The sequence below is a fragment of the Kribbella voronezhensis genome, assembly GCF_004365175.1.
Classification (GTDB): domain Bacteria; phylum Actinomycetota; class Actinomycetes; order Propionibacteriales; family Kribbellaceae; genus Kribbella; species Kribbella voronezhensis.
Map to the genome: position 1 here is coordinate 283222 of NZ_SOCE01000001.1, position 57671 is coordinate 340892.

The 57671-nt window shown below is 68.9% G+C and carries 53 protein-coding genes, 1 tRNA gene and 1 pseudogene (1 of these 55 running past the window's edge); 14 read left to right on the top strand and 41 right to left on the bottom strand.

Annotated features, from left to right (window positions below; genetic code table 11):
- Positions 1-502: the 5' portion of a GNAT family N-acetyltransferase gene (locus EV138_RS01270; protein WP_133976637.1), read on the bottom strand. It extends 143 nt beyond the left edge of the window; only the first 502 of its 645 coding nucleotides appear in the window; the start codon lies at positions 500-502; its stop codon lies beyond the left edge, outside the window.
- Between the two features lie 183 nt (positions 503-685).
- On the opposite strand from EV138_RS01270, the gene EV138_RS01275 reads away from it, so the two are divergent.
- Complete coding sequence (locus tag EV138_RS01275) at positions 686-1402, top strand: DUF554 domain-containing protein (protein WP_238157895.1); 717 nt, start codon at positions 686-688, stop codon at positions 1400-1402.
- 810 nt (positions 1403-2212) lie between these two features.
- Here EV138_RS01275 and EV138_RS01280 read toward each other — a convergent pair.
- Positions 2213-2881 carry an ABC transporter ATP-binding protein gene (locus EV138_RS01280; RefSeq protein ID WP_500778645.1) on the bottom strand — a complete coding sequence of 223 codons (669 nt, stop codon included), beginning with the start codon at positions 2879-2881 and terminating at the stop codon, positions 2213-2215.
- On the opposite strand from EV138_RS01280, the pseudogene EV138_RS38715 reads away from it, so the two are divergent.
- Positions 2843-2947: pseudogene (locus tag EV138_RS38715) on the top strand (hypothetical protein); the annotation flags it as partial. The gene EV138_RS01280 and the pseudogene EV138_RS38715 overlap by 39 nt on opposite strands.
- Here the strand turns inward: EV138_RS38715 and EV138_RS01285 are convergent.
- The 6 genes from EV138_RS01285 to EV138_RS01315 all read right to left on the bottom strand — a co-directional run bounded on the left by EV138_RS01285 (position 2926) and on the right by EV138_RS01315 (position 9800).
- A complete protein-coding gene (locus EV138_RS01285; protein ID WP_133976639.1) occupies positions 2926-3804 on the bottom strand; it encodes an ABC transporter ATP-binding protein in 879 nt (292 codons plus the stop codon). The pseudogene EV138_RS38715 and the gene EV138_RS01285 sit on opposite strands and share 22 nt — an antisense overlap.
- Positions 3801-5507, bottom strand: coding sequence for a branched-chain amino acid ABC transporter permease (locus tag EV138_RS01290; RefSeq protein WP_133976640.1), 1707 nt, complete (start codon positions 5505-5507; stop codon positions 3801-3803). The genes EV138_RS01285 and EV138_RS01290 overlap by 4 nt, the downstream gene beginning before the upstream one ends.
- Complete coding sequence (locus EV138_RS01295) at positions 5504-6820, bottom strand: branched-chain amino acid ABC transporter permease (RefSeq protein ID WP_238157897.1); 1317 nt, start codon at positions 6818-6820, stop codon at positions 5504-5506. The genes EV138_RS01290 and EV138_RS01295 overlap by 4 nt, the downstream gene beginning before the upstream one ends.
- 78 nt (positions 6821-6898) lie before the next feature.
- Positions 6899-8137, bottom strand: a complete 1239-nt coding sequence (locus tag EV138_RS01305; RefSeq protein WP_238157898.1) for a branched-chain amino acid ABC transporter substrate-binding protein — start codon at positions 8135-8137, stop codon at positions 6899-6901.
- 276 nt (positions 8138-8413) lie between these two features.
- Positions 8414-9001, bottom strand: a complete 588-nt coding sequence (locus EV138_RS01310; RefSeq protein WP_133981651.1) for an ANTAR domain-containing response regulator — start codon at positions 8999-9001, stop codon at positions 8414-8416.
- Positions 9002-9017: 16 nt separating this feature from the next.
- Complete coding sequence (locus tag EV138_RS01315; RefSeq protein WP_133976641.1) at positions 9018-9800, bottom strand: transcriptional regulator; 783 nt, start codon at positions 9798-9800, stop codon at positions 9018-9020.
- A gap of 190 nt (positions 9801-9990) precedes the next feature.
- Here EV138_RS01315 and EV138_RS01320 point away from each other — a divergent pair.
- Positions 9991-10064, top strand: a tRNA-Leu gene (locus EV138_RS01320).
- Between the two features lie 90 nt (positions 10065-10154).
- Positions 10155-10904 (top strand): helix-turn-helix domain-containing protein, encoded by a 750-nt coding sequence (locus EV138_RS01325; protein ID WP_133976642.1) that lies wholly within the window; start codon positions 10155-10157, stop codon positions 10902-10904.
- 48 nt (positions 10905-10952) lie between these two features.
- Here the strand turns inward: EV138_RS01325 and pyk are convergent, their stop codons facing one another.
- The 4 genes from pyk to gltB all read right to left on the bottom strand — a co-directional run bounded on the left by pyk (position 10953) and on the right by gltB (position 20105).
- The gene (pyk, locus tag EV138_RS01330; protein WP_133976643.1) at positions 10953-12395 is read right to left on the bottom strand and encodes a pyruvate kinase; all 1443 of its coding nucleotides are present in this window, start codon (positions 12393-12395) and stop codon (positions 10953-10955) included.
- A gap of 61 nt (positions 12396-12456) precedes the next feature.
- Complete coding sequence (locus EV138_RS01335; protein ID WP_166678461.1) at positions 12457-14019, bottom strand: metallophosphoesterase family protein; 1563 nt, start codon at positions 14017-14019, stop codon at positions 12457-12459.
- Between the two features lie 87 nt (positions 14020-14106).
- Entirely contained in the window at positions 14107-15573 is a 1467-nt protein-coding gene (locus tag EV138_RS01340) for a glutamate synthase subunit beta (RefSeq protein ID WP_133976644.1), read from the bottom strand.
- The gene (gene gltB / locus EV138_RS01345; RefSeq protein WP_133976645.1) at positions 15573-20105 is read right to left on the bottom strand and encodes a glutamate synthase large subunit; all 4533 of its coding nucleotides are present in this window, start codon (positions 20103-20105) and stop codon (positions 15573-15575) included. Before gltB ends, EV138_RS01340 begins: the two co-directional genes overlap by 1 nt.
- Before the next feature lie 262 nt (positions 20106-20367).
- Here gltB and EV138_RS01350 point away from each other — a divergent pair, with 262 nt between their 5' ends.
- Entirely contained in the window at positions 20368-21234 is an 867-nt protein-coding gene (locus EV138_RS01350) for an aminoglycoside phosphotransferase family protein (protein WP_133976646.1), read from the top strand.
- 22 nt (positions 21235-21256) lie between these two features.
- Here EV138_RS01350 and EV138_RS01355 read toward each other — a convergent pair whose 3' ends face one another.
- Positions 21257-21715: a MarR family winged helix-turn-helix transcriptional regulator gene (locus EV138_RS01355; RefSeq protein WP_133976647.1), complete on the bottom strand. Its 459-nt coding sequence runs from the start codon at positions 21713-21715 to the stop codon at positions 21257-21259.
- Positions 21716-21818: 103 nt separating this feature from the next.
- On the opposite strand from EV138_RS01355, the gene EV138_RS01360 reads away from it, so the two are divergent.
- A complete protein-coding gene (locus tag EV138_RS01360; RefSeq protein WP_133976648.1) occupies positions 21819-22748 on the top strand; it encodes an alpha/beta hydrolase in 930 nt (309 codons plus the stop codon).
- Here the strand turns inward: EV138_RS01360 and EV138_RS01365 are convergent.
- The 13 genes from EV138_RS01365 to hisI are packed head-to-tail and all read right to left on the bottom strand — an operon-like array spanning position 22721 to position 32936.
- Positions 22721-23530: a protein kinase family protein gene (locus EV138_RS01365; RefSeq protein ID WP_133976649.1), complete on the bottom strand. Its 810-nt coding sequence runs from the start codon at positions 23528-23530 to the stop codon at positions 22721-22723. The two genes, EV138_RS01360 and EV138_RS01365, sit on opposite strands and share 28 nt — an antisense overlap.
- Before the next feature lie 24 nt (positions 23531-23554).
- Positions 23555-24277 (bottom strand): VIT1/CCC1 transporter family protein, encoded by a 723-nt coding sequence (locus EV138_RS01370; RefSeq protein WP_238157899.1) that lies wholly within the window; start codon positions 24275-24277, stop codon positions 23555-23557.
- A complete protein-coding gene (gene lgt / locus EV138_RS01375) occupies positions 24270-25496 on the bottom strand; it encodes a prolipoprotein diacylglyceryl transferase (RefSeq protein ID WP_133976650.1) in 1227 nt (408 codons plus the stop codon). The genes EV138_RS01370 and lgt overlap by 8 nt, the downstream gene beginning before the upstream one ends.
- 51 nt (positions 25497-25547) lie before the next feature.
- The gene (locus EV138_RS01380) at positions 25548-26234 is read right to left on the bottom strand and encodes a DsbA family protein (protein ID WP_238157900.1); all 687 of its coding nucleotides are present in this window, start codon (positions 26232-26234) and stop codon (positions 25548-25550) included.
- The gene (locus EV138_RS01385; RefSeq protein WP_133976652.1) at positions 26231-26689 is read right to left on the bottom strand and encodes a MauE/DoxX family redox-associated membrane protein; all 459 of its coding nucleotides are present in this window, start codon (positions 26687-26689) and stop codon (positions 26231-26233) included. Before EV138_RS01385 ends, EV138_RS01380 begins: the two co-directional genes overlap by 4 nt.
- Positions 26686-27348 carry an SCO family protein gene (locus tag EV138_RS01390; RefSeq protein ID WP_133976653.1) on the bottom strand — a complete coding sequence of 221 codons (663 nt, stop codon included), beginning with the start codon at positions 27346-27348 and terminating at the stop codon, positions 26686-26688. The genes EV138_RS01385 and EV138_RS01390 overlap by 4 nt, the downstream gene beginning before the upstream one ends.
- A gap of 7 nt (positions 27349-27355) precedes the next feature.
- Complete coding sequence (gene trpA, locus EV138_RS01395; protein ID WP_133976654.1) at positions 27356-28180, bottom strand: tryptophan synthase subunit alpha; 825 nt, start codon at positions 28178-28180, stop codon at positions 27356-27358.
- On the bottom strand, positions 28177-29385 hold the full coding sequence (trpB, locus tag EV138_RS01400) for a tryptophan synthase subunit beta (RefSeq protein ID WP_133976655.1): 1209 nt from the start codon (positions 29383-29385) through the stop codon (positions 28177-28179). Before trpB ends, trpA begins: the two co-directional genes overlap by 4 nt.
- Before the next feature lie 59 nt (positions 29386-29444).
- Positions 29445-30251, bottom strand: a complete 807-nt coding sequence (gene trpC / locus EV138_RS01405; protein WP_112240824.1) for an indole-3-glycerol phosphate synthase TrpC — start codon at positions 30249-30251, stop codon at positions 29445-29447.
- Positions 30252-30266: 15 nt separating this feature from the next.
- Positions 30267-30530 (bottom strand): HGxxPAAW family protein, encoded by a 264-nt coding sequence (locus tag EV138_RS01410; RefSeq protein ID WP_232828300.1) that lies wholly within the window; start codon positions 30528-30530, stop codon positions 30267-30269.
- A 53-nt stretch (positions 30531-30583) separates the two neighbouring features.
- Positions 30584-31114 (bottom strand): Trp biosynthesis-associated membrane protein, encoded by a 531-nt coding sequence (locus EV138_RS01415; RefSeq protein ID WP_133976656.1) that lies wholly within the window; start codon positions 31112-31114, stop codon positions 30584-30586.
- Positions 31114-32610, bottom strand: coding sequence for an anthranilate synthase component I (locus tag EV138_RS01420; protein WP_202866589.1), 1497 nt, complete (start codon positions 32608-32610; stop codon positions 31114-31116). Before EV138_RS01420 ends, EV138_RS01415 begins: the two co-directional genes overlap by 1 nt.
- Positions 32607-32936 (bottom strand): phosphoribosyl-AMP cyclohydrolase, encoded by a 330-nt coding sequence (hisI, locus tag EV138_RS01425; protein ID WP_133976657.1) that lies wholly within the window; start codon positions 32934-32936, stop codon positions 32607-32609. Before hisI ends, EV138_RS01420 begins: the two co-directional genes overlap by 4 nt.
- A 130-nt stretch (positions 32937-33066) precedes the next feature.
- Between hisI and EV138_RS01430 the strand changes: the two genes are divergently transcribed.
- Positions 33067-34179 (top strand): dipeptidase, encoded by a 1113-nt coding sequence (locus tag EV138_RS01430; protein ID WP_133976658.1) that lies wholly within the window; start codon positions 33067-33069, stop codon positions 34177-34179.
- Here the strand turns inward: EV138_RS01430 and EV138_RS01435 are convergent, their stop codons facing one another.
- Positions 34180-35046 carry a GNAT family N-acetyltransferase gene (locus EV138_RS01435; RefSeq protein ID WP_133976659.1) on the bottom strand — a complete coding sequence of 289 codons (867 nt, stop codon included), beginning with the start codon at positions 35044-35046 and terminating at the stop codon, positions 34180-34182.
- Between the two features lie 118 nt (positions 35047-35164).
- Here EV138_RS01435 and EV138_RS01440 point away from each other — a divergent pair, with 118 nt between their 5' ends.
- Positions 35165-35452, top strand: a complete 288-nt coding sequence (locus EV138_RS01440) for a Fe-S cluster assembly protein HesB (protein ID WP_133976660.1) — start codon at positions 35165-35167, stop codon at positions 35450-35452.
- Between the two features lie 64 nt (positions 35453-35516).
- Here the strand turns inward: EV138_RS01440 and EV138_RS01445 are convergent, their stop codons facing one another.
- A complete protein-coding gene (locus EV138_RS01445) occupies positions 35517-37313 on the bottom strand; it encodes an ABC transporter ATP-binding protein (RefSeq protein WP_133976661.1) in 1797 nt (598 codons plus the stop codon).
- The gene (locus tag EV138_RS01450) at positions 37310-39163 is read right to left on the bottom strand and encodes an ABC transporter ATP-binding protein (RefSeq protein ID WP_133976662.1); all 1854 of its coding nucleotides are present in this window, start codon (positions 39161-39163) and stop codon (positions 37310-37312) included. The genes EV138_RS01445 and EV138_RS01450 overlap by 4 nt, the downstream gene beginning before the upstream one ends.
- Positions 39164-39288: 125 nt before the next feature.
- Between EV138_RS01450 and EV138_RS01455 the strand changes: the two genes are divergently transcribed.
- A complete protein-coding gene (locus EV138_RS01455) occupies positions 39289-39930 on the top strand; it encodes a TIGR03085 family metal-binding protein (protein WP_133976663.1) in 642 nt (213 codons plus the stop codon).
- Here EV138_RS01455 and EV138_RS01460 read toward each other — a convergent pair whose 3' ends face one another.
- The 4 genes from EV138_RS01460 to EV138_RS01475 are packed head-to-tail and all read right to left on the bottom strand — an operon-like array spanning position 39931 to position 44818.
- Positions 39931-40542, bottom strand: a complete 612-nt coding sequence (locus EV138_RS01460) for a DedA family protein (RefSeq protein WP_133976664.1) — start codon at positions 40540-40542, stop codon at positions 39931-39933.
- Positions 40539-41306, bottom strand: a complete 768-nt coding sequence (locus EV138_RS01465; protein ID WP_202866590.1) for an MBL fold metallo-hydrolase — start codon at positions 41304-41306, stop codon at positions 40539-40541. Before EV138_RS01465 ends, EV138_RS01460 begins: the two co-directional genes overlap by 4 nt.
- Before the next feature lie 2 nt (positions 41307-41308).
- Complete coding sequence (locus tag EV138_RS01470; protein WP_133976666.1) at positions 41309-43438, bottom strand: alkaline phosphatase family protein; 2130 nt, start codon at positions 43436-43438, stop codon at positions 41309-41311.
- A 60-nt stretch (positions 43439-43498) separates the two neighbouring features.
- The gene (locus EV138_RS01475) at positions 43499-44818 is read right to left on the bottom strand and encodes a family 43 glycosylhydrolase (protein WP_133976667.1); all 1320 of its coding nucleotides are present in this window, start codon (positions 44816-44818) and stop codon (positions 43499-43501) included.
- A 159-nt stretch (positions 44819-44977) separates the two neighbouring features.
- Between EV138_RS01475 and dacB the strand changes: the two genes are divergently transcribed.
- The 3 genes from dacB to EV138_RS01490 are packed head-to-tail and all read left to right on the top strand — an operon-like array spanning position 44978 to position 48743.
- Positions 44978-46549 carry a D-alanyl-D-alanine carboxypeptidase/D-alanyl-D-alanine endopeptidase gene (gene dacB / locus EV138_RS01480; RefSeq protein ID WP_133976668.1) on the top strand — a complete coding sequence of 524 codons (1572 nt, stop codon included), beginning with the start codon at positions 44978-44980 and terminating at the stop codon, positions 46547-46549.
- A 40-nt stretch (positions 46550-46589) separates the two neighbouring features.
- Positions 46590-47540: a GNAT family N-acetyltransferase gene (locus tag EV138_RS01485; protein WP_133976669.1), complete on the top strand. Its 951-nt coding sequence runs from the start codon at positions 46590-46592 to the stop codon at positions 47538-47540.
- A gap of 30 nt (positions 47541-47570) precedes the next feature.
- Positions 47571-48743 carry a winged helix DNA-binding domain-containing protein gene (locus EV138_RS01490; RefSeq protein ID WP_133976670.1) on the top strand — a complete coding sequence of 391 codons (1173 nt, stop codon included), beginning with the start codon at positions 47571-47573 and terminating at the stop codon, positions 48741-48743.
- 46 nt (positions 48744-48789) lie between these two features.
- Here the strand turns inward: EV138_RS01490 and EV138_RS01495 are convergent, their stop codons facing one another.
- The 4 genes from EV138_RS01495 to EV138_RS01510 all read right to left on the bottom strand — a co-directional run bounded on the left by EV138_RS01495 (position 48790) and on the right by EV138_RS01510 (position 52153).
- Positions 48790-49386, bottom strand: a complete 597-nt coding sequence (locus tag EV138_RS01495; protein WP_133976671.1) for a hypothetical protein — start codon at positions 49384-49386, stop codon at positions 48790-48792.
- Complete coding sequence (locus EV138_RS01500; protein ID WP_166678462.1) at positions 49379-49894, bottom strand: RNA polymerase sigma factor; 516 nt, start codon at positions 49892-49894, stop codon at positions 49379-49381. Before EV138_RS01500 ends, EV138_RS01495 begins: the two co-directional genes overlap by 8 nt.
- Positions 49895-49961: 67 nt before the next feature.
- On the bottom strand, positions 49962-51728 hold the full coding sequence (locus EV138_RS01505) for an ABC transporter ATP-binding protein (RefSeq protein WP_133976673.1): 1767 nt from the start codon (positions 51726-51728) through the stop codon (positions 49962-49964).
- Positions 51725-52153, bottom strand: coding sequence for a MarR family transcriptional regulator (locus EV138_RS01510; protein WP_133976674.1), 429 nt, complete (start codon positions 52151-52153; stop codon positions 51725-51727). The genes EV138_RS01505 and EV138_RS01510 overlap by 4 nt, the downstream gene beginning before the upstream one ends.
- A gap of 101 nt (positions 52154-52254) precedes the next feature.
- Between EV138_RS01510 and EV138_RS01515 the strand changes: the two genes are divergently transcribed.
- Together EV138_RS01515 and EV138_RS01520 are read left to right on the top strand one after the other, a co-directional pair.
- Positions 52255-52842, top strand: a complete 588-nt coding sequence (locus EV138_RS01515; protein ID WP_133976675.1) for an ArsR family transcriptional regulator — start codon at positions 52255-52257, stop codon at positions 52840-52842.
- A gap of 56 nt (positions 52843-52898) precedes the next feature.
- A complete protein-coding gene (locus tag EV138_RS01520; RefSeq protein ID WP_133976676.1) occupies positions 52899-54161 on the top strand; it encodes an MFS transporter in 1263 nt (420 codons plus the stop codon).
- A 3-nt stretch (positions 54162-54164) separates the two neighbouring features.
- Here the strand turns inward: EV138_RS01520 and EV138_RS01525 are convergent, their stop codons facing one another.
- From EV138_RS01525 to hisF, 4 genes are all read right to left on the bottom strand, one after another.
- A complete protein-coding gene (locus EV138_RS01525; RefSeq protein WP_133976677.1) occupies positions 54165-55760 on the bottom strand; it encodes an MDR family MFS transporter in 1596 nt (531 codons plus the stop codon).
- Positions 55760-56269 (bottom strand): MarR family winged helix-turn-helix transcriptional regulator, encoded by a 510-nt coding sequence (locus tag EV138_RS01530; RefSeq protein ID WP_133976678.1) that lies wholly within the window; start codon positions 56267-56269, stop codon positions 55760-55762. The genes EV138_RS01525 and EV138_RS01530 overlap by 1 nt, the downstream gene beginning before the upstream one ends.
- Before the next feature lie 81 nt (positions 56270-56350).
- On the bottom strand, positions 56351-56818 hold the full coding sequence (locus EV138_RS01535) for a MarR family winged helix-turn-helix transcriptional regulator (protein ID WP_133976679.1): 468 nt from the start codon (positions 56816-56818) through the stop codon (positions 56351-56353).
- On the bottom strand, positions 56815-57576 hold the full coding sequence (gene hisF, locus EV138_RS01540) for an imidazole glycerol phosphate synthase subunit HisF (RefSeq protein WP_133976680.1): 762 nt from the start codon (positions 57574-57576) through the stop codon (positions 56815-56817). The genes EV138_RS01535 and hisF overlap by 4 nt, the downstream gene beginning before the upstream one ends.
- Between the last annotated feature and the right edge of the window lie 95 nt (positions 57577-57671).

Sequence of the window (57671 nt, forward strand, 5' to 3'; positions counted from 1 at the left end):
GGGCGTGCTCGGCAGCCAGCCGCCGCCGTACGGTGTGGGTGCTGGCGAACCGCAGTACGCCGGCCTGCCCCAGCCCGAGCCGGGCGAGGAACCTGTTCGCCTCGCGGGCCACCGCCGGCGCCACGACGGCGAGATGCGGGCAGTTCTCGTGCTCGGCCCAGCCGGCCGCCTCGGCGATCAGTGCCTTGCCCAGGCCGTGCCGGCGGGCGTGGTCGCTGACATGCAGGTACTCCACTGTCACCGTGACCTCTTCGTGCAGTGGACTGATCGGCGTCTGCCGCAAGTACGCCATCCCGCCCAGCCGGCCGTCGATCTCCCCCACGACGAGCCGTCCGAACGCATCGTTGCTCTGCCGGGCGATCGACGCCCGCGCCGACTCGGCGGTCGGCGCTGCCAGCAACCGGGACTGATGTCCGGTACCGGCGGCCATCTCCCGCCACAGCGTCACCAAGGCGTCCGCGTCGTCCGGGCGAGCGTCGCGCACCTCGATGAGTGGTGCCACGTCGGCCTCCTGGTCTGGTCCACCCCCGAGGTGAACAGGACGGGCAGATACGCTCATCCCCGCGCAACAGTAGGGCTTCCGGGGTCACTTGCAAAGCTGTGACTCGCGCACCTTACAGCCCCCACACCGGCAGTCACAGCCGGCGATCGGAGACCAGGTTTGTTCATCGGAATCGGGACAGTCGTGAACGTCGCGACAGTCCTCACCGGTTCGGTGCTCGGAGTGCTCATCGGCCACCGGCTCAGCCAGCGCACCAGAGACCTGGTCACCGACGCGCTCGGCCTGGTCACCTTGCTGATCGCCATCACGTCCGCACTCACGGTCGGCGACAAGGCTCTGAGCGACGCGGTCGGCGACAGCGCGCCCGTACTGATCGTCCTCGGCGCGATGCTGATCGGCGGCATCACCGGCTCGCTGCTCCGGATCGAGCAGCGACTGGAGGGCGTCGGCGCCTGGATGCAACACCGCTTCAGCCGCGGCGACGGCGAAAGCACCTTCGTCGAAGGCTTCGTGTCGGCATCGATGGTCTTCTGCGTCGGCCCCCTGACCTTCCTGGGCGCCCTCTCCGACGGCCTGGGCCGCGGCGCCGACCAACTCTTCCTGAAGTCCGTCCTGGACGGCTTCGCCTCCATCGCCTTCGCCGCGTCTCTCGGCTGGGGCGTAGCCGCTTCCGCGATCGTCGTCCTGGTCGTCCAAGGCTCGATGACGGCGGTCGGCGCCGTCCTCGGCGACGTACTCCCCGACGCCCACGTCACAGCCCTGGGCGCCACCGGCGGCGTACTCCTCATCGGCGTAGCCCTCCGCCTCCTGAAACTGAAACAGATCGCCGTAGCCGACCTCCTCCCCGCCCTCATCGTCGCGCCCCTGCTCGTCCAACTGCTTGTCGTCGTACGCCGCTGACTTCCCCGGCCTACGCACCGAAGAGCCCCACCGCGCGGCAGTACGAGGCGACCTACGAGAACGCCTAACCACCAACCCTTGATGCCGACAGCAACCACTGCACAGTTGCCGAGCAGCGGCGCAGGAGCTGCGTGGGTGTACGGCGAGTTGCATGCTGACGCCGACCTGCAGCAACAGCTGGCCGCCCCCACCGGTCCTTTGCGCCGACAGAAACCACAGCGCAGTCGCCGAGCTACGACGCAGGAGCAGCGAACCCATGGCGGGTAGGAGCCGCGACGCAGGAGCTGCGTGGGCGCACGCGAGTTGCATGCCGACGCCGATCTGCAGCGACGGCCAACTGCACCAACCGGCCCTCCGCGCCGACAGCACCACAGCGCAGTCGCCGAGCTGCGACGCAGGAGCAGCGACCCAGGGCGGGAGCCGCGACGCAGGAGGTGCGTGGGCGCACTAAGCCGCAGCTCGACGCCAAGAGCAACCACCGCGCAGTCGCTGAGCTGCGACGCAGGAGCAGCGACCCAGGGGTGGGCGGGAGCGGCGACGCAGGAGCTGCGTGGGTGCATGAACCCGCACCCTCGACACCATCAGCAACCACCGCGCAGTTATCGAGCTGCGACGCAGGAGCAGCGAACCCGGGGCGGGCGGGAGCCGCGACGCAGGAGCTGCGTCGGTGCATGAACCCGCACCCTCGACACCATCAGCAACCACCGCGCACTCACCGAGCTGCGACGCAGGAGGTGGGTGGGGGAAATGCCGAGAGCCCCGGTCCGCAAGATCGGCGGATCGGGGCTCTTGGCAACTTGTACTGCGTGCTCAGTCTTCGCCGAGGTAGGCCTTGCGGACCTCGTCGTTGCTGAGGAGTTCCCGGCCGGTGCCGGAGAGGACGATCTTGCCGACCTCCAGCACGTAGCCGTAGTCGGCGCGCTTCAACGCCGCCTGGGCGTTCTGTTCGACCAGCAGGATCGTCGTACCCTGCTTCTGCAGTTCGGTGACGGTCGACATGATGCGCTTCATCATGATCGGCGACAGACCCATCGACGGCTCGTCCAGCATCAGCAGCTTGGGCTTGCTCATCATCGCTCGGCCCATCGCGAGCATCTGCTGCTCACCACCGGAGAACGTGCCGGCCGGCTGCTTGCGCCGCTCTCCCAGGATCGGGAAGAGGTCGTACGCCGCGTCGAGGTCGGCGCGCACCGCCGCGTGGTCGTTGCGGGTGAAGGCACCGAGTCGCAGGTTCTCCTCGACCGACAGCCGGGGGAAGATCCGCCGGCCCTCGGGTGAGTGTGCCAGCCCCATGGTGACGATGTCGTGGGCCGGCACCTGGTCGATCCGCTGACCCTGGAAGAGGATCTCGCCGTACGTCGGGCGCAGCAGCCCCGAGATCGTCCGCAGGGTCGTCGTCTTGCCGGCACCGTTGGTACCGATCAGCGAGACGACCTGCCCTTGTTCGACGGAGAAGCTGATCCGCTTGACCGCGACGATCTTGCCGTAGGCAACTTCCAGGTCCCTGATCTCGAGCAGCGCGGTCATGCCTTGCCCTCCTCTTCGGCCACGGTGGTGTCCTGGACGCGGGCCTCAGTGACGTCCACGTCCTCGTCGTCGTCCTCACCGGTACCGATGTAGGCCTCGATCACCCGCGGATCCGACTGCACCTGACCCGGCGTGCCCTCGATCAGCGCCTCGCCGCGGACCAGGCAGAGCACCCGGTCGCAGAGGTTGAAGATGAACCGCATGTCGTGCTCGATCACAACTACGGACAGACCCGAGTCGCGGATCTTGAAGATCAGGTCGCTGGCCTGCTTGGTCTCCTGCGGGTTCATCCCGGCCGTCGGCTCGTCCAGCAGGATGAGCTTGGGGTCGGTGGCCAGCGCCCGGGCGATCTCGAGCCGGCGCTGGTCGCCGTACGGCATGTTGCGGGCCAGGTGTTCGGCCGACCGGCCGAGTCCGACGAATTCGAGCAACTCCTGGGCGCGCGCCCTGGTGGCCGCCTCCTCGCGACGGAACTTGGGCCCGCGCAGGATCGAGGTGATCGCGCCTGAGCTGGTCCGGCAGTAGCGCCCGACCATCACGTTCTCCAGCGCGGTCATGTTCGCGAACAACCGGATGTTCTGGAAGGTCCTTGCCATCCCGGCCCGGACGACGGCCCGCGGCTTGGGTGGCAGCGGCGTACCGGCGAACCGGACCTGTCCGCTGGTCGGCTTGTACAGACCGGTCAGGCAGTTGAAGAACGTCGTCTTGCCGGCCCCGTTCGGGCCGATCAGGCCGACGATCTCGCCCTCGCGGACGGTCAGGTTCACGTCGTTGACCGCCAGCAGACCACCGAACCGCATGGTCACCCCGGAGGCCTCCAGCACCGGCTGCCCGATCGCGCGCGCCGGGTTCGCCGCCGCTTCCGTGATCGTCATCTCGCCTCCTCGACCAGTTCGCTCTCGATGGCCACCGCGAGCTCCTCGTCCTCTTCGTGGAACTCCAGCTGCCTGCGTCTGCTCGCGACCAGTCCCTCGGGACGGAACCGCATCATCAGCACCAGCAGCAGACCGAACATCAGCAGCCGGTACTCCGAGAAGAACCGCAGCTTCTCCGGCAGCAGCTTCAGGATCGTTGCTCCGAGCAACACACCCGCGATGGTGCCCATACCGCCGAGCACGATCGCGGCGAGCAGGAACGCCGACTCCAGGAAGATGTACTGGTCGGGGCTGACGGCAACGTCCTGGTGCGCCTTGATGGTGCCGGCCAGGCCGGCCAGGAAGGCGCCGATCGCGAAGGCGAGGATCTTCAGTCCGAAGACGTTGACCCCCATCGCTTCGGCGGCCTTCTCGTCCTCCCGGATCGCCACCCAGCCGCGGCCGATCCGGCTGTCGTTCAGCCGGGAGAAGACCAGGATGACGAAGCCGATCAGGAGCAGCAGCAGGAAGTAGTAGTTGGAGAAGCGGCCCAGCTCGATCCCGGCGATCGTGTGCGGGTCGCCGAAATTGAACCCACCGATCTGCAGCTCCGGGATGCCGGGGATGCCGTTCGGGCCGTTGGTCAGCAGCGGGCCGTTGGTGCCGTCCAGGTTGAACATCGTCAGCCGGAAGATCTCACCGAAGCCCAGCGTCACGATCGCCAGGTAGTCACCGGAGACCCGCAGCGTCGGCGAACCGATGATGAGGCCGAGGGTGGCCGCCGTACAGGCACCGAGCAGGACGACGATCGGGAACGGCGGGTGCCAGTTGATCGTCGCGAACGCCGACTCCGACAGCATCGCGGCGACGTACGCGCCGGAGCCGAGGAAGGCGATGTACCCGAGGTCGAGCAGACCGGCCAGGCCGACCACGATGTTCAGGCCCATCGCGGTGGCCGCGAAGATCAGCACCTGGGTCGCGATCGACATGTTCGCGTCCGAGCCGTTCTGGGTGAACGGGAAGAAGAACGCGACCACGAACGCGGCCAGCGTGAGTACCTTCTTGTGCCGCTGCGCGACGTGCCCGAACCAGCTCAGCGTGCCGGTCCGGAACATCACGACGACGACCGTCGCGAAGAAGGCCAGGCAGATGATGAACGACCAGGCGTCGGTCAGTCCGAGCGCGTACGCCGCGCCGAACAGGATCGCCGCCATCGTCACCGCGATCGCCAGGATCTCGGCCCAGCCGGCCACTCTCGCCTTGCTCAGGTCGTTCAGTTGGGGCAACGGCAGCAGCCGCGAGCCGACCAGCAGCAGGATCGCGCCGGCCAGGCTGATGTAGGCACCCGGGTCGACGTTGATCAGGCCGTCGGACTCGGTACCGATCGCAACCAGGATCAGCACCATGTAGAGCGTCAGCCCGATCCCGAACGCCCGCAGACCGAGCGCCGAGTCGAGCCAGGGACCGATCTTGGTGGTCAGCGGGCCCTTGACCGCGAGCAGCAGGATCAGCGAGAGCACGGCCCCGATGATCGTCAGCCGCTGCAGGCCGCCGGGGTTGCCGACGATCGAGAGGTCCCCGAGGATCTTCCGGTCGTAGCTCCAGGACAGGAAGGAGCCGACGATCAGCAGTACGACGCCGGCGAGCCCGAGCGGCCAGGCCGCCCGGTTCTCCGCCGGCCGCGCCACGACGCTGTCGGCCGGCTGGGTCTTTACCTCACTCATGCGCGGTCCACCACCCTTGCTCCGAGCAGACCCTGCGGCCTGAAGACCAGCACCAGGATCAGGATGACGAAGGCCCAGACGTCCTTCCAGGAGCCACCGCCGAACTGTCCCGGGATGTACTGCGTGGCCATCGACTCGACGACCCCGAGCACCAGGCCGCCGACGACCGCACCCTGGATGTTGCCGATACCACCGAGAACAGCGGCGGTGAACGCCTTCAGACCGGCCAGGAAGCCCATCCGGAACTCGATGTTGTTGTTCTGGAAGCCCTGCGAGATCCCGGCCACCGCGGCCAGGACCGCACCGAGGGCGAACGCGACCACGATGATCCGGTCGACGTTGATGCCCATCAGCCGGGCGGTGTCCGGATCCTGCGAGACCGCGAGCATGCCGCGGCCGAGCCGGGTCCGGTTGATGAAGTACCAGAGCACCAGGGTGCAGATGGCCAGGGCGACGAGCGTGAAGATCGCCGACCGCTGGATCGTGACGCCGCCGACCTGCAGCGCGCTACCGGTCACCACGTCGATCTGCGGGAACGGGATGCGCTGCTTGGCGGTCGGCCACTCGACCTTGCCGATGATCTCCTTGAAGATCAGCCAGGCGATCTCCAGCAGTACGCCGGTGGCCGCGGCCACCACCACGACCGGCTGGAGCTGGGCCTGGGCCCGTTCCCGCCCGGTCAGCCCGCGCGCGAAGAGCCAGCCGGCCGCAGTACCGACGACCAGTCCGCCGACGATCGCGGCCAGCGTGATCACGATCGACAGGTCACGCTCGAGCAGCCGCAGCACGGCCCAGACGGCCAGCGCGAAGACAGTTGCCGCCAGCAACGGAGCGCGGTCGCGCCACTTGGTGATCGGGTGATCGAGCGGGACCTTGGTGATCCGCGCGCCGATCAGGTACGCCACCAGCAGCACGATCCCGGCCATCGCGGCCACCGTCCAGCCCGGGCGTTCGTAGAACAGCCGGATGAACTCCTGCAGGAACACCGAGATACCGATCGCGGTGATCAGTGGCGCCAGTCGCGGCGCGTGCCGCAGGGGACGGTACGCGACACGTTCCATCAGCACCGCCGTCCCGACCGAGGCGCACATCGCGCCGACGATCATGAACGGCAGGATCCACACGCTGGTGTGGCCGTTGAAGAACAGAAGATAAGTGGTCAGTGCGCCGAACGCACCGATCATGAACACCTCGCCGTGGGCGAAGTTGATGAGCTGCACGATGCCGTAGACGACGGTGTACCCGACCGCGATCAGGGCGTACAGCGATCCCAGGGTCAGCCCGTTCACGAGCTGCTGGAAGAACTGGTCCACGTCGACCTCCCAACTGCCTCAGTTCTGACATGGCTGGGGGGTGGGACGTGGTCCCACCCCCCCAGGTCATGAGGTCGACTACTTGGACTCGAATTCCTTGGTCTCGACCGTGGCCCACTTACCGCTGGCCACCTTGTAAACGGTCAGGACCTTGGAGGTGGTGTCGCCGTACTGGTCGAACGCGACCTTGCCGGTGACGCCGTCGAACGAGACCTTGCTCATGGCATCGACCGTCGCCTGCCGCGCGGACTCGACGTCCTTGGCGTCCTTCAGCGAGACCTTCAGCGCGTTGATGATCGCGTTGGCCGCGTCGTAGGAGTAGCCGCCGTACGCGCCGTACGCGTCCTTGAAGCCGGCCGCGTTGTAGTCGGCAACGAACTTCGCCGCCGAGGGGAGCTTGTCGGTCGGCGCGCCGACCGAGGTCGCCAGGTCACCCTCGCTGGTCTTGCCGCCCAGCTGGATGAACTTCGGGTCGAAGATGCCGTCGCCACCCATCAGCGGGATGTTCAGGCCGGCGGCCTTCATCTGCTGCGAGAGCGGACCGGCCTGCGGGAACTCGCCACCGTAGTACAGCGCCTGCGGCGCGTTCGGCTTGACCGCCGAGATGACGGCCTGGAAGTTCGAGTCGTCGGGGTTGATGGTCTCGGCCGCGACGACCTGACCGCCCAGCTTCTTGAACTCGTCGGTGAAGGTGCCGACCAGACCCTGGCCGTACGCCTTCTTGTCGTGGATCGTGGCGACCTTGGTGATCTTGGCGGTCTCGTACAGGTACCGGGCCGCGAACGGGCCCTGGACCGCGTCCGTGGTGCAGGTACGGAAGTAGGTCGGGTACGGCCGCTTCGGGTCCTTCTGCCAGTTCGCGCCCTGGGTCAGGCCGGGGCCGGTGTTGGCCGGCGAGACCTGGACGATGTTCTTCGGCGCGAGCACCGGCTGGACCTGCTGGCTGACGCTGGTGTTCAGCGTGCCGACGACGCCGATCACGTCGGCGTCGGAGGCGAGCGACGTCGCGGCGTTCTTGCCCGGCTCCGGCTTGGCCTCGTCGTCCTTGGCTGCGACCTCGAACTTCCAGCCCGGTACCGCGTTGGAGTCGTTGGCCTGCTTGACGGCCAGCTCCACCGAGTGCTGGATGCCCAGACCCAGCGCGGACAGGTCACCCGACAAAGGTGCGATCACACCGATCTTGGCGGTCTTGGTCGAATCCGAGCCTCCGCCGTTGTCGTTGTTGCTGCGTGAACCGCAAGCAGTCAGAGCCAACGACGCAACGATCAGCGACGCGCCGACCCGTACTACGGAACGCTGCTGCACTGTTCCTCCCATGTCTGGATGGTCCGGTGGATGTCCGAACCCCCGCGTTTGCCGCGAGCACCCGCAGGCTAGACCTCCGGTGCCTGTTCAAGCGAACGTCACGCAGCGTGTGTTGTGAGGTCGTTACCCTGGTAAGTATCGTCTTGCCAGGTTGCGGCTGTGTACGGTGCTGACGGTGATCGGGCGCGACCCAGGCGCCACTGTGCGCCACCGAGGCCGTCCGCCTTCCGGGGACTCCTGAGCGGTGCTGTCACCCTCTGTCGGCAAACCTTTCCCAGCGTGTCGGGCCTACGCCGTACCGGCTTCGTCGACGACCAGCTCGGCAACCTGGCGCATCGAGACGCGCTTGTCCATCGCGGTCTTCTGGATCCAGCGGAACGAGTCCGGCTCGGACAGCCCGAACTTGGTCTGCAGTATCGACTTCGCCCGGTCCACCAGCTTGCGGGTCTCCAGCCGCTCGGCCAGGTCGGCCACTTCGCGCTCCAGCTCGGCGAGTTCGACGTACCGGGAGGCGGCGATCTCGATCGCGGGCAGCAGGTCGGCCTTGGAGAACGGCTTCACCAGGTACGCCATCGCGCCCGCGTCGCGCGCCCGCTCGACCAGCTCACGCTGCGAGAAAGCGGTCAGCATCAGCACCGGGGCGATCCGCTCCCCCGCGATCTTCTCGGCCGCGCTCAACCCGTCCAGCTTGGGCATCTTCACGTCCAGAATCACCAGATCGGGCCGATGCTCGATCGCCAGCCGAATAGCCTCCTCGCCGTCGCCCGCTTGCCCGACGACGTCGTACCCCTCCTCGGCCAGCATCTCGGCCAGATCCATCCGGATCAACGCCTCGTCCTCAGCGATCACCACACGCTTAGCAGTCACACCCCACACCCTAGCGATCCCCAACTCACCTCTTTCCCCCGACGAACCGATCGAGGGCCTGTACCGCCTCCTTACGGCTCACAGCAATCGCATTCCGCCGCGGCCGCCGCCATGGGATGCCGAGCAGATCCAACGCGTCGGTGAGGATACCGAGGATGTCCTCGGACTCGTTGGAAAACATGTACCGGACGTACTCGTACCGCCGGACCTCTCCACCGACGATCGGCCGAGTAGCCCAGTTGACGAATCGGCACCCGTCGGAGTGGAAGAGTCCCCGCACCAGCCGTTCGGGGTACTGGGCAACAACCTGCCGCTGCCACTCAGCCAACTCGATCCTCCGCAGATGCTTCCGCCCCGCCCCATGCTGCGGAAACAAACACGGCCAATGCTTCCACCGCACCTCGATCCGGGTCGCTGTCGACCCGCCTCGCAGACACGGACTACCGGTCGGTTTCACCAACCGCATCGCCGCGGCCACTTCCTGGCTCAGCTCGGGATACTTCTCGTCGTTCGCGATCTGCAGCGTGAACACCCCGCGCTTGGCCGCAGCGATGTGCCCGTCCCCGAGATACCACCCCAGCAACAACGCGTACGCCGCCTCGTCGAGCTCGGCTCCGTCGCACCGAGGACACGGCGTCGGCCGGAACGCCCGCCCCCGCGGCAACCCCAGCCGCTGGTACTGCCTGCGCCACCGCCTGATCGTCTTGATCGCAACACCGTGGATCTCGGCATTGACCCGGTCAGCGACCCCGTTGTCCGACATCCGCAACGCGGAGTCCACCGTCTCCTGCGACCTGAAGTGGGGCATGTTCACATCTTGTTCGTCGCCACCGACAGTCTCGCGCCGAATCCGCGCCTCAGCTGATTTGCCAGCAGGCCAAGGAAATAAGAAGATACCTACCGCAGATTGCGGCTACACCTGCGCAGAATTCGCTCGAGCCGAGCGGTGCGCCCCTGGCGTCGACCAGCCCCACTGATGGGCTAAGATCCGGGTGCGGGCCCTGGTATCCCAATTGGCAGAGGATGCGGATTCAAAACCCGTAAAGTGTGGGTTCGAGTCCCACCCAGGGCACAGGTGATCGTCAGGAGCCGGACCTCACAGAGGTCCGGCTCCTGTCTTTTGGCTACCGAAGTTGTCGGTGTCCGATGCGAGTCTGAAGCCATGTACGACGGGCGGACGCGGGCGATCGCGCTGGCTGCGATCGCGGCTGGCGAGAGTCTGAACTCGATCGGCAAGCGCCTTGGGATCAGTCGTTCTACGTTGCGGGACTGGCGAGATCGGGTGGGGCGGATGGATGACGTGGGCGACTGTCCGCGGTGTTCGGTGGGGACGCTTGCCGTGGGGCCGTACGCGTTGTTGCTCGGGTTGTATTTGGGTGATGGGTGTCTGTCGGCTCTGAAGAAGGGTGTGTACTCGCTGCGGATCGCGTGCGATGACAAGTATCCGCGGCTGATCGACGAGGCGGAGGCGGCGATGGCCGCAGTACATCCGGGTCGGCCGGTTCACCGCGTTCGAGCGGTCGGGTGTACGGCGGTCGTGTCCTACTGGAAGCACTGGCCGTGCTTGTTTCCGCAGCACGGATCTGGTCCGAAGCATCTGCGGAGGATCGAGCTGGCCGACTGGCAGCAGGAGATCGTGCGCGAGCGTCCCGGTGAGTTCCTGCGAGGGCTCTTCCACTCCGACGGGTGCCGGGTTGCGAACTGGGCCAGCCGGCGGGTCGGCGGCGTGGTCAAGCGGTACGAGTATCCGCGCTATCAGTTCTCGAACGAGTCGGCGGACATCATCCGCCTGTGCCAATGGACCCTCGAGCTGGTCGGAATCCCGTGGCGGATGTCGCGACCGAACGTGCTGTCGGTCGCGCGCAGGGAAGGCGTTGCAGCTCTCGACCGACTCGTCGGCCCGAAGACCTGAGCCCTCGGCCGGGGTGAGCGAACGCCCACCCCGGCCGCAGGCTTCGGGTCAGTCGCGGTAGGCGGGGGCTGCGCCGGAGATGGCGTCGCCCATGCGGTGGACTCGGAGGGCGTTGGTGGAGCCGGGGATGCTGGGTGGGGAGCCGGCAACGATGACGACCAGGTCGCCCTTCTGGAGCTTGCCGAGTTCGAGGAGGCGCTGGTCTACCTGGCGGACCATGTCGTCGGTGTGCTGGACGGTGGGGACGATGTGGGTCTCGATCCCCCACACGACCGACAGCCAGGAGCTGACCGACGGGACCGGGGTGAACGCCAGGACGGGGATCTCGGTGCGGTAGCGGGCCAGCCGGAGCGCGGTGTCGCCGCTCTGGGTGAAGGCGACCAGGAACTTCGCCTCCAGCGCGTCGGCGACGTCAGCGGCCGCCTTGGCGATCACGCCGCCCTTGGTCTTGGGCTCCCACTCGATCTCCTTGACCCGGCTGAGGCCGTGCTCCTCGGTGGACTCCACGATCCGGGCCATCGTCTTGACGGTCTCGATCGGGAACCGGCCGACGCTGGTCTCACCGGACAGCATCACCGCGTCGGCGCCGTCCAGTACGGCGTTCGCGACGTCGGACGCCTCGGCGCGGGTCGGCCGCGGGGCGGAGATCATCGACTCCAGCATCTGGGTGGCGACGATCACCGGCTTGGCGTTGATCCGGGCCTGGTCGATGATCAGCTTCTGGACCAGCGGGACCTCTTCCAGCGGGAGTTCCACGCCGAGGTCACCGCGGGCGACCATGAAGCCGTCGAAGGCGTCGATGATCTCGTCCAGGTTGGCGACGGCCTGCGGCTTCTCGATCTTGGCGATCACCGGGACCCGGTGACCTTCCTCGTCCATGATCTTGTGCACCAGCTGGATGTCGGCCGCGTCGCGGACGAAGGACAGCGCGATCATGTCGGCCGGCAGGTGCAGGGCCCAGCGCAGGTCCTCGATGTCCTTCTCCGACAGCGCCGGGACGCTGACCGCCACGCCGGGCAGGTTGATGCCCTTGTGGTTCGACACCGGCCCGCCGACGGTGACCCGGCAGACCACGTCGGTCTCGGTCACCTCCTCGGCCACCAGGGCGATCCGGCCGTCGTCGATCAGCAGCTGGTCGCCGGGGTGCACGTCGCCGGGCAGCCCGTCGTACGTCGTACCGCAGATGGTCACGTCGCCGGGGACTTCCCGGGTGGTGATGGTGAAGCGCTCGCCGTAGGTCAGGGTGACCTTCCCTTCGGCGAACTCGGCCAGCCGGATCTTCGGCCCCTGCAGGTCGACCAGGATGCCGACGTTCTGGCCGGTCTCGGCCGCTGCGGTGCGGATCCGTTGGTAGATGCGCTCATGCTCGGCATGGGCGCCGTGGCTCAGGTTCAGCCGGGCGACGTCCATACCTGCTTGGACGAGTTCAAGGACACGCTCGGGGGCGGCAGTAGCCGGGCCAAGCGTACAAACGATCTTTGCGCGACGCACGTCACAAAACCCTACTCCTACAAGACCACTGGCCCGCTGGTCCACCCCCGTTACTGGACGGTCAACGTCCGGTGTCGGCCGGCAGCGCGCGGTACGTTCCGACCGTGATCTCGCCGTTCAATTCGACCGTGACGGTCTGCAGCCCGGTGGGTTTTCCCTGCTCGTAGGTGATCAGCGTGACCTCGCCCGGCCGCCGCAGCGTGTAGCCCAGCGCGAACGCGTACGCCGCTCCCCCGGTGGTCGAGTTCGTGTACGTCGTGACCGCCCGCCCCTCGAGCACCTTCGTGTCCGGGCCGACCTGGCGATGCAGATGTCCCGACAGCAGCAGGCTCGCGCAGCCACGATTAGCGGTGTCCTGGAACGACGAGGGGTCGTGCACCACCATCGTCGAGATCGGCTTGTCCTCGGGCTGGTCGCAGGCCACGTCGGCGAGCCGCTTCGACTGCTCCTCGGTCGTCTCGTCGCCAGGGCTGTCCGCACTCCCCAGGCCGGTCCTGGTCGGGTCGCTGTCGCCGAGGAAGCGGATTCCCTCCACCTCGACCGGTTTGCTGTCGAGCACGGTGAACTTGTGCTTGCGCATCTCGTTCTCGATGTAGCCGCCGGCGTCGTGGTTGCCGGCGACCGCGACCACCTTGAAGCCCTTGAAGTGCTGGGCCAGCGAGTTGATCGAGAACCCTTCCCAGGTCTGGCCCGACGACGAGTCGTCACCGGCGTCGATCAGCACCTTGGCGCCGGCGACCTTGCCGACCTCGGCCGCGATCGGGTCCATCCCGATGTTGTCGTGCCGATCGGAGACGAGCAGCGCGACCGTCTCGCCCTCGGCAGCCTGGTGGATCCGGCCGCCGACCCTGGACACCTTGTCGAGCACCTGACCGTAGAACCGGGTCGACCGCTCGTACGTCTGGACCGCCGTCCGGATCACCCCGACGCCACCGGTGGTGGAGAAGCCGGCCGCGACCTCGACGTCCTTCAGCCGCTCGTCGAAGGAGACCTCCGGCAGCAGAGAGGCGAGGGGTTTCCAGGTGGTCGGCTCGATCTCGGGCGCGCGCATCCGGCCGGGACCGAAGATCGACGCGATCGTGACGAGCATCGCGACCAGTACGACGACCGCGCGGTGCCGCACGCGGCGTTCAGAGCTGTGCAGGGCGACGAACAGTTCGCGGCGCCGGCGTGGGCCGACCATCGCCCATGCGGTGGCGACGACAACGGCGACGAGCAGCCCCGAGCCGGCGCCTGCGACGGCATTGTCGACGGCCATGTCGTAGATGACCCGGCGGATCCGGGCGATCTCACCGTCCGGCTGGCTGGCGATCAGGGCGTCGCGGTTGAGCAGATCGGTAAGGTTGTCGGCGTCGGTCTCCTGGACGTCCAGGTTGACCCCGAGCTTGCCGGGCAGGTCGGTCTTCAATCTGAGTCGCGGTAGCACTGCCCCGAGGTCGAGCGTGGCGTGGCCGTCGAAGGTCGGTGAGACCTCGGCGGCGTGCGCACCGATGGTGACGCGCTCGGAGTCGTTGACGAACCCGAGCAGGCCGACGGCCACGGACACGACGACCCAGAGCACGACCAGCCCTGCCCACGGCGCCGCTCTGCGGAGCCGGGACCTCGTCAGCAGGGGTCCGGACACGGTCTACAACCTATTGCGGCGGATCAAGTCGATGCAGCTTGGCGCGCGGTGCATCTCGTACTCCGGGATGCACCGCGCGCCGCCGACTCAGACCACCAGCGGCCGGGCGGTCGGCGGGATCGGCGTCGGAAGAGTGGACGAACCGGTGAGGTGTTTGTCCACGCCGTTGGCACACGAGCGGCCTTCGGCGATCGCCCAGACGATCAGGGACTGGCCGCGACCCGCGTCGCCGCAGGCGAAGACGCCCTCGACCGAGGTCTGGTAGTCCTTGTCCCGCTTGACGTTGCCCCGCTCGTCCAGTTCGACGCCGAGCTGCTCGAGGAAGCCCTCGCGCTCCGGTCCGAGGAAGCCCATCGCCAGCAGCACGAGCTGCGCCGGGATCGTCTTCTCCGACCCTGGCACCGGGGTGAACCTGCCGTCGACCAGCTCGACCTCGACCAGGTCCAGACCAGAAACGTTGCCGTCGGCATCGGCGACGAAGTTGTTGGTCGAGACCGCGTAGACGCGCTCGCCGCCTTCCTCGTGCGCCGAGGCGACCCGGTAGATCATCGGGTACGTCGGCCAGGGCTGGCCGGCCGGCCGCTCCTCCGACGGGCGCGGCATGATCTCCAGCTGGGTGACACTGCGGGCACCCTGGCGATGCGCCGTACCGAGGCAGTCCGCGCCGGTGTCACCGCCGCCGATGATCACCACGTCCTTGCCAGTGGCAACGATCTGGTTCTCGACGGTCTCCCCCAGCGCGACCTTGTTCGCCTGCGGCAGGTACTCCATCGCCTGGTGGATGCCGCCGAACTCGCGGCCCGGCACCGGCAGGTCGCGGGCCGCGGTCGCACCGGTGGCGATCACGACCGCGTCGTACCGCTGCTTCAGCTGGGTGCCGGTGACGTCCACGCCGACGTTGACGCCGGCCCGGAAGACGGTGCCCTCTTCCTTCATCTGCTGGATCCGGCGCTCGACCTGCACCTTCTCCATCTTGAACTCGGGGATGCCGAACCGCAGCAGCCCGCCCGGCGCCGAAGCGCGTTCGTAGACGGCCACCGTGTGCCCGGCACGGGTCAACTGCTGGGCGACCGCGAGGCCGGCCGGGCCGGACCCGACGACCGCGATGGTCTTGCCGGTCAGCCACTCCGGCGGCTGCGGCTTGACGTCGCCGGACTCCCAGGCCTTGTCGATGATCGCGACCTCGACGTTCTTGATCGTCACCGGCTCCTGGTTGATCCCCAGCACACAGGCCGGTTCACAGGGCGCCGGGCACAACCGCCCGGTGAACTCCGGGAAGTTGTTGGTCGCGTGCAGCCGCTCAATCGCGCCGGTCCAGTCGTCGCGCCAGACCAGGTCGTTCCACTCCGGGATCAGGTTGCCCAGCGGGCAGCCGGAGTGGCAGAACGGGATACCGCAGTCCATGCAGCGGCCGGCCTGCTTGGTGATGATCGGCAGCAGCGCCTTGCCGGCACCACCGGGGTAGACCTCTTTCCAGTCCTGGACGCGCTCGGCGACCGGACGGCGTTCCGCGACCTCGCGCGGGGTGGTCAGGAATCCCTTCGGGTCAGCCATCAGATGGCCTCCATCATCGCTCGCGTGGTGGCGTCCTCGTCCAGCCCGTCCCGCTCGGCAGCCGCCTTGGCTGCGAGCACCCGGGCGTAGTCGCGGGGCATCACCGTGGTGAATCTGGCAGCGGCGGCGGTCCAGTCGCCGAGCAGCTTGGCTGCCCGCTCCGAACCGGTCTCCTCGTGGTGACGCCGGACCAGGTCCTGCAACAGTTCGGACTCCTCGGCGGTGACCGGGAGCAGGTCGACCAGCTCCGGGTTCACCAGCGCGGGGTCCAGGTCGAGCACGTGGGCAACGCCGCCCGACATGCCCGCTGCGAAGTTCCGGCCGACCGCGCCGATCACCACGACGCGACCACCCGTCATGTACTCGCAGGCGTGGTCGCCGACCGACTCGACGACCGCGGTGGCACCGGAGTTCCGGACACAGAACCGTTGCCCTGCGCCACCATTGATGAACAGCTCGCCCGAGGTCGCGCCGTACGCGATCACGTTGCCGGCGATGATCTGGTCGGCCGCGTCGAACCGGGCGTTCCGGTCCGGCCGGATCACCACCCGGCCGCCCGACAGGCCCTTGCCGACGTAGTCGTTGGCGTCGCCCTCGAGGCGCAGCGTGACACCGCGCGGTACGAAGGCCGCGAACGAGTTGCCGGCCGACCCGGTGAAGGTCAGGTCGATCGTGCCGTCCGGCAGTCCGGCGGCGCGGTACTTCTTGGTGATCTCGTGGCCGAGCATCGTGCCGACGGTCCGGTTCACGTTCCGGATCGGCAGTTGCGCGCGGACCGGCTCGCCGTTGTCGATCGCCGGCGCGCAGATCCGGATCAGCTCGTTGTCGAGTGCCTTGTCGAGCCCGTGGTCCTGCAGCACGGTCTGGTGCCGCGAAGCACCTTCCGGCAGCGACGGCATGTGCAGGATCGGCGACAGGTCGAGCCCGTCGGCCTTCCAGTGGTCGACCGCGCGCTGGATGTCCAGTACGTCGGCCTGCCCGATCGCCTCGTCCAGGGACCGGAATCCCAGCGACGCAAGGTATTCCCGGACCTCCTCGGCGATGAACTCGAAGAAGTTCACGACGAACTCGGGCTTGCCCGCGAACCGCTCCCGCAGTACTGGGTTCTGCGTCGCGACGCCGACCGGACAGGTGTCCAGGTGGCAAACGCGCATCATGATGCAGCCCGACACCACCAGCGGAGCCGTGGCGAAGCCGTACTCCTCGGCGCCGAGCAGCGCCGCGATCACGACGTCCCGGCCCGTCTTGAGCTGCCCGTCGGTCTGTACGACGATGCGGTCGCGCAACCCGTTGAGCAGCAGCGTCTGCTGCGTCTCGGCGAGTCCGAGCTCCCACGGACCACCCGCGTGCTTCAACGAAGTCAGCGGAGCAGCACCCGTACCACCGTCGTGCCCGGAGATCAGTACGACGTCCGCGTGCGCCTTGCTCACACCCGCCGCGATCGTGCCGACCCCGACCTCGGAGACCAGCTTCACGTGGATCCGCGCCGACGGGTTCGCGTTCTTCAGGTCGTGGATCAGCTGGGCCAGATCCTCGATCGAGTAGATGTCGTGGTGCGGCGGCGGCGAGATCAGCCCGACACCAGGCGTGGAGTGGCGCGTGCTGGCCACCCACGGGTACACCTTGTGGCCGGGAAGCTGCCCGCCCTCGCCGGGCTTCGCGCCCTGCGCCATCTTGATCTGGATGTCGTCGGAGTTCGTCAGGTACTCCGCCGTGACGCCGAAGCGGCCGGAGGCGACCTGCTTGATCGAACTCCGCCGCGCCGGGTCGTGCAGCCGGTCGGAGTCCTCGCCGCCCTCGCCGGTGTTCGACTTGCCGCCGAGTTGGTTCATCGCGATCGCCAGCGTGGTGTGCGCCTCGGCGCTGATCGAGCCGTAGCTCATCGCACCGGTGCTGAACCGCTTGACGATCGCCGACACCGGCTCGACCTCGTCGACCGGGATCGGCTGCCGGTCCGACTTGAAGCCGAACAGGCCGCGCAACGTCATCAGCCGCTCGGACTGCTCGTCCACTCGCGCGGTGTACTGCTTGAAGATGTCGTAGCGCCCGGTCCGGGTCGAGTGCTGCAGCCGGAAGACCGTCTCGGGGTCGAACAGGTGCGGCTCACCCTCGCGCCGCCACTGGTACTCGCCGCCGATCTCCAGGTTGCGGTGCGCGGTGACGATCCCGTCCGCCGGGTATGCGCGCAGGTGCCGCTCGTGGACCTCGCGGGCGATCACGTCCAGCCCGATGCCGCCGAGCTTGGACGCCGTACCGGTGAAGTAGGCGTCGACGAGGTCCGGGGCCAGTCCGTTCGCCTCGAAGATCTGCGCGCCCGTGTACGACGCGACGGTCGAGACGCCCATCTTCGACATCACCTTGAGGACGCCCTTGCCGAGCGACTTCACCAGGTTCCGGACCGCCTGCTCGGGCTCGATCCCGGGCAGGTAGGTGCCGCGCCGGCAGAGGTCCTCGACCGACTCCAGCGCGAGATACGGGTTGATCGCCGCGGCGCCGTACCCCATCAGCAGCGCCACGTGGTGCACCTCGCGGACGTCACCGGCCTCGACGACCAGGCCGACCTGGGTGCGGGTCTTCTCCCTCACCAGGTGGTGATGAACCGCGGAGGTCAGCAGCAGTGACGGGATCGGCGCGTGCTCGGCGTTCGAGTGCCGGTCGGACAGCACCAGGATCCGGGCGCCGCCCTCGATCGCGGCGTCCGCCTCGGCGCAGATTTCGTCCAGCCGGGTCTTCAGGGCCGCGCCGCCACCCTCGACCTCGTAGACACCGCGCAGCACGGTGGTCGCGAGGCCGGGCAGGTCGCCGTCGAGGTTGATGTGCCGCAGCTTGGCCAGCTCGTCGTTGGTGATCACCGGGAACGGCAGCACCACCTGACGGCAGGACGCCGGGGTCGGCTCGAGCAGGTTCGCCTCCGGGCCGAGCGACGACGACAGCGAGGTGACGAGCTCCTCGCGGATCGCGTCCAGCGGCGGGTTGGTGACCTGGGCGAACAGTTGCGCGAAGTAGTCGAACAACAGTCGCGGCCGGTCGCTCAGTACGGCGATCGGCGTGTCGGTCCCCATCGAGCCGATCGGCTCCGCGCCGGTCTTGGCCATCGGGGTGAGCAGGACCCGCAGCTCTTCCTCTGTGTACCCGAAGACCTGCTGGCGCCGGGTGACCGAGGCGTGGCTGTGGACGACGTGCTCGCGCTCGTGCAGGTCCTCGAAGCGGATCAGCCCGGCGTGCAGCCATTCGTCGTACGGGTGCTCGTCGGCGAGTGCGGACTTCACCTCGTTGTCAGTGATGATCCGGTGCGCGTCGACGTCGACCAGGAAGATCTTGCCCGGCTCGAGCCGGCCCTTCTGGACCACCGTCGCCGGGTCGATGTCGAGCACACCGGCCTCGGAAGCGAGGACGACAAGGCCGTCGTCGGTCACCCAGTACCGCGAGGGACGCAGGCCGTTGCGGTCGAGCACCGCGCCGACCTTGGTGCCGTCGGAGAAGACCACCGAGGCGGGTCCGTCCCAGGGCTCCATCAACGTGGAGTGGAACTCGTAGAACGCGCGCCGCTTCGGATCCATCGTGGTGGCGTTCTCCCACGCCTCCGGGATCATCATCAGCATCGCGTGCGGCAGCGAACGGCCGCCGAGATGCAGCAGCTCCAGCACCTCGTCGAAGGACGCGGAGTCCGAGGCGTCCGGCGTACAGATCGGGAAGACCTGCTCGAGGTCGCCGGGGATCAGGTCGCTGGACAGCAGCGCCTCGCGGGCGCGCATCCAGTTCCGGTTGCCCTGCACGGTGTTGATCTCGCCGTTGTGGGCGATGTACCGGTACGGGTGGGCGAGCGGCCAGGACGGGAAGGTGTTGGTGGAGAACCGCGAGTGCACGACGCCGATCGCCGAGGCGAGGTCCGGGTCGGTCAGCTCGGGGAAGAACTTGTCCAGCTGGTCGGTCGTCAGCATCCCCTTGTAGGTGATGGTGCGGCTCGACAGGCTCGGGAAGTACGTCGCCGTCTCGCGCTCGGCGCGCTTGCGCAGCCGGAACGCCATCCGCTCCAGCGCGAGGCCGAGCACCCGGCCGGCCGTCGCGCTGACGAACAGCTGACGGAAGACGGGCATCACCGAACGGGCGGTGGCGCCGAGCAGGTCCGGACTCGTCGGGACGTCGCGCCAGCCGAGAACGGTCAGGTTCTCCTCGGCGGCGAGCTCCTCGATCCGCGCGATCGCCTTGGCGGCGTCGTCGGCCTCCTGCGGGAGGAACGCGATGCCGGTCGCATAGCTGTGCGGGACCGGCAGGTCGAAGTCGCACACCTTGCGGTAGTACGCGTCCGGGACCTGCAGCAGGATGCCGGCGCCGTCGCCGGAATCGGGTTCGGCGCCGGAGGCACCGCGATGTTCCAGGTTGCGCAGGGCGGTCAAGGCCTTCGCCACGATGTCGTGGCTCGGTTCACCGGTCAGGGTCGCGACGAAGGCGACACCACACGCGTCGTGCTCGTGGCGTCCGTCGTACAGACCCTCGCTCGGCCGATTCGAAAAGGGGGCGCGACCATACATTCAGGGGCTCCCGTCGTCCTACGGTCAACAACTGGCCGCGGGACAACATTGGCCCAAGCCGGGAGTCCCGAGACTACCTCATGACGACCGACAGGTGGACAGACATTCCACCGCCATGACGCCTTCACCTTTCACAGTCACAGCACGTAAGCAAGCGCTCACTCGGCCGTGCACCCATGGTGACAGCAACCGCTTCCCCCGCACCAGGCACCGCCCCGGAAATTCATCAGCTTCTCAGCTGCCGTCGTGGTAGTCGTGAGCCATGACCTGGACCCCTCCCGCCAGCTGGCGACCGCTCACCTCCGGCACCGGCCAGTCGAACGCCGGTGTGTGGCTCACACCGGATCAGTGGGTGGTCAAACGCCTCGCGCCCGGTGTCGAGGACCGGCGCCATCACGCGTACTGGCGGCGCCAGCCGCTCCTCGCCGAATCCGACTTGGTGGCGGCAACACCCGGCCTCCGCTCCCCTGCCTGCCACAAGGTGGAGTGGGATGACGAGGGCGCGACGATCTGGACCGCCCACGTGCGGCCGGATGACCCCACGTCGGCCCCGGACCCGCTTGCCTTGGCGGCGGCCCTCGGACGCTTCGCCCGAGCCCATGTCGCGGAACCCTCGTGGGGTGCGCGCGATGTGCTTCGCGACCGGTTGACCACGGTCACCGGCCGCGGCGGCTGGTCCGCGCTGTCCGACGCCGAGCTGCCCAGCGACCTGCGCCACGCAGTACAGGAACTCTGGGTACGGCGTGACGCCGCGCTCGCGGAACTGGACGCCCTGCCGCGAGTCCCCACGCACGGGGATGCGCACCCGGGCAACCTGCTCGGCCGCGACGGCGACGACGTGATCGCCGTCGACTGGGAGCAGTTCGGCCTCGGCCCCACCGGCTTCGACCTCGGCTACCTGCTCCTCGCGGTCGACGTTCCCTTCGACGACCTCCTCGCCGCCTTCGCACCCGACAACCCGCACGCCGTACGCCGTGGCGCAGTCCTCGCCGCCGCCTACACAGCCGCCTCCCGAGCGGCCTGGTCCCTGACCCAGTCCGACCCCGGCGACCACCTGGATCGCTTGATCAGGCTCGGCGACCTGGTTGCCGAGGCCTGCCCAGCGGACCGTGGCCGGACTGTTCGCTAGCAGCGCCACTGCCTCGGTGTGATCAGGTGTACTCAGCGCGGGCTGTTCGTCCGTCGACCTCGGCGCGCTGGCGGAGCATGGAGAGCATCGTCGCGAGGTGGTCGACGTTCTCGGCCGGCAGGACCGAGCCGATCCAGGTGGCGAGCTCGTCTTCGAAGGTCGGAGTGGCCGCCGCGAGCAGATCCTGACCGGCGGCGGTGAGCGTGAGCAGGGACGACCGGCGGTCGTCGGGGTTCGCGGTACGGCGTACGCGGCCCGCCGCCTCGAGCCGGTCCACCGCCTTGCTGGTCGCGCCGACCGTGATGGCCATCTCGCGCGCCAGATCGTAGACGCGACAGCTCCCCTGGCTGTCGATGTAGCGCAGGAACTCGTACTGACCGAGCGGGACTTCGTGGTCCGCGCGCAGCCGGGTGTCGATCGCGTTGTAGAGCCGCGTCTCCAGCCGGACGAGGTCCGTGAACAGCGCCGCGAGATCGGTCACCAGAAAAATCCACCTTCTCGGGAATTAGCTTCCAAGGAATGTAGTTAAGAGGAAGTGGATTCCTCGGAATCCATCCTCGCAGACAACTCCCCCGGAGGTTGGTATGAGTCACGAACAACGCGCCATGATCATCGAGCTGATGCACAACGCGCCGCAGTCGGAGGACCGGACGACGGCCGGTCAGCGGACTTCGTTCGACAGTCAGTTCAAGGACCCCGAGCTGGGCGAGGGTGTCACCCTGCGTCCCACCACGCTGGGTGGGGTCGAGGCCATCGACATCGCGGTCGAAGGCAGCGACCGTCCAGGCCTGATCCTGTATCTGCACGGCGGCGGCTATGTGGTGGGTTCGGCGAACACGGGAACCTTCCTGGCGACCGCACTCGCCCGCCGCGTCGGCACCCCGGCTGTTTCGCTGGACTACCGGCTAGCTCCCGAGGCCCCCTTCCCGGCCGCCGTCGACGACGCGTACGCCGCCTACCGCGCGCTGCTCGACGGCGGCACGCGGGCGAGCGACATCGTCCTCGCAGGCGACTCGGCGGGCGGCGGACTCGTGCTCGCTGTGCTGCTCTCGGCACGCCGCGACGGCCTGCCGCAACCCGCCGGCGCGGTCCTCTTCTCGCCGTGGACCGACCTGTCGCTGTCCGGTGCGAGCATGGACGCTCGGGCCCAGCTGGACCCGATTTTCGACCGCGACCAGGTGCAGTGGTACGCCGATCAGTACCTGGCAGGTCGGGACCCTCTCCACGAACTGGTCAGCCCAGCCTTCGCGGACCTGACCGGGCTGCCGCCGCTGCTGATCCAGGTCGGCTCGTACGAGGTGCTGCTCGACGACTCGGTGCGGCTGGCCGCCCGAGCAGCCGAGAGCGAGGTCGACGTCAGCCTCGAGATCGTCGCCGGAGTACCGCACGTCTTCCAGCTCCTCGCAGGCAACCTCGACGAGGCCGACGAAGCTCTCGACCGCGCCGGCCAGTTCCTGATCACTCGCCTCGACGTCGAGCGACCCGCCTACGAGGCTTCTCGCCAGGCGTCGTAGAACGCGGTGTAGCTGGGGTACCGAGTCGTGACGGCTTCCTGGAGTACGGCGTACTGGGCGTCGGTCGCCCGGCAGGAAGAGCGGTTGAGAGTGCCGTCGGAGAGGAAGACGAGGCCGGTCCGGGCCATCACGAAGGCGGTGGTGCGATCGTCGATGGGAGCGCCGAGGGAGAACTGCTCGGGTGCCATGAAGCGGCTCGAGCCGAACATGCGGCCCATGTCGTTGCGATAGGGACCGAAGCGGTAGCTGTCGAGGTCCATCACGGTCAATCGGCGCCGGGCGAAGTCGTAGATCAGTGAGCCGTCGTAGAAGTCCCCTTCGACCCACCCGGCGGCGGTCAGCCCGGCGTGCAGGTCGAACACCTGGTCCAGGGCGGTGAGGAGCTCGTCCGTCGGGAGGGCGCGGAAGCGCTGGTAGGCGGTGGTCGGGTCCTCGCGGTGGTCCCGTACGGCGCGCAGGTGCTCGCCGTCGCGCCATTCGTAGCTCAGCACCGGGCCGCCCGGTGACTCGATCACGCCATGGAAGGTGGGCAGCGCAGGGTGGACGACGGATTCGGCGAGCCGTGCAGCGGTGCGGAGAAGCTGCTGACGGCCCTCGAAGTCGAAGTACGGCGCGGTGTCCGATGGGATCCCGGCTGTCTTGAAGAAGTAGCGCTGGTCGCCGGCAGCCACGCCGTACGAGATGTTGCCCGAGTCCTGCGTGTCGGCGCCGAAGCGGGCGAAGATCGTGCCGATGCTCTCGAGATAGGTCTCGGGTTGCTCGTCGGTCTGGGGCGGGAACATCCACCGACCCTAGTCGCGGGTGGGTCAGCCGGCGCCTGGGCCGACGAGGGTGCCGACGGCGTAGGTGAGGGCCGCGGCGGCGCCGCCGAGGAGGAGTTGGCGGAGGCCGGAGTACCACCAGGTGCGGCTGGTCACGCGGCTCACGACGGCACCGCAGATGAAGAGGGCGGTGAGCGACATGATCAGCGCGGGGATCACGTTGCCGGCACCAAGCAGGTACGGCAGGAGCGGGACCATGGCGCCGACGGCGAAGCAGATGAACGACGAGGCGGCCGCCACCACCGGTGAGGGCAGGTCGTTGAGGTCGATGCCGAGTTCCTCGCGGACGTGCTCTTCCAGCGCCTGGTCCGGGTTCGCGTGGAACTGTTTGGCGACCTGGTCGGCCAGGTCGGGGTCGAGACCCTTCTGCTGGTACGTCGCGGACAGCTCGCGCTCCTCGTCGCCGGGGTGGCGCTGGATCTCGCGCCGCTCGACCTCGATCTCGGCGCGGGCGAGTTCGCGCTGGGAGGCGACCGAGGTGTACTCCCCCGCCGCCATCGAGAACGCGCCCGCCGCGAGCCCGGCCAGGCCGGCGAGGATGATGAACTTCGAACCCGACTCGGTGCCGCCGTCCATCCCCGCGATCAGCGCGAAGTTCGACACCAGCCCATCCATCGCCCCGAACACGGCCGGCCGCAACCACCCACCGGTCACATCCCGATGGGTGTGATCCCCCGAATGCTCCGCAGAAACCTGAGCGTCAGTCACGATCCCCGTCAGCCTTCGACGAACCCTCCGAAGACGGCTGGACGGCCGTCTCGCCGCCAGACGGGGTGGCGCCGGACGCCGCCCCCGGTGTCGCAGCCGCCGGAGCCGCAGCCGCCGGAGCCGCGCCAGCGGCGCTCGCCGACCCCGCACCCGCGCCAGAGGCACTCGCCGGCTCCACACCCGTCCCCGCGCCAGAAGCGCTTGCCGGCCCGGCGGAGACGCTCGTGCTCGCGCCGGAGACGCTCGTGGTCGCGCCGGAGACGCTCGTCGGGGAGTCGTCGGTGGGTGCCGCACCGACCTTCGCGTCGACCTTCGGGGTGATCACCGGCTCCTCAGCCGGTACGTCGTCTTCGGCGGGCGCGTCCGGGGTCGGGGCTGGGGAGGTGACGTCTTCCTGGCCGGGGTTGGTGCGGGTGGTGATGACGAAGTAGGCGACGGCGAGGACGAACAGGATGAGTGCTGTCCACACGTTCAGCCGGAGGCCGGCGAAGTGGTTGACGGTGTCGATGCGCAGGTTCTCGATCCAGGCGCGGCCTGCGGTGTAACCGGCGACGTACAGGGCGAAGGCGCGGCCGTGGCCGAGTTTGTAGCGCTTGTCGACCACGATCACCAGCGCCACCACGGCCAGGTTCCAGATCGCCTCGTACAGGAAGGTCGGGTGGAAGGTGGCGAAGTCGACGTACCCTTCCGGCCGGTGCGCCACGTCGATCTTCAGACCCCACCAGTGCGTCGTCGGCTTGCCGAAGAGCTCCTGGTTGAAGTAGTTGCCGAACCGGCCGACCACCTGGGCGAGCGCGATCCCCGGCGCCATCACGTCCGCGACCGCCAGGAACGGCACCTTGTGCCGCCGGCAGGCGATCCAGGCGCCGAGCGCGCCGAAGGCGACCGCGCCCCAGATGCCCAGCCCGCCGTGCCAGATCTTCAGCGCGTCGATCGGGTGCTTGCCTTCGCCGAAGTACAGCTCGTTGTCGGTGATCACGTGGTAGATCCGTGCCCCGACCAGCCCGAACGGCACCGCCCACATGATGATGTCGGCGAGCACCTCGGGCGAGCCGCCCCGGGCGACCCAGCGCTTCCGGCCGAGCCAGTAACCGGCGAAGATGCCGATCAGGATGCAGATGGCGTACGCACGCAACGGCAACGGGCCGAGGTGCCAGACGCCCTGGCTGGGACTGGGGATGAACGCCGGTACGACCACGGCGGGGAGCTGACTAGTCATGGCAAGCACGAACGCTACTCGACCGCTCCCGGCGCGACCACCGAGAGCCGGTCACGATGAAGACTCGACTGCCGCCTTGATGCCGTCCGGTGTCAACTTGCCGGCATCGAGCTGCTTGCCGTTCACGAACACCGTCGGCGTACCGGTGACCTTGCGGTCGTTCGACGCGTTCGAGACCGAGTCGAGCCAGCCGGCGTAGCTGTTGCCGTTCACCGCGGCCTGGTACTTCGCGTCGTTGATCCCCAGTTGCGTGCCGAGCTGCATCAGCTGGTCGGTGGTCCAGGCCTTGGAGAAGTCGCCGTAGATCGCGTCGACGAAGCTGAGCGCCTTGCCGTTCGCGGCCGACGCGGCGAACGCGTTGGCCAGCCGTGGCGAGTCCTCCGGGCTCACGAACGCCAGCGGCCAGTAGGTGATGGTCGCCGTCCCGTCCTCGACCAGCTTGTCCAGCGTCGCACCGGTCGCGGTCTCGAACTCCTCGCAGTGCGGGCAGCGGAAGTCGAGGTACAGCTCGATGTTCGACTTGGCGCCGGTCTTGCCGACGGTGATGCCCTTGCCGTCGGTGCCGGGGCCGGTGATCACGGCGGGCTCGGGCCGGCCGTTCGCGGTCACCTCGACCTTGGAGTGCTTGCGCCAGTAGTCGACCCCGACCGCGGCGACGATGGCGAGCACCAGCACGACGACCACGACGATGCCGGGCGAGATCCGCCGGCGCCTCTCCTGCAACAACGGGTTACTCACAGCGCGACGACTCCTGTAGACGGTTCGAGTGCGAACTTGCTCTGCGGGGTGAACCACAGCCACCCCGCGAGCGCCAGCAGTCCGACGTCCCGCAGGATCTCCTGCAGGTACTTCGTCTGGCCGGGTGCGACCTGACCGCCACCGCCGAAGCAGCCGCAGTCGATCGCGAGACCACGAGCCCAGGCGGAGGACACCGCGGCGATGAAGATCACCAGGAAGACACCGGCGGCGAAGGCCGCCCAGCGGACACCGAAACCGACGATCAGCAACAGCCCGATCGCGATCTCCAGGAACGGCAGGATCAACCCGACGGGCGCGTCCAGCGAAGCGGGCAGCAAGTCGTAAGCGCGCACAGCCTGGGTCGCCGTCTCCGGATCGGCCACCTTGAGCGCGCCGGCCACCACCATGACGCCGCCCAGAACCAGCCGGGCGACCAGGGACAGCCAGACCTTCACTGGTTGTCCGCTACGAGCTTGCCGAAGTCGTGCGACAGGTCACCGATCGACGCGTTCGACAACCACAGCACGTTGGCCTTGTCGTTCGCCCCGAACCCGATCACCTGCGCGCCGTGGCCGACCTCGTACCCACCCGAGGGCAGCTTCTGCATCCCTTCGACCGGTACGCCGACCGCCTTCGCGATCTCCTTGATCTCCGGCAACGTCCCGGTCAGCCCGGTGAACGACGGGTCGAAGCGGTCCAGATACTTGCGGATCACCGGCCCGGTGTCGCGCGCCGGGTCCGTGGTGATGAACAGCATCTGGACCTGCTTGCGAACCGGCTCGTCCAGCTTGGTCAGCGCGGACGCCACGTCGGCCATGACGGTCGGGCAGACGTCCGGGCAGTTCGTGTAGCCGAAGAACACCAGCGTGACCGGCTTCTTCGTCGAGGTGACCAGGTTGAACTCGTTGCCGTCGGTATCGGTCAGCGACTTGGCCGGCAACGCGTACGGCCGGTCCAGCGTTGCCCCACGCAACCCGTTCGGGTCCCCGGCCGGCGTACGGATGATCGCTCCGCCAGGGTTGTCCGCCGTCTGCTTCTGACCGCCACTGCAGCCCACCAGGGCAAGCAGAGCCACCGCGGCGAAGAAGATGGCCGCGTTCCGGTTTCGACTCACAGCGGGACTAACGGTTGGCGAAGGTGCGGGGTTCCCGCCGGACGCCTTCGGCCAGGCTTTCGGTCAGTTCCCGTACGCCGGCAGGCCCGCCTGCGTCGAGCGCCTTCACGAAAGCCGAGCCGACGATCACCGCATCGGCGTACGCCGCGACGCCCGCCGCCTGGTCCCCGTTGGACACCCCCAGACCGACCCCGACCGGGATCCCGGTCGCCGCCTTGGTCCGGGCGACCAGCGGCGCGGCCAGGTCGGAGGCCTGCTCACGCGCACCGGTGACACCCATCACAGCGGTGGCGTAGACGAAGCCGCGGCAGTTCGCCGTGGTCAGCGCGATCCGGTCGTCGGTCGAGGACGGCGAGACCAGGAACACCTTGTCCAGGTCGTTCTTGTCGGCCGCCGCGATCCACTCGGCGCCCTCCTCGGGGATCAGGTCGGGCGTGATCAGGCCCGCTCCCCCGGCGGCCGCGAGATCCGCGGCGAACCGGTCCACGCCGTACCGCTCGATCGGGTTCCAGTACGTCATCACGAGCACCGGCACCGCGGAGTACGAGGCGACCTGCTCGACCGTGCTGAGCACGTCGCGCGTGCGCAGTCCCTGCGCGAGCGCGATCTCGGCGGCGCGCTGGATCGTCACACCGTCCATCACCGGGTCGCTGTACGGCAGGCCGATCTCGATCACGTCGGCACCGCCGTCGACCAGCGCCTTGATCGCGTCGACCCCGCCCGCGATGGTCGGGTAGCCGGCCGGCAGGTACGCGACCAGCCCGGCCCGGCCTTCGTCGTTGGCCTTCCGGATCGCCGCCCCTGCGTTGCCGACGGCAACCAACTCGCTCATTTGCTGCCCTCTGCGTCGATCAGGCCGAACCAGGTGCCGGCGGTGTCCATGTCCTTGTCGCCGCGGCCGGACAGGCAGACCAGCAGGGTCGCCTCCGGGCCGAGCTCCTTGGCGATCTCCAGCGTGCCCGCGATCGCGTGCGCCGACTCGATCGCCGGGATGATCCCTTCGGTCCGGGCCAGCAGCCGGAACGCCTCCATCGCGTCCGCGTCCGACACCGGCCGGTACGCCGCGCGCCCGGTCTCCGCCAGCCACGAGTGCTCCGGGCCGACGCCCGGGTAGTCCAGACCGGCCGAGATCGAGTGCGACTCGATCGTCTGCCCGTCCTCGTCCTGCAACAGGTAGGACCGGGCGCCGTGCAGTACGCCGATCTGGCCGGCCGTGATGGTCGCGGCGTGCCGGCCGGTCTCGTAGCCGTCGCCGCCGGCCTCGATGCCGAACAGCTTCACGTCCACATCGGGGACGAACGCGGCGAACAGGCCGATCGCGTTCGAACCGCCACCGACACAGGCGATCGCCGCGTCGGGCAGGCGGCCGAGGAGCTCCAGCGACTGCGCGCGGGCCTCGTCGCCGATGCCTCGCACGAAGTCGCGGACCATGGCCGGGAACGGGTGGCCGCCGGCCGCCGTACCGAGCAGGTAGTGGGTGTTGTCGACGCTGGCGACCCAGTCGCGCAGGGCCTCGTTGATGGCGTCCTTCAGCGTCCGGCTGCCGGTCTTGACCGGGATCACCTCGGCGCCGAGCAGCTTCATCCGGGCCACGTTCAGCGCCTGCCGCTCGGTGTCGACCTCGCCCATGTAGACGACGCAGTCGAGATCCAGGTACGCGCAGGCGGTGGCCGTCGCGACGCCGTGCTGGCCGGCGCCGGTCTCGGCGATCACCCGGGTCTTGCCCATCCGCTTGGTGAGCAGGGCCTGGCCGAGCACGTTGCGGATCTTGTGCGCGCCGGTGTGGTTCAGGTCCTCGCGCTTGAGCAGGATCCGGGCGCCGGCGACCTCGGACAGCCGGGTCGCGTCGTAGAGCAGGCTCGGCGTACCGGCGTACTCGCGGAGCATCCGCTCGAAGGTGTCGGTGAACGCCGGGTCCGCCATCGCCTCCTGCCAGGCCTTCGTGAGCTCGTCCAGCGGCGCGATCAGCGCCTCCGGCATGAACCTGCCGCCGAAGCGGCCGAAGTGCCCGAGTTGGTCAGGAAGCACAGCAGTCATGGTCAATCGCCTTCCAGTGCACGGTTTCCTCCACCGGGGTGGAGGAAACCGCGGACGTCTTAGTGACGCTGCTGGATGGCGGGGTGCGATCCCGCAGCGACGAGATCGGCGACCGAGGCGCGCGGATCGCGGCCGGTCACCAGGGTTTCACCGACGAGGACGACATCGGCCCCGGCGCGCGCGAACTCGATTACATCATGCGGCCCGCGGACCCCGGACTCCGCCACCCGGACCAGGTTGGTCGGGATCGACGGCGCGACCCGGGCGAAGGTGTCCCGGTCGACCTCGAGGGTCTTCAGGTTGCGGTTGTTGACCCCGATCAACTGGGCCCCGGCGTCCACCGAACGCAGGGTCTCCTCGGTGTCGTGCACTTCCACCAACGGGGTCAGGCCGATCGACGTGGCCCGCTCGATCAGCGAGACCAGTGCCTCCTGCTCCAGCGCGGCGGCGATCAGCAGCACCATGTCGGCGCCGGCCGCGCGCGCCTCCCAGAGCTGGTACGAGGAGACGATGAAGTCCTTGCGCAGCACCGGTACGTCGACCCGGCCGCGGACCGCGCGGAGGTCTTCCAGGCTGCCGCCGAACCGGCGCTGCTCGGTCAGCACGCTGATCGCTGCCGCACCGCCCTCGGCGTACTCGTAGGCCAGCGCCGCCGGATCGGCGATGTCGGCCAGCGCGCCCTTGGACGGGCTGGACCGCTTCACCTCGGCGATGATCGCGATCCCGTCGCCCCGGAACACCGGCATCGGGTCCTTGGCGTCGGGCTTGCGCTGCGCTTCCAGCTTCAGGTCGTCCAGGCTGACCCGCGCCTGGCGCTCCGCGAGGTCCTCCCGGACCCCGGCGAGAATGTCGTCAAGCACCGTCATGTCGTGGTCCGTCCGTCAGTGGTGGTCGCTGGACTTGGCACCGAAGCCGAGCAGCTGCATCACCTTGCCGACCAGACCACCGGCCACGGCGATCGCGGCGGAGATCCAGAACAACACCCAGTTCGGGCCCATCACCATCGCGATGGCGCCGAGGGTGAAGCCGACGAGCACGATCACCACAGCGGTCCAGGCCGCCGGAGTACTGCCGTGCAGGCCGCCTGCGTGAGCTTCTTCGCTCTCGTAAGTCGCCGCTTGATCCGCGGTCGTGTTGTCCACCATTGGCGCCACTCCTCGTTGTCGTCCCGTCCTATTGTGGCGGTACCCCGCCGAACTCAGATCGTCGGGTCCTCACCCGCGTCGATCGCCTTCCACTGATCGGCCGGTGTCGCGGCTGGATCACGCTCGTAGCGCGCCGTCGGACGCCGCCAGTTGTGCGCGGTCAGTACTGCGATCACGCCGGCCGCGAACAGCACCACACCGCCCGCGAGCGCGAGCCAAGGAGCCGGTCCGGTGCTCAGTACGACGTGGTCGGTCACCGCCTGGCTGAGCTCGGGCCGGAGCCTGCTCAACTCGTTGGCGTTGGGCCGCACCTGCAGGGCAACCCCGATCGCGGCGGCACCCAGGAAGACCAGCAGGCCGGAGATCACCCGGCGCAACGCCGTACCGGCGAGCTTCGTGATGATCACGGCCACCACTGCTGCCAGAGCCAGGGTCACCGGGGCGTGCGAAACCGTGTAGCCGCTGAAGTTCACCTTCGGGCGGCCGCTGCCCGGGTCGGCCTTCGACCAGGTCAGGTAACCCGAGAAGGCCAGCAGCACAAGGGCTACCAGCGTCAGCAGGTCGACCAGTCGTTGTGGGCGCATCAGATCTCGGCGAACGTTCCGGCGACGGCGATGGCGTTGAGGACCGCGGCGGCCTTGGTCCGGCATTCGGCGTCTTCCGAGGCCGGGTCGGAGTCGGCCACGATGCCCGCGCCGGCCTGGACGTAGGCGGTGGTGCCGCGAAGCACCGCGGTACGGATGGCGATCGCCGTGTCGGCGTCACCGGCGAAGTCGAGGTAGCCGACGACACCGCCGTACACACCGCGGCGGGTGACTTCGAGCTTGTCGATGATCTCCATCGCGCGGGGCTTCGGCGCACCCGAGAGCGTGCCGGCCGGGAAGGCGGCGGTGAGCGCGTCGAACGCGGTCTTGCCCGCGGCCAGCCGGCCCGTCACGGTCGACTCGAGGTGCATCACGTGGCTGTAGCGGCGGACGTCCATGAAGTCGATCACCTCGACGCTGCCCGGGACACAGACCTTGCCGACGTCGTTGCGCCCGAGGTCGACCAGCATCAGGTGCTCGGCGCGCTCCTTGGCGTCGGCCTTGAGCTCCTCCTCCAGCGCGTGGTCCTCCTCCGGCGTCGCGCCGCGCGGGCGGGTGCCGGCGATCGGGTGCAGGATCACCTTGTTGTCGGTGACCTTCACCAGTGCCTCCGGGCTGGAGCCGACGATGTCGAAGCCGTCCAGGCGGACGAGGTACATGTACGGGCTGGGGTTGGACCTGCGGAGCACCCGGTAGATGTCCAGCGCGCTCGCCTTGGTCTGCAGCTCGAACCGCTGCGAGACGACGATCTGGAACGCCTCGCCGGCCCGGATCTCCTCCTTGGCGGTCTCGACGGCCTCCCTGTACTCCGCGCTCGACCGCTGCCGATGCGGATCCGGCAGCGCGTGCCGATCGGCCTGCACGACGTACGACGGTGTCGGCTGGGCGAGGTCGCGCTCCATCGCGTCGAGGCGGCGGACGGCATCGGCGTACGACTCGTCGACGCGCTCGTCGGAGTCGTCCCAGTTGACCGCGTTCGCGATCAGCCAGATCTCGCCGGTCTCGTGGTCGAGCGCGGCCAGGTCGGTCGCGAACAGGAACGTCAGCTCGGGCAGGCCGAGGTCGTCGGTCGTTGTGTCCGGCAACCGCTCGAGCCGGCGGACCGCGTCGTACCCGAGGAAGCCGACCATGCCGCCGGTCAACGGAGGCAGGCCGGGGAGCCGGGGTGTGTGCAGGATCTCCAGGGTCTCGCGGAGCGCCTTGAGCGGGTCACCGGTCTGCGGCAGGCCGACCGGCGGGTTCCCGGTCCAGACGGCCTCGCCGTCGCGCTCGGTCAGGGTCGCGGCCGAGCGGACGCCGATGAACGAGTACCGCGACCAGACGCCGCCGTTCTCGGCCGACTCCAGCAGGAAGGTGCCCTCGCGCTCGGCGGCGAGCTTGCCGTAGACACCGATCGGCGTCTCGGCGTCGGCCAGCAGGCGCCGGGTCACCGGGATCACCCGGCGGTCCTTCGCGTACTCGCGGAACGTCTCCAGCTCGGGGGTGTTCACGCTCATGCGGTGACCTCGATCTCGCCGTGTTCGAAGCAGCTGCGGGTGCCGGTGTGACAGGCCGGGCCGTCGGAGTCGACCAGGACGAGCAGGGTGTCGGCGTCGCAGTCGACCAGGATCTGCTTGACCTGCTGGCGGTGGCCGCTCGTCTCGCCCTTCACCCAGTACTCCTGGCGGCTGCGCGACCAGAACGTGCTCCAGCCGGTCCTGGCGGTACGTCGGACCGCTTCGGCGTCCATCCAGCCGACCATCAGCACCTCGCGGGTGTCGTGCTGCTGCACCACGGCGGCGATGAGTCCGGCCGAGTCGAACCGCAGATCCTCGATGCTCACCAAGCTGTCCTTTCGATCTTCGACCCCGCTGTCCTTCCGCCCTTTCACACCCTCATTCTCGCCGATCCCGCCGACACTCCTGACCACGCGGGGGTGGTCCGGACGGACGCGGTCCTGACAGGATGGCCGGATGACGACGAGTGTTGCCCGGGTGCAGGGTCTGTTGCAGGACAATCCGCTGATCGACGGCCACAACGATCTGCCGATCGCCTTCTACGAACTGTGCGAGTACGACCTGGACGCGCACGACCTGAGCGTCGGCGTACCGGCGTTGCACACCGATCTCCCCCGGCTGCGGGTCGGCCAGGTCGGCGGGCAGTTCTGGTCGTTGTGGGTGCCCGACGACGACCACGCCGTGAAGCGGACGCTGGAGCAGATCGACTTCGTCCAGAAGATGGTCGCCCGCTTCCCCGACGCGCTCGCGCTGGCCGACACCGCCGACGAGGTCGAGGCGGCGTTCAAGGACCGCAAGGTCGCCTCCCTGATGGGGATGGAGGGCGGCCACTCGATCGACAGCTCACTGCCCGTACTGCGGGTGATGCGCGCGCTGGGCGTGCGGTACATGACGCTCACCCACAACAACAACGTGCCGTGGGCCGACTCGGCCACGGACGAGCCGGTGCTGGGCGGGCTGAACGACTTCGGCGAGGACGTCGTCCGTGAGATGAACCGGATCGGCATGCTCGTCGACCTCTCGCACGTCTCCGCGGACACCATGCGCGACGCGCTCCGGGTGACCAGCGCGCCGGTGATCTTCAGCCACTCGTCGGCCCGCGCGGTCTGCGACGTACCGCGGAACGTGCCCGACGACGTCCTGCAGACCCTCGCCGCGAACGAAGGCGTCTGCATGGTCACCTTCGTCCCGTACTTCGTCTCGCAGCCCTTCGTCGACTGGGTCGCCGAGGCGAAGCAGGCGACCGGCTCGACGGACCTCGACCCGCTCCGCCCGGCCGACCAGCGCAAACTGGCCGAGGCGTTCGACAAGCCGAGGCCGCAGGCCACCCTGGAGGACGTGGTGGCGCATGTCGAACACGTCCGCGAGGTGGCCGGCGTGGACCACATCGGTCTCGGCGGCGACTACGACGGCTGCCCCGAATTCCCGACCGGCCTGCCCGACGTCGCGTCGTACCCGACCCTGTTCTACGCCCTCGCCGACCGCGGCTGGAGCGACGAAGACCTGGTGAAACTTGCCGGCGGCAACATCCTCCGGGTCCTGCGGGACGCCGACGAGGCCGCCGGCTAGTCAGCTGTCGCGGACCTGGTCGCGGGTTTCGGGGAGGGCCTCGAAGCCCGCGGCGCGGTAGGTGGCCACCGCGCCGACGTTGAAGCTGGGGGTGCAGACGACCGCGCTCGAGGCGCCGAGTTCGCGGAGCATGGCGGCTGCGGCGAGGGTGATGGCCTGGCCGTAGCCGTTGCCGCGGTGGTCCCGGTGGACGCCCATCGGCTCCAGCAGTCCGGGCCGGCCCGGACCGGCCGACCAGACCGTGACGGCCGCAACCGGCTCGCCCTGGGCATCCCTGCCGACGAGGCAGCGCGCAGCGGCGTACGGCGCTCCGGCCGCCATCGCGTGCCAGCGCTCGTCGGTGAACGTCGACCCGTCGAACGAGGCGCGCTGCACCGCCGTACGGACCGGCGCGTTCTCCGGCCCGACCACCTCCACCGCCAGACCGCTGTCCTCGACCGGCGCCGCCAGATCGCGCCGCAACGGTGTCCATGGCTCCTCGACGCCCCAGCCGTCCTTGGCCAGCAGATCCTTCACCCGGGCACCGGTCGGCGACTCCACGTACACCCGGCCCTCGATCAGTACGCCGCGGGCCGGGTCGACCAGGTCCTCGACGAGTTGCTGAGCCAGTTCGTCGTCCTCCAGCGCCTCCGGCGCGATCGCCAGCCGGAGCAGATCGGGCTCGTCCAGCAACCCGATCGCGACGGTCTCCCCGTCGCGCTCCCACACCCGGGTGGCCGCCGCGGTCCGCTCCGCACCGAAGCGCCAGAACCAGCCGAGATCCCCCGGGTGCAACTGCACCGGCGCCGCCTCCGCCTGCCACTGCGCGAGCGTCGCCGCAGCCCCCGCGAGCCCGTCCACCGACGGCGTCCCCAACCAGATCGTCATGCCCCCATCCCACACCACCCCCGGCTCCTGCCGCACCCGGGTTTCCGCGGCGGCGATGTTTGCGGGTTCGAGGAAAGGGCACGGGGCTGACTCAGTGAAAACGAGGCTAGGAGTTGTTGTGCTTACCCTGACTGAGAACGCCACCTTGGTGATCAAGAGCATCACGGGGGTGGAAGGCGCTCCGGACGGTGCCGGAGTCCGGATCTCGCAGGAGAATCCGGCCGAGCCCTCGCTGGCTGTGACAACCACCGACGCGCCGCAGCCTGGAGATCAGGTGGTCGAGAACAGCGGTGCGCGGGTGTTCCTGGAGCAGAACGCCGCCGGCGCCCTGGACGACAAGATCCTCGACGCGGCGGTGGACGACAAGGGCGGGGTCGAGTTCCTGCTGGTGCCCCAGCCCTCCTGAGCGATTGAAGACGGCCCCGCTCCGCGCAGTTCTGACAGGGTGCGCGGGGCGGGGTCCTGCTCGTTCAGCCGGCCGAGCGCTGCGCGATCCAGCTGTCGTGGAGCTGGCTGTACACGCCGCCGGCGGTGACGAGCTCGACGTGCGGGCCTCGCTCCACCACCCGGCCGTCGTCGAAGACGAGGATCTCGTCCGCCGCCTCGGCGGTGGAGAGACGGTGCGCGATGATCACCGAGGTCCGGCCGGCCATCAGCCGCTCGAGGGCCGCGTTCACCCGTACTTCGGTGCCCGGGTCCACCGCGGAGGTCGCTTCGTCGAGCACCAGCAGGTCCGGATCCGCGATGTTCGCCCGCACGAGCGCCACCAGTTGCCGCTCGCCCGCGGACAACGACTCACCCCGCTGACCCACCGGCGAATCCAGCCCGTCCGGCAGCGACTCCAGCCAGTCCGTCAGCCCGAGCGACTCGAAGGCCGCGAGCAGTTGGGCGTCCGTCACCTCCGGTCGCCCGAACCGGACGTTGTCGGCCAGTGACGAGTCGAAGAGATACCCGTCCTGCGGCACCATCACGACCCGCTCGCGCAGGGACGAGAACGCGATCTCGCGCGCGTCCACGCCGTCGAGCAGAACGGCACCCGAGGTCGGATCCATCAGCCGCGTGAGCAACTTGGCGAAGGTAGTCTTCCCCGAGCCGGTCTCCCCCACGACAGCCACCCGCCGATGCGGTTCGAGCCGCACCGAGACATCCCGCAGTACCAGTTCCCCTTCTGGATAAGCGAAATCGACACCGTCGAACTCGATGGTGATCGGTCCGCGGTCCTGCGTGACACCGTCCGCTCCCGGGTCCACCACATCAGCCGGCGTCGCGATGACACCGAGCACGCGACGCCAGCCGGCGAAAGCGCTCTGCGCGTCGGTCAGCACCTGCGTCGCGATCTGGACCGGGTCGGAGAACAGCGCGACCAGGAACATGAAAGCCAGGATCTCGCCGAGCGTCGCATGCCCGTCGACCCCGAGCAGCACCCCGGCCGTCAGCACGCCCGCGTTCGCGAGCCCGGCCGCGAGACCACCGATGGAGAACGTGATCCCGGTGATCGCCTGCGCCCGCGTCGAGGTCCGCCGGAACTCCTCGATCGAGGCGTCGATGCGCTGCTGCGTCCGCCGCTCGATCGCGTAGGCGCGCACCACCTGCGCCCCGACCACCGGCTCGGCGATCGCGGACAGCATCTCGCCGACCTTCGCCCGGACCACGCCGTACGCCGCGGACATCCGGGCCTGCAGGAACCGCAGCGACGCGAACAGCGGGATGAAGCAGACCAGCACGACGAGCGCGAGCTGCCACGAGTAGACGAACATCACGACCGTCGCCAGCAGCATCTGCCCGAGGCTCACCAAGAAGATGAACCCGCCGAACTGCAGGAACTGCGACACGGTGTCCACGTCGGAGGTCACCCGGCTGACCAGCGCGCCCCGGCGCTCGGTGCTCTGCGTCAGCACCGGCAGGTCATGGACGTGCCGGAACGCCTTGATCCGCATCGTCGCGAGTCCACGCTCGGAGTTCGTCGCGAGCCGCACAGTGGTGAAGTACGACGCGACCGCGGTGATCAGCACGCCGCCGAAGCAGACCACGCACATCCACGCCACGAACGACATGTCCGGACCGCCCGGCCCCGACAACCCCTTGTCGATCGTCTGCTGGACGGCGATCGGTACGACGATCCGCCCGGCCGTCATCGTCAGCGCGAGCAGCCCGGTGATCCACCAGCCACGGGCCAGCTCGGGCGACACCCGCAGTCCCTGGCGCAACGTCTCCAGGCCGCCGGCCTCGTCGCCATGGTCGAGCCGGGTGGCCTCTGCGGCGCTCACGCGGATGCTCCTTCCGAGTCCAGATCGTTCAGTTCAGCGGCCAGTTCGGCCTCTTCCTCACGGCGCGCCGCATCCTTCTCGTACGCGTCCACCAGCTCCCGGTACGCCGCCGACCGCTCCTGCAACTCCAGGTGCGAGCCGTGCTCGGCGATCCGGCCCTCGTCGAGGAACAGCACCTCGTCGGCCAGCGAGATCGTCGCCTTGCGATAAGCGATCACCAGCACCGTCGTCGCCGCTTCGGACCCCTGTACGGCGGTCCGTAGGCCGGCCAGGATCCTGGCCTCCACCTGTGGATCGACGGCCGAGGTCGCGTCGTCGAGGATCAGCAGCCGCGGTCGGCGTACCAGCGCCCGGGCCAGGGCGATCCGCTGCCGCTGGCCGCCGGACAACGTCGTACCGCGCTCTCCGACCTTCGTGTCCAGCCCGTGCGGCAGTGACTTCACGAAGCCGTCGCCCTGGGCGACCCGCAGCGCGTCCCAGACCTCCTCGTCGGCGTAGTCGCCGCCGAGCGTGAGGTTGCCGCGAATCGTGTCGTCGAAGAGGAACGCGGTCTGGGCGACCAGCGCGACCGACCCGGCCAGCTCGCCGGGGGCCAGCGTCCGCAGGTCCACCCCGTCGACCTCGATCGAGCCTTCTTCAGGATCGACCAGCCGGGTCAGCAACGTCGTCATCGTCGACTTGCCGGACCCGGTCGGCCCGACCACGGCGACCGTCCGGCCGGGCTCGACGCTGAACTCCACCCCGGCCAGCACATCGCGATCCGGCAGGTACCCGAAGCGAACCCCCGACACGTCCAGCCGAGCGGCCGCCGACGACGTCAACTTCGCGTCGCCGTACTCCATCCCACCCTCGGCGGTGAGCACCCGCTGCACCCGGTCCCAGCCGACCACGGACCGCGGCAGCTCACCGAGCACCCAGCCCAGCGCCCGGATCGGGAACCCGATCAGCGTGAACAAGAAGGCCACCTGGACCACGTCACCCGCGTCGGCCGCGCCGGACCTGACCCGGCCGACCCCGACCAGGAGGACGAGCAGTACGCCGATGCGCGGCAGCCCCTCGATCACCGGGTCGAACGCGCCGCGCGCCCGGTTGACCGCGATGTTCGCGTCCTGCAGGGCGAAGGTCGGCGTCTTGAACCGCTCGGTCTCGGCCGCCTCCCGGCCCAGCGTCTTCACCACGAGGGCGCCGTCGAACGATTCGTGCGCGACCTCGGAGACGGCAGCGCGAAGCTCCTGGGCGCGGGTGGCGAGCGGCTGCAGCGTGCGCTGGAAGATCACGTTCGCCACGAAGACCATCGGGAACACCAGGCAGCCGACCAGCGCGAGCCAGGGATCGGCGGCGAACATGGCGACCGTGGCGAAGGCGAGCATCGCGATCACGCCGACGGCCATCGGCAGCGGAGCGATCGGATACCAGGTCGACTCGACGTCGGCGTTCGCGTTCGACAGCAACTCGCCGGTCGGGTGCTTGTGGTGCCACTCCAGCGGCAGCTTCAGGTACTGCCTGGTGACGCGCTGCCGGTACGTCGCCTGCAGCCGGTACTGCATGACGCCGGCCCCGACCCGCCGGCCGACCACGCCGATCGCGCGCAGCACCGCGATGCCGAGGAACAGCGAGATCAGCGACGCGACCGCGCCGAAGGTGGTGTCACCGCGCTCCAGGGCCGGCCGGATCACGTGGTCGGTGGACCAGCCGAGCGCCCAGCCGTCGGCGACCGTCATCGCGCCGTACAGCGCGCTGGCCAGGACCGAGAAGGCGAAGACCCACGGCTCCTCCCAGATCGCGACCCGCAGGACCGCGAACCCGCGCCGGGTCACACTCCCCTTGCTGGGAACTTTCGGCAACGGCACGCGAACATCCTTACGACGGCACTGTCAGGGGCGTAGCCAGCCACAGGACTGACAACGAATGACAATACATTTCGAGCGAAGGGATTTTCATTCTGCCATTCGTCGACGACAACTACGATCGAGTTGTGACCGACTACAGCCGGGTAGAGCGACTTGCACTGTGTGACCTCTTCGACGCGGTCGGGCCCGATCAGCCGACGCTCTGCGAGGGCTGGACCACCTATGACCTCGCGGTCCACCTGTACGTCCGGGAGGCCGATCCGCTGGCCGGCCCCGGGATCATGATTCCGGCGCTCTCCGACACCACCGAACGGCGGATGGCGCGCGCGAAGGCGAAGTACTCGTTCAGCGAGATCGTCGACAAGGTCCGCACCGGACCGCCGGCGTTCACGATCTACTCGATCCCCGGCCTGGGCCACAACCTGAACACCACCGAGTACTTCGTCCACCACGAGGACGTCCGCCGTGCCGTCGCCGACCACACCGTCCGCGACCTCCCGGCCGGACAACAGGAAGGTCTGTGGAAGGCCGTTCGGCTGGCCGCCAAGAGCATGACCCGCAAGGCTCCGAGCGGTCTCGTACTGCGCCGGCCGGACGGCACCGAGTCGGTCGCGAAGAAGCCGACCGACGAGGGCTCGGTCACCGTCACGGGTGAACCCGCCGAACTCGTCCTCTTCTGCTTCGGCCGCCAAGCGGTCGCCCAGGTCGAACTCACCGGTGACCCCGCCACAGTCGAACGCATCAGGACCGCGTCGTTCGGCGTCTGATCATTCGGCGTCGGTCGCCGGCTCTCCGGTGGGCCGCCTCGCCGCGGACTTCCGCCGGAGCCGCTGGACCAAACTGCTGACCACCGTGGTCAGCAGCACCAGCACGATCGCCGCCACCACGCCCTGCCACGGCTTGTCGAAGAGCGCGTAGCCCAGCAGTCCGATCGCCATGTAAACAGCGGACCACAGCGACGACGCCGCCAGGTCGACCACCGCGAACCGATGCCAGCGATACCCGGCGAGCCCGGCCGCCAGCAGCACCGGCACCCGACCGCCCGGGATCAGCCGTGACGTCAGCAACACGCTGATCTCGTGCTCGGCGAGCCGTTCTCGCAGCGCGTCGAGCGACGCGTTGTCGCGCAACCAGCCGATCCTCTTGGCGAGTCTCTCGCCACCCGCACGGCACCCGGCGTACACGATCAGGTCGCCGGCGTACGCGCCGCCCGCACCCGCGATCAGTACGCCGATCAACCCGATCGGGTTGCTGTGCGAAGCCAGTACCGCGCCCGCGGAGACAGCCGCGCCGGTCGGCAGCACCGGCAGGACCGCGCCGATCAGGACCGCCCCGGCGAGCGCGACCAGGTACAGCCAGCCGAAATCGTCGCCCGTCATCGATGAACCACCTCGGTCGACTCCCCCGGCGCCAGCAACTCCACCCGCACCTCCGGATCCAGTGCCGTCATCGCTGCCTCGAACCGCGAACCCGGCGGCAGGAACAGGTCCGGCTTGAGCCAGTCGCACCCGATCGGCCAGAACGTCCCGAAATGCACCGGTACGGCGATGCGCGCGCCCACCCGGCGTACTGCCTCGGCCGCTCGCACCGGGTCCAGATGCCCAGGGCCGAGTGAGGGCCCCCAGCCGCCGACCGGCACGAGCGCCAGGTCCACCGGGCCCGCTTCGGCCGCCAGGTCGTCGTACAGGTCGGTGTCGCCCGCGAACCACACGCTCGGACTGCCCTCGACCCGGTAGCCGAGCGCAGGTCCCTCGTGGGCCGACCAGGGCAATCGACGGCCGTCGTGCGCGGCCGTCACGGCAGTGATGTCCAGCCGGCCGATCCGCACTTGGTTGCCCGCGGCAACTTCAATGCAGCGGTCGGCGACGTCCTTCCCGCAGTCCTGCTGGATCAGCTTCGCCGCACCCCGCGGCACGACCAGGGCGGCATCGGACGAGACCAGCGGCAGCGAGGTGAGATGCAGGTGATCGGCGTGCAGATGGGAGATCAGTACGGCGTCGCAGTCTCCGGCCTCCGGCAGCGGAGACGGGCCGCGGCGGCGGCGGAGATGGGCGATCCGCGAGGTCAGCACCGGGTCCGTCAGCAGCCGGGTGCCGTTGTCCTCGATGGTGGTGGTGGCGTGCCCCCACCAGGTGATCCGCACTCTCAGGCCTCCACGGTCGCATCGGTCGGGGCCAGTTCCTCGGCGGCCTCGAAGCGGCGATGGCCGAGTTGTTCGAGCCAGCTGATCAGCAGGTGGTGCACGGCGTCGGAGCCGACCGGTGGCTCGTCGACGACGAACCGGCGCGGGTGGACCAGCATCGCCTCGGTCTGCCAGCCGCCGATGCCGCCGTGGCAGCCGACGAGTTCCTCGAACGCAGCCACCTCCTGGGTGTACTCGTCGACCCGGCTGATCACCACGATGTCCCCGTTGTGCGGCATCTCGGCCTGCCGCAGCATCGAGGCGGCCGCGTGTTCGCCGTACGCCGTGAGCGGGTCGATCCCCTCGATCCGGCCCGACCGGAGGACGTGTACTCCGGCCCGCCCGACCGCCACCGGTCCCTCGGCCAGCGAGTCGACGACAACGAATCCGATCCCGGGGTGTGTCGCCAGGCCGGGGATGAGCCTGGGGTGAAGCAGCTCGATCTCCTCCAGCGGCACCCGGCCCGGCGTGGTCGCCAAGTAGATGAGGGCCAGGTTGCCGGACGCGGTGACGACCATCTGCTCGTCGGGAGCAACCGCCGGCTCGCAGTCCTTCGGGCCCAGCTCGACCTCACCGCGGGACGCCTTGCCGTGCAGCGCCTTGCGGGTGACACTGCCGGCCACACTGCGCCGCAGACTCAGCTCGGTCAGGAAGGCGTTGACCGGTCCCCAACCTTCGGACTTGCCGGTCGCCGCCACCGGTTCCTTGGTCGTGTCGACCAGGTCGTCGACGACCTGGGTCAGCGTCCGCCCGTACCGCTGCAGGAAGGTCGATCCCTGGCTCTGGCCGTGGTCGGACAGCACGACGACCTCGTACGAGTGCGGCAGCGTGTCGATGATCCGCCTGAGCGCCCCGAGCACCCGGTCGAGACCTTCGAGGGTCTGCAGGGACTCCGGCCGGGTCGGGCCGGCGTGGTGCGCGACCTCGTCGTAGTCGACGAAGTCGCAGTAGATCACCGGCGTGCCCTTGACCAGCTCGTCGGTGATGAGTGAGACGTTCAGGTCGCGCAGCAAGACGTTCGAGATGGCTCGCAGGAAGATGTACGAGCCGCCGCGCTTGACCCGCGGGATCAGGTTCCGCCGGCGCTGCCTGCGCGCCTGATGCAGCTCCTTGATCATCTCGCCCACGCACAGCACCAGGCCGCGGGCGGCACCCTGCGGGCTGGAGAAGAAGCGGACGTACCCACGGCTGCGGCCGTTCGGCAGGGCGGCCCGGCTGAACACCAGCACCGAGTGCTCGGCGTCGCCGGACCAGTTGTTGCTGATACTCGCCCCGCCGTCGGCGAGCAGGCCGCGGCCGGTCGACATCCGGGCCTCGATCTCGGCCGCGTCGCGGGCCCGGTTGGTCACCATCACCCGGCTGGTTTCCTTCTCGTACCAGCGGAACGCCGGGATCTGCCCCGACCCACCGTGCAAGATGCCGGCCTGGCTGGCAGGAGTGGTCGCCGGTACGCCGGTATGCCAGCCGACCATCGAATGGCTGCCGTCCCGGATCCAGCCGCCCAGATGCGGCAGGTTGCCCGACATCACCATCCAGTTGAGCAGTGGGGCGGACAACCCGTCGAGCTGGATGATCAGCATCCCCGTCTTCGGCGCGGGCTGCAGACGTCGGGCCCGGCGACGGACGACCCGCATCACCTCGGACACATAGGCGTCGTCACTGCCGGCGTACGCGAGCCAGCCGACGAACGCGCTGACCGAGGACATCACGATCGACACCAGCACCGGCGCCTCGACCCCGCCGTGCAGTTGCACGCCCGGATCGATCGTGACACCGAGGTAGACCACCCAGAACTGGGACAGCAGGCCGCCGATCAGGACACCGACCGAGCCGATCAGGATCGCGACACCGGCCAGGATCCAGCGCATCACCAGCCCGATCACCGCCAGCAGCACCACCAGCCGCAGGATCGGGAGCCGCCCGTTGCTGCTGATCTGCGGCAGCGTCCAGAACGTGATCACCAACGAGATCAGCGAGGCGAGCGCGCCGTAGAACATCGCCTGCAGACCACGCGTGGTGCGACGCAGATCGAGCCAGCCCGGCGACCGGCGGCGCGGCCGGTCACCGGGGAGCTGTTCTGGTGGTTTTGCCATCAGGCGGTCCGGACTCCCCGTGAGCAGTGTGGTTCCGGACCGAGCCTACTGGGGTGACGCTCACTGCAGCTCGAGGTAGTCCACTTCGGCGTACAGATTGCCCTTGGTCAGGCGGACCGTGTTCCAGCCCGCAGTGAGCGTGATCTGTACTGCGGTCTGCTGCCAGTTGTCCCAGCCGGTGACCGGATAGTTGACCACTCCCTGACTGTTGCCGTTGACAACCACGCCGTGGCTCGAGGTCGAGCCCATCCCGTTCGCGTAGCCCACCCACAGCGTGTAGCCACCGGCGGTCGGGGCCAGGAAGGAGACCTCGACCCACGAGTCCGCGTAGTCGATGTAGGCGGCGACGGCTCCCCCGGACGCACCTGCTGCGCCGGTGCGGACCACGCAATGGTTCAGCGTGCCACGCTCGGCCTCGGTCCGGACCCGGCTGCCCCGGACCACGGGGTAGTCGTTCGCCCAGCCGACGTCTGCGACGTACAGGTGCCGGGAGCCGTTGACCCAGCCGTGCACGAACACCTTGCCGCTGCTGTTGAAGTCCGCGCCACCTGGACCGCAGATGTGGTTGTCGAAGGTCGCCGTGGTCATCAGTGGGCGGTATGCGGTCGTCCACGGGCCACTGAGGCTGGGCGAGGTCGCGTACGAGGTGAGGTAGTTGCAGTCGTTGTAGCCGCCCCCGGAGAAGAACAGCACGTACTGGCTGCCTCGCTGGACCAGGTCGGGCGCTTCGATCACACCACTCGACGTGAGCATCGCGGTGTTGCCGCCGACGAGAGTCGTGCCGTTGTTCGCAGTACGGGTGAGCCACAGCGTGGACGGCTTGCCGATCGCGTTGCCGTCGTTCTTCCAGACCAGGTACCGGGTGCCGTCGTTCGCCACGAAGGTGTTCGCGTCGATCGCGCCGCCGAGGTCCAGCGGGCAGATCAGTGGCTGCGTGCCGACCGGCGTGAACGGGCCGAGCGCGGAACTCGCGGTGGCAACGCCGATGCACTGCCGGCCGGACGCCTTGTGCCAGGCGGTGTAGGTGAGGGTGAAACTGCCGTCCGGGTTCGGGTAGACGTCAGGCGCCCAGGTGCGGCCGGGCTGGGCCCAGGCCGCGGACGGGCCGGCCGGCATCGCGTCGCCGCGGATCGTCCACGGCCCGTTGGCTGCCGGCGCGCTGGCCACCGGCACGTTCCCCCGACCGCTGTTGGTCGAGTACGCGTACCAGGTGCCGTTCTTCTGGAACACATCCGGATCCGGGAAGTCCTCCGCGATCACGTCGGCCGGGAACACCGCCGCGGTCGTCTTCTGCACCTCCCGTACCGCGGCCTGGGCGGGCGTGAGCACGGTCAGTAGCGTCATCGCCGCGGTCACGGCGGCAAGCAATCGTCTGGTCATCGAAGCACTCCTCAGGTGGGGCGGAACCTGTGCCACCAACTTTTCCATCGATTCACCTGGAACGCGAGGGGTCGTACTTCGGCCAACCGCTGGACCGCTGCGGCTTGGCGGTGGAGACTCCCGGGTAGTTGGTTTCCGCCTGAAGCCTAGGAGTTCGTCGTGAAGTTCTTACCAAGAGTGTCGTCGCGTGGGTTGGTCGCCGTCGCCGCCGCCGTCGCGGCCACCGCCGGGTTGGTCACGCAGTCCGTGGGAGCGCCCGCCCCGGCCGCAGTACAGGCCACGCCGTTGCAGCAGCAACTGGACACGTTGCTGCAGGATCCGCGGTACGACGGATCGCAGGTCGGTCTCGTCGTCCGGGACGCGACCACCGGGGAGACGTTGTACGACCACGACGGCGGCAGCCGGCTGCTGCCTGCGTCGAACACCAAGCTGTTCTCCTCGACAGCCGCGATGCACACGCTCGGAGCGGACTACCGCTTCCACACCGACGCCCTCGCGACCGCACAGGTCACGGCCGGGAAGCTGCGCGGAAACCTCTATCTGAAGGGTTTCGGCGACCCGACCTCACTGGAGTCGGACTACGTCGGACTCGCCCAGCAGCTCGCCAAGGCCGGCATCCGGCGGATCGACGGTGACCTGATCGCCGACGACACGTACTTCGACAAGGTCCGCCTCGGCGACAGCTGGGCCTGGGACGACGAGCCGTTCTACTACAGCGCCCAGATCTCCGCGCTCACGCTCGCTCCGAACACCGACTACGACTCCGGTACGGCGATCGTCGAAAGCCGGCCCGGTGCCACGGTCGGGGCGCCGGTGAACCTCACCCTCGTACCGGCCAACGACGTGATCAAGCTGGTCAACACGGCCACCACGGGTGCCGCGGGCTCCGCCAACACCCTCACCATCGAGCGCGACCACGGCACCAACATCGTCCGCGTCACCGGCTCGGTCCCGGCCGGCGCCGCCGTCGGCCAGGAATGGGTCACCGTCTGGGAGCCGGAGCTGTACGCCGCCGACGTGTTCCGCCGCGCCCTGACCGCTCAGGGCATCAAGGTCGTCGGCCACCTCCGTACGTCGGCCACCCCGGCGACCGCTCGCCGGCTGGCACGCGACGAGTCGATGACGGTCGGGGAACTGATGACGCCGTTCCTCAAGCTCTCCAACAACATGCACGCGGAGACCCTGGTGAAGGCCATGGGCGCAGTGGCAGCCGCGAGTGGTAGTTGGTCGGCGGGCCTCGACGTAGTGACTGACTACGCGCAGAGCGTCGGCGTCGACACCAGCAAGATCCGGTTGTCCGACGGCTCCGGCCTGTCGCGCAAGGTCAACGTGACCGCCAAGAGCGTCACCGACATCCTGCTCGCCGCCCAGCACGAGCCGTGGTTCCAGCAGTGGTACGACGCGCTGCCGATCGCCGGCAACCCGAACCGCTTCGTCGGCGGGACCCTGCGCAGCCGGATGGCCAACACCCCGGCCGCGAACAACCTGCACGGCAAGACCGGTTCGCTGACCGGGGTCACCGCACTGTCTGGCTACGTGACCACCAAGGACGGCCGCAAGCTGGTGTTCTCGATGATCAGCAACAACTACCTGAGCAGCCCCCGCTCGGTCGAGGATGCCGTCGGTGTCCTGCTCGCCTCCTGGACCGACCAGGCTGCAGTCACCGCGATCAAGCCCAGTCTGTCCCGAACCGCCGCCGACACCTGCGGCGAATGGGTCAAGGCCTGCTAATCCGTTGGACAGCGCGGCGGTCCTTCCCCACGCTGTGGGAATGACCGCCGCGCCCCCGCCGGGCCACCTCACCGTCCGCCCGATCCAGCTGACCGACGTCGAGGCGATCACGGCCCAGATGGGTGCGTATACCTCGAAGCTGTTGGGTTTTCCCAAGCACAGTCTGGAGGACGTGACCGGGTTCCTGAGCGATCCCGCGCACGAGCTGGAACGGGACAGCTGGGCGGTCTTCGACGGGACCCAACTGGTCGGGACCGGCACGGCCAGCCGGTTCGGGGGCCGGATCGACCTCGACGTCACCGCCGACGACCCGGCGGTCGCGGGGTGGCTGCTCGACGCCGCGACCGAGCGGGCTCACGAGCAGGCCCAGGCCATCGGCGGGAACGAGGTCACCGTGGGGGTGGCCGTCCTGCGCGACGACAGGGTGCTTGCGGGCTTGGCCGCTGAGCGAGGGTTCGAACTCGGCACCACCATTCAGCGGATGGAGATCAGGCCGCGGGGTCAGGTCGAGGCGCCGCCGGTCCCGCCGGGGATCGCGGTCCGGCGCGGGGCGCTCGACGACGCGACCCGCCGCGCGGCCCACGACGTGCTGGCGGAGGCCTTCGCCGACCAGCCCACCTCCGTGCCCCGCCCGTACGACGAGTGGGTGGCGTCGCGGGACGCGCGCCCCACCTTCGACTGGTCGCAGGTGACCGTGCTCGAACTGGACGGCCGGCCGATCGCGATGCGCGAGTGCAACGACAACTTCGTCTCGTCCGAGAACTGCGGGTACGTCGGCCGGCTGGCCGTCCTCGCCGAGGCGCGCGGCCGCGGTCTCGCCACCTTCCTGCTCAAGGACGCCTTCGCCCTCGACCAAGCCGCCGGCCGAGCCGGAACGATCCTGCACGTGGACAGCTCGAACCCAACCCCTGCGGTTCACCTCTATCTCGGCGTCGGCATGCGCCCGAAGGTGATCACCGACATCTGGCGCCGCACGCTGACGACCCGGTAGCTGTCGGTCCCGTCTGGAAGCATGGCTGCCATGCGCCACGTGACCGACGACGAACGCCGCGCCCGCCTCGCCGTCAGACACGCGCTGGCGCCGCCATACCGGGTCGGTACGCCGGAAGCGGCGACGGAGGCGATCACCGCGCTCCACGCGACGGAGGCTGCCTCGGTCTCCTTGTCCTGCTGGGCCCGGGTCGACGGCTTCGAACTCACGGACCTGGATCGCGCCCTGTACGAAGACCGCAGCCTGGTGAAGCAGCTGGCGATGCGGCGCACGCTCTTCGTGTTCCCCCGCGACCTGCTCCCGCTCGTGTGGAGCAGCGCCTCCGCCCGGGTCGCCACTGCCGAACGCGCCCGGATCACCAAAGGCGTCGTCAAAGTCGGCATCACCACAGACGGCGAACGGTGGCTGAAGGAGGCCCGGACTCAGCTTCTCGCCTTACTGGCCGCCACTCCGGACGGCTGCACGACCGCCGACGTGCGGGCCGCGGTGCCGATGGTGGATGTGAAGGTGGAGCTGTCGGCAGGGCAGACGTTCACCGCGTCCGGCGTTCTGACGCTGCTGAGCCTGTCCGGCGAGATCGTCCGCGGCGTGAACACCGGCCGCTGGTTCACCTCGCGCCACCGGTGGACCCTGATGGACCGCTGGCTCGGAGAGACCGCACCGCCACCGCCTTCCGCGACCGACGGCTATCGCGAACTCGTCCGCCGGTGGCTCCACTCGTTCGGCCCCGGGACCGAGGACGATCTCGTCTGGTGGCTCGGCTCCACCAAGTCCGCGGTACGAACTGCGCTTCAGGCGCTCGATGCTGTCGAGGTCTCGCTGGATGGTGGCGCCACTGGCTGGCTGCTGCCTGATGATGTCGACGAGGTCGGCGATCCGGGTCCGTGGGTGGCGCTGCTGCCGGTGCTGGATCCGACCGTGATGGGCTGGAAGGGCCGCGACTTCTATCTCGGGCCGCATCGCGAGCAGATCTTCGAGATCCGCGGCAACGCCGGTACGACGGCGTGGGCCGACGGCCGGGTGGTCGGGTGCTGGGTGCAGGACGGCGACGGCGTCGTACGGGTGTCCTTGCTGGAGAAGGTCTCGGCCCGGACCCGGCAGGCGCTCGACGCCGAGGCGGTCCGGCTGACGCAGTGGCTCGCCGGTCAACGGATCGGGACGCCGTACGCGACACCGGCCATGAAGGCAGCGCGCGCGATGTAGACAGACTTCCTCGCCGGGGTGGTCGCGGTCCGCCCCGGCGAGGTCGTCAGTTCAGGACCGACCGGTTCCCAGTCGTGCCGGCCAGCACCTTCCTGTTCCCGAGTTGCCAGCGCAGATCCAGCGGGATCCGCACGTCCTTTCCACCAGGTTTCGGACATTGCTGACCGTCGGGTTGATCCGGCGCCACCGAGTACCGGTAGGCAGCGATCCGGACCGTCTTGGTGTCCTGCGCAAGGATCCGCACCATCGTGTGCGGGATGCAGGTCGCCTCGGTGTCGCGAGCGACCTCGACGACCACGCTGTCGGTGCTGTCCTGGTCGGCGACGACGCTGATGATCGGGACCTCCCCGGCCAGCACCATCACCGTCGTACCGAACTTGAACCGCGCCGGCGGCGGTCCGTCGTCGAGCACACCGAGCACGGGCGCACTCACCGGCGGCGTCGCGGGGTCTTCCTCGGCACGTGGCTGGTCGAAGGTCGCCACCGCGATTCCGCCGGCCACCAGTGAGACCGCCGCCACCGTCGCGAGGCTCCGGCGTCGCCGCTGCCGGACGACAGCGCGCTCCACCTGCGCGAACGACGGTGCGTGTTCGGGGGTCCGCTCGTCGACGTACTCGGTCAGCAGTTCGTCCAGCTCAGGCATGGTGCGGCACCTCCTCCTGTACGGCGAGTAGCGGGGCCAGCGCCTGCCTGGCCCGGGCCAGCCGGGACTTCACCGTCCCGGGCGGCAGGCCGAGTTCGTCGGCGACCTGTTCGATCGGTAGATCCATCACGTGATGCAGCACCACCACAGCTCGTTGGGCGGGCGAGATCCTGGCCAGCGCGGCCGACACGTCCAGCGCGTCGCCATCCGGCTCACGAACCACCCCGGTCCTTCCCAGCAACTTCGCGGAGGCACGGGCAGCCACCTGCTGACGCCGCAACCTGCTCACCAGGGTCCGTACCGCGACCGCTCGCACCCACGCCTCGGGGTCGTCGTAGCGGCGGATCCGGTCCCACCGGCCGAGCAGCTTCACGTACGCGTCCTGCGCGACCTCTTCGGCGTCGGCACGCGATCCCCCGATAGACACCAGTACGCCGATCAGCCGCGGCCAGGTGCGCGCATAGAGCGCCGCCACTTCAGCCGCCGGATCGCCGTCGATGTGCCTCACACCCCTAACACGCGCTGCTCCCCCGTCCGGTTCCATCCTTTTTCACAGCAATTTCCGGCACAAGGGTTCAGGTGAGTGCGCCGTGCAACTGGGCGTACCGGCCGGACCGGGCGAGCAGCTCCTCATGGGTGCCGCGTTCCACGACCCGGCCGTGGTCGAGGACGAGGATCTGGTCGGCGTTGCGGACCGTCGACAGCCGGTGCGCGATGGCGATCGTCGTCCGGCCCCGGGCCAGCTCGTCGATCGCGGCCTGGACCGCCCGTTCGGTCTCGTTGTCGAGCGCGCTGGTGGCCTCGTCGAGGATCAGGATCGGCGGGTTCCGCAGCAGCATCCGGGCGATCGCGAGCCGCTGCCGCTCACCGCCGGAGAACCGGTAGCCCCGGGCGCCGACGACGGTGTCGTATCCCTCGGGCAGCCCCGCGATCAGGTCGTGGATCCGGGCCGCCCTCGCCGCGGCGATCACCTCGGCATCGGTCGCCGCCGGGGCCGCGAAGCGGAGATTCTCCCGGACCGACTCGTGGAACAGGTAGGTCTCCTGCGAAACCAGGCCGACCGCGTCCGAGATCGCGGCGAACTTCAGGTCGCGCAGGTCGACACCGTCGATCATCACCTGGCCGCGCTGCGGGTCGTACAACCGGGCGAGGAGATAGGCCAGCGTCGTCTTGCCGGAGCCGGTCTCGCCGACCAGCGCGGTCGTCGTCCCGGGCTCGACGACGAAGTCGACCCCGGACAGCGTCCAGGGTGCGTCGTCGGAGTACCGGAAGAACGCCTGCGAAACCCGTACTTCGCCGCGCGGGCGCGGCAGGTCGCGGGCGTCCGGTTTCTCCTCGACGTCGATCGGCAGATCCAGGACGTCGAAGATGCGACCGAACAGAGCCATCGAAGTGGAGGCCGCGGTGCCGATGCCCTGCAGGGCCGTCGCGGGCGCGACCAGCCGGTTCAGCATCGTGGTGAACGCGACCACGGTCCCGATCGAGAACTGCGCGGAGCCGTGCGCGAGGGTGAGTCCGGAGACGAGATAGACGAGCGCGGGGATCATCGTCAGGCTGGCCCGCCGGCTCGAGTTCACCCACTTGCCGTTCATCGCCGCGTCGAGCTCGATCCGCGACAAGGCGCGTGACTCGGTCGCGAACCGGCGGGACAGTTCGCGTTGCCGGCCGAGCGTCTTGGCGAGCAGAACCCCTGCCACCGAAAGGGATTCCTCGACCAGCGCGGTGATCCCGGCGAGCTGCTGCTGACGCCCGCGAGCGATCTGGCGCTGCTGCCGCCCGAGCCGGAACGAGAAGGCCAGGAACAGCGGTACGACGATCAGGCAGACAGCCGCGAGCTTCCAGTTCATGAACAGGGCCGCGACGGCCACGGTGAGCGCGGCGATGCCGTTCTGGACGACCGAACTGGCGGTGTTGATCACGACGTTGTCCACACCGCCGATGTCGTTGGCGATCCGCGACTGCAGTTCGCCGGCCCGGGTGCGGGTGAAGAAGCCGAGCGACATCCGCTGCAGATGGTCGTACACGCCGACGCGGAGATCGTGCATCACGCCCTGACCGATCACGTTCGAGAGCCGGGTCGACGCGACGCCGAGGACAGCGGCGAGCGCGGCCGCGACGATCATGCCGCCGGAGTAGAGGATGACCAGGCTCGCGCTGCGCTGCGGGAGCGCGCGGTCGACGATCTCGCGGACCATGAACGGCGACGTGACCCCGGCCGCCCCTTGAGCGACCGAGATGAGGAGCAGGACGGCGATCGACCAGCGGTACGGGCGGAAGAGGCGCGCCACCCGGCGTACGGGGGCTTTGTCGAGGGTGATGTCGGTGCTGATCGTCGCCGTCACAGATCGTCGTCCTCCGCCAGTCGTTCGAGCAGGCCCGCCGCGACGACGAGGAAGTCGCGCTCCGCCTCGGTCAGTTGCTCCAGCGCGCCGGCCAGCCAGCGCTCCCTCGGCCGGAGCTCGGCCGCGAACACCTCGACGCCGGCCGGGGTGACTTCCAGCAGGGACTGACGCCCGTCGTCGGGCGCGGGGCGTCGACGGATCCAGCCTTGGTCCTCCAGCGCGGCGAACACCCTCGACAGCGACTGCGGCTGGCTCTTGAGCCGGTCGGCGAGCTCGCTCGGCGTCAGCGGACCGGACCTGGCCAGATGGCGCAGGACCGCCGTCTGAACGAGGGTGATCGCGCCGGTCCGCTCAGCCCGAGCCCGGCTCGCCAGCAGGCTGACCCCGGCCAGGATCCGCTTGGCCGCTTCATCAGTAGTACGCACCTGTTAACTATAACCAGGACATTTGCGCTGATCACTGGATTTTTGGTACGCATCTGCGTAGCACTGATGCGCTGAAGGATCTGAGAGATTACTCTCGAAACATGTCTCTCAGGAATCCGTACGGCGATTTCGAGGTCACCGACCCGCAGGCGATGCGGGCGCTGGCGCACCCGGTCCGGCTGGCCGCGCTCAGCTACCTGCAGAAGAACGGCCCGGCCACCGCCACCCAGCTGTCCGAGCACGTCGGCGCCTCCCCGTCGGTGACCAGCTGGCACCTACGGCACCTGGCAACCTTCGGCCTCGTCACAGACGGACCGCCACCGGACGGCGCTCCCGACAAACGGCGGCGATGGTGGAAAGCGGTCTCGCGCGGCTTCCGCTTCGACATGCCGTCGACGCCCGAGGGCGCTGAGGCAGGCCGGCTGCTCCGCGCCCAGATGATGCGCCAGGCCCTCGACTATGTCCAGCAATGGCTGTCGGACGTCGAGCCCGGCCTGGATCCTGAGCTGAGCCGACAGGCCTGGTCCGCGAACACGTTGCTGCAGGTCACCCTCGAGGAAGCCGAGGCGCTCGACGAAGCCATCGAGAACCTCCTCGCTCCTTACGTCCGACGCGGCTCGGAAGGCGCGCCGGCGGAGGCCCGCCCGATCCGGATGATCCGGATGTCATTGCCGGAAGCAACCACCTGATCCAGCCGCCCACCCTCGCCCGCTGCTCTTTCCTGCCGCCCGAGTAAGGATCCGTCGTGAGGACTCTGCCTGCTACCAGTCTGTGGCGCGACCGTCAGTTCCGGACCTTCTGGTCGGCTCAGGGCGTCTCGGAGTTCGGCGACCGGATCAGCGAGCTCGCGCTGCCGCTGATCGCCGTCACCTTGCTGAACGCCTCACCCAGTCAGGTCGGCTTCCTGACCGCGGCCGTCTGGTTGCCCAACCTCGCGTCCTTGTTCATCGGCGCCTGGGTGGATCAGCGGCGGGACAAGCGCCCGTTGATGATCGCCGCCGACCTGAGTCGCACGGTCCTGCTGCTGTCGCTGCCTGCGGCGTACTGGCTGGACCTGCTGACGCTGGGCCAGCTCTACGTGGTCGCGATTCTCGCCGGTATCGCCCACGTCGTGTTCAACACGGCGTACTCGTCGTTCTTCGTACGTCTGGTGTCGCGAGACCACTTCCTGGAAGCGAACAGCAAGCTGTCCTCGACGCGCTCGATCTCCTTCATGGGCGGTCCTGCGCTCGGCGGCCTGCTGGTGCAGTGGCTGACCGCACCGGTCGCCGTCCTCGCCGACGCCTTGTCGTTCGTCTTCTCGGCCATCCAGGTGAGCCGCCTCGACACGGCACCGGGACCGGCCGATGGTGCCGGGGAGTCCTTGCTCGGCAGGGCACGCGCGGGCATGCGTTACCTGCTGCGCCACCCGTACCTGCGCTACACCCTCGCCTGCTCGACGACGATCAACTTCTTCAACCTGATCGGTGCGGCGTTGCTCATCCTGTTCGCCAGCCGGACCCTGGGCCTGTCCGCCGGCACGATCGGCCTCGCCTTCGGGATCGGCGCCTCCGGCGGCCTGCTCGGCGCGCTCGCGGCGACGCCACTGACCCGGCTGATCGGCGTCGGTCCGCTGATCGCCATCGGCGCCTTCGTCTTTCCCGCCTCGATCGCGATCGCCGCGCTCGCCTCAGGACCGCTGTGGGTCCGGGCCACCGCCTTGGGCGCCGCCGACTTCGTCGGGATGTTCGCGGTGATGTGCTACGACATTCCGCAGAACTCGCTGCAGGCCTCGGTGACCCACGAGCAGATGCGAAGCCGGGTCTCCGGCGCCTACAGCAGCATCAACTACGGGGTGCGGCCGCTCGGCGCGATCGTGGGTGGCTTCCTCGGCACCTGGCTCGGTGTCCGGGAGACATTGCTGATCTCCTCGGCAAGCGGGTTCCTTGCGGTCCTCTGGCTACTTCGCTCCCCCATCATCCGGACGAGGTCGCTGGAGGGGCTGGAACCGCCTGCCTTGCGTACGTAGTACTCAGTCGTCGAGGACGTCCTCGAGTGTGGGCTCCAGCTTGGCGACCGTGCGGCGGAGGGGGACCTCCTTGATGAAGAGGACCGCGAGCAGGCTGACCAGTCCGCAGGCCGCGGCGATCAGGAAGATCCGGCCGGTCGCATCGCCGTACGACTGACGAACCAGCTCGGCGAGCTGCGGAGGCAGGTGACCGACGTCGAGCAGGCTCGTCCCGCCGCCGCCTTCCTGCAGCTTGCGCACCGCCTCGGCGCCGCCCGGTCCGGCCAGCAGGCCCTGGATCAGCAGGTCCTTGACCCGCGCAGCGAGCACCGCGCCGAGGACCGAGACACCGACGGCTCCGCCGAGACTTCGGAAGAACGAGACGGTCGCGCTCGACGCACCGATCTCCGTCACGTCGACGGTGTTCTGTACGGCGAGGACCAGGTTCTGCATCATCATGCCCATGCCGACACCCATCGACAGCATGCCGAGGCCGACGTACCAGTACGGGCTGGTGTGGTCGATGGTGCCGAGGATCGCCAGCCCGATGACGAGCAGGATGCCGCCGGCGATCAGGTACCGCTTCCACTTGCCGAACCGGGTGATCAGCTGGCCGGAGCCGACCGAACCGAGGAACGACCCGAGCATCATCGGGATCGTCAGCAGGCCGGCCTCGGTCGGGCTGTAGCCGCGGGCGATCTGGAAGTACTGACCGAGGAACAGCGCGCTGCCGAACATCGCGACCCCGACCGCGAGGCTGGCCACGATCGCCAGGGCGGTCGTCCGCTGCCGCACGACCTTCAGCGGAACCAGCGGCTCCTTCGCCTTGGTCTCCACGAGGACGGCGAGCAGGCCGAACAGCAGGGTGCCGCCGACGAACAAGGCCGACTGCCACGAGATCCAGTCGAAGTCCTGACCGGCGAAGGTGACCCAGATCAGCGGCAGGCTGGCCGCGGCGCTGATCAGGATCGCCCCGAGGTAGTCCATCGTCACGCGCCGCTTGAGCAGCGGCAGGTGCAGGTACTTCTGCAGCATCACGAGGCTGATCACGGCGAGCGGGACGCAGACGTAGAAGCACCAGCGCCAGCCGAGCCACGAGGTGTCCACGATGACACCACCGATCAGCGGCCCACTGACGGTTGCCACTGCCATGACAGCACCCATGTAGCCGGAGTACCGGCCGCGGTCGCGCGGTGGGATCGCGGCGCCGATGATCGCCTGGGCCAACGCCATCAGGCCGCCCATCGCGAGTCCTTGCAGCACGCGGGCGCCGATCAGGAACGGCACGTTGTGGGCCATCCCGGCCAGCGCCGAGCCGATCACGAACAGGACGATCGCCAGCTGCACGAGCAGCTTCTTGCTCATCAGATCGGACAGCTTGCCCCAGATCGGCGTCGACACCGTGGTCGCCAGCAGACTCGCCGTCAGCACCCACGTGTACTGGGTCTGCGATCCCTCGAGGTCGGCGATGATCGTCGGCAGGGCGTTGCTGACGATCGTCGAGCTGAGCATCGCCGTGAACAGCGCGGCCAGCAGGCCGATCAGGATCTCGAGGATCTCGCGGTGGGTGAGCTCCGGCGCGGCGGCAGGCGCTTGGTACCGGTTCTCGGTGACAGTCATCAGTCTCCAGTCGATGTGTTGACACGCCGTACGGACTCGGCGGCCTCGGTGACGGCACCGGCGACGCGGCGCAGAGCTTCCGCGGCGTCGGCCATTCGCTCGTCGTCCCAGTCCGCCAGCGCGGCGCGAAGATGTTTGGTGTAGTTCGCGTACAAGGCCTCCAGCCGGCGCCGGCCCGCGTCGCTGAGCGCGACCAGCGAGACCCGCGCATCGGCGGGATCGGGCCGACGGCTCACCAGGCCGTCGCCTTCCAGCGCGGTGAGCTGCCGGCTGACCACCGACGCGTCGACACCGAGCTTGGCGGCGATCTCACCGGTGCGCTGCTCGCCGCCCTTGGACAGCACCTTCAGCACGCTCGCATCCGCCCGCCGCAGCCCGGAGTCGGGCCACAGGTGCCGGTGTTCGATGCACCGCACGGCCCGGATCAGCGAACTGACCCCTTCGAGCACTTCCTGGGCCGGCGTGTCCCGCTCCACCTCCGGGACAGAGGTCTGCTGAGCTAGTTGCATAACCCAACTATATACACATTTAGTTGGTTTCTGCAACCATATGCAGGGAGCTGTGGTCTATGCCACCCACGCGGAGGTGCGCTAGCTGAGGTCGGAGTTCAGCCGGGCGAGGAGGTTGGCCAGCGCGGCCAGGTCGGGGGTGTCCCAGCGGGCGAGGATGGCGCGGAACTCGGTCTGGCGCTGGATTCGCATGGCGTTGAAGCCGGCCGCGCCGGTGCTGGTGAGGCGCAGAAGGCGGGCCCGGCCGTCGTCGGGGTCCTCGACCCGTTCGATCAGGCCGAGTGACTCGAGGTGGGTGAGGCCGCGGGAGACCGTGGACTTGTCGAGGCCGAGGGCCTGGGCGACGTCGGAGGCGCGCACCCCCGGGCCGCCACTCGACGTACCGAGTTCGATCTGGGAGATCAGCGCGTAGCCGGCCGCGTCCATCTCGGGGTGAACGCGGCGAGCCAGCAGCATCTGGGAGGAGCGGGCGCGGCGGAACAACGTCGAGAGTTCGTGCTCGACGGCAGCCAGCAGTTCGGTGGGGCGCTCGGCCACGACGTCGCTCACCGCACCACGATGCCGGCGTCGCGCAACGCCTTCTTGACGTCGGCGATCCGGAGGTCTCCGAAGTGGAAGACGCTGGCGGCCAGTACGGCGTCGGCGCCCGCTTCGACCGCGGGTGGGAAGTGTTCGGGCAGGCCCGCTCCCCCGCTGGCGATCAACGGGATGTCGACGACGGCGCGGACCGCCCGGATCAGCTCCAGGTCGAAGCCCTGTTTGGTGCCGTCGGCATCCATCGAGTTGAGCAGGATCTCCCCCGCGCCGAGTTCCCAGACCTTGCGGGCCCACTCGATCGCGTCCAGCCCGGCCGACTTGCGGCCGCCGTGGGTGGTCACCTCGAACCCACTCGGCTGATCAGCGGCACGCCGTACGTCGAGGGACAGCACGAGCACCTGGTTGCCGAACCGGTGCGCGATCTCGGAGATCACGGCCGGCCGGGCGATCGCGCCGGTGTTGATCCCGACCTTGTCCGCGCCGGCTCGCAGCAGCCGGTCGACGTCCGCGGCCTCCCGGACGCCGCCGCCGACCGTGAGCGGGATGAACACCTGCTCGGCGGTCCGCCCGACCACCTCGTACGTCGTCTCGCGGGAGCCGGACGAGGCGGTGATGTCGAGGAAGGTCAGCTCGTCGGCACCCTCGGCGTCGTACAGCTTGGCCAGTTCGACCGGGTCGCCGGCGTCGCGCAGGTCGGCGAAGTTGACGCCCTTGACCACCCGTCCGGCGTCGACGTCCAGACAGGGAATGACTCGCACGGCAAGACTCACGCCCAAAGGGTACCGAGCGACGACACCCACCTGACACACACAGGCCACAGCATCCGTAGTACGGACGTTTGCAGGATTGTGGAAATGGCGAACTC

Coding starts and splice junctions, on each gene's coding strand:
- EV138_RS01285 (WP_133976639.1), bottom strand. CDS start 3,804: ATGACGATCACGGAAGCGGCGGCGAACCCGGCGCGCGCGATCGGGCAG.
- EV138_RS01290 (WP_133976640.1), bottom strand. CDS start 5,507: ATGAGTGAGGTAAAGACCCAGCCGGCCGACAGCGTCGTGGCGCGGCCG.
- EV138_RS01305 (WP_238157898.1), bottom strand. CDS start 8,137: ATGGGAGGAACAGTGCAGCAGCGTTCCGTAGTACGGGTCGGCGCGTCG.
- EV138_RS01315 (WP_133976641.1), bottom strand. CDS start 9,800: ATGCCCCACTTCAGGTCGCAGGAGACGGTGGACTCCGCGTTGCGGATG.
- EV138_RS01325 (WP_133976642.1), top strand. CDS start 10,155: ATGTACGACGGGCGGACGCGGGCGATCGCGCTGGCTGCGATCGCGGCT.
- EV138_RS01340 (WP_133976644.1), bottom strand. CDS start 15,573: ATGGCTGACCCGAAGGGATTCCTGACCACCCCGCGCGAGGTCGCGGAA.
- gltB (WP_133976645.1), bottom strand. CDS start 20,105: ATGTATGGTCGCGCCCCCTTTTCGAATCGGCCGAGCGAGGGTCTGTAC.
- EV138_RS01350 (WP_133976646.1), top strand. CDS start 20,368: ATGACCTGGACCCCTCCCGCCAGCTGGCGACCGCTCACCTCCGGCACC.
- EV138_RS01360 (WP_133976648.1), top strand. CDS start 21,819: ATGAGTCACGAACAACGCGCCATGATCATCGAGCTGATGCACAACGCG.
- EV138_RS01365 (WP_133976649.1), bottom strand. CDS start 23,530: ATGTTCCCGCCCCAGACCGACGAGCAACCCGAGACCTATCTCGAGAGC.
- lgt (WP_133976650.1), bottom strand. CDS start 25,496: ATGACTAGTCAGCTCCCCGCCGTGGTCGTACCGGCGTTCATCCCCAGT.
- trpA (WP_133976654.1), bottom strand. CDS start 28,180: ATGAGCGAGTTGGTTGCCGTCGGCAACGCAGGGGCGGCGATCCGGAAG.
- trpB (WP_133976655.1), bottom strand. CDS start 29,385: ATGACTGCTGTGCTTCCTGACCAACTCGGGCACTTCGGCCGCTTCGGC.
- trpC (WP_112240824.1), bottom strand. CDS start 30,251: ATGACGGTGCTTGACGACATTCTCGCCGGGGTCCGGGAGGACCTCGCG.
- EV138_RS01410 (WP_232828300.1), bottom strand. CDS start 30,530: ATGGTGGACAACACGACCGCGGATCAAGCGGCGACTTACGAGAGCGAA.
- EV138_RS01415 (WP_133976656.1), bottom strand. CDS start 31,114: ATGCGCCCACAACGACTGGTCGACCTGCTGACGCTGGTAGCCCTTGTG.
- EV138_RS01420 (WP_202866589.1), bottom strand. CDS start 32,610: ATGAGCGTGAACACCCCCGAGCTGGAGACGTTCCGCGAGTACGCGAAG.
- EV138_RS01430 (WP_133976658.1), top strand. CDS start 33,067: ATGACGACGAGTGTTGCCCGGGTGCAGGGTCTGTTGCAGGACAATCCG.
- EV138_RS01435 (WP_133976659.1), bottom strand. CDS start 35,046: ATGACGATCTGGTTGGGGACGCCGTCGGTGGACGGGCTCGCGGGGGCT.
- EV138_RS01460 (WP_133976664.1), bottom strand. CDS start 40,542: ATGACGGGCGACGATTTCGGCTGGCTGTACCTGGTCGCGCTCGCCGGG.
- EV138_RS01470 (WP_133976666.1), bottom strand. CDS start 43,438: ATGGCAAAACCACCAGAACAGCTCCCCGGTGACCGGCCGCGCCGCCGG.
- EV138_RS01475 (WP_133976667.1), bottom strand. CDS start 44,818: ATGACCAGACGATTGCTTGCCGCCGTGACCGCGGCGATGACGCTACTG.
- EV138_RS01485 (WP_133976669.1), top strand. CDS start 46,590: ATGACCGCCGCGCCCCCGCCGGGCCACCTCACCGTCCGCCCGATCCAG.
- EV138_RS01490 (WP_133976670.1), top strand. CDS start 47,571: ATGCGCCACGTGACCGACGACGAACGCCGCGCCCGCCTCGCCGTCAGA.
- EV138_RS01495 (WP_133976671.1), bottom strand. CDS start 49,386: ATGCCTGAGCTGGACGAACTGCTGACCGAGTACGTCGACGAGCGGACC.
- EV138_RS01515 (WP_133976675.1), top strand. CDS start 52,255: ATGTCTCTCAGGAATCCGTACGGCGATTTCGAGGTCACCGACCCGCAG.
- EV138_RS01525 (WP_133976677.1), bottom strand. CDS start 55,760: ATGACTGTCACCGAGAACCGGTACCAAGCGCCTGCCGCCGCGCCGGAG.
- EV138_RS01530 (WP_133976678.1), bottom strand. CDS start 56,269: ATGCAACTAGCTCAGCAGACCTCTGTCCCGGAGGTGGAGCGGGACACG.